Genomic DNA, 57,671 nt, shown 5'->3' with positions numbered 1-57,671 from the left:
AGCAGCGGGTAGCGATTGCCCGAGCCCTCGTCATGCAGCCCAAGGTGATGCTGTTCGACGAACCGACATCCGCGCTTGATCCGGAGCTGGTAGGCGAGGTATTGAAGGTGATCAAGGATATCGCCCTGGAGGGAGAGATGGCCATGCTGCTGATCACTCACGAGATGGACTTCGCCAGAGACATTGCCGACCGCGTAGTGTTTACCGATGGAGGCTCCATCGTTGAGCAGGGGCCGCCCCGCCAGCTGTTCGAAAACCCGCAAAGCGATCGGCTGCAAGCTTTCCTTAGCCGGTTTCGCAACGGATACAGCGGGGGGACGTCCGCGTGAGCGAGGTCCGCTTCAGGAAACCGCAGGCGGAGGACGGGGCAAGAATATGGGAATTGGTTCGCCAAAGCCGGGTGTTAGATGTCAATTCCATCTATTGCTACATCATGTTGTGCCGCTATTTTGCGGAAACCTGCGTCATTGCCGAGAAGGAAGGTGAGCTGACGGGATTTGTTACTTCCTGCCCCGTACCCGGGAGCCGGGACACACTTTTTGTATGGCAGATCGGAGTGGCCGAGTCCGAAAGGGGCCAGGGGGTCGGCCGGAGACTGCTGGAGGAACTTCTGAAGAGAGAAAGCTGCCGGGACATCCGGTATCTGGAAACGACCATTTCCCCTTCCAATGGTCCCTCCAGAGCGCTGTTCGCCCGGTTAACGGACAGTTTGGAAACGAAAATGGTGGAAGCCGGAGGGTTTCCGGCCCAGATGTTCCCGGGGGAGGAGCATGAAGAGGAGAAGCTGTACCGGATCGGCCCCATTGCAACGACTATTTTAAAATCATAAGGAGGAATGCCGCCGTTATGGTCCATGTTGCGGATGAAAAGAAGCCGGAATTGCATGTGTTTGAAAAGCTGGAATCCGAAGTAAGGAGCTACTGTCGAAGCTTTCCCACAGTATTTGCCAAGGCGCGCAACGAGAAGCTGTGGGACCGGGAAGGACGAGAGTACATCGACTTTTTCGCTGGAGCGGGGACATTGAATTACGGGCATAACAATCCCCGGATCAAACAGAAGCTGATCGAATACTTAATGAATGACGGAGTGACTCATAGCCTCGACATGGCGACGGAAGCCAAAGAAGGGTTGCTGCAGAAATTCGAGCAAATGATTCTGTCTCCGCGCGGGATGGACTACAAAGTGATGTTCCCCGGGCCGACCGGAGCGAATTCGGTCGAAAGCGCATTGAAGCTGGCCCGTAAAATAACGGGACGTCAGACGGTCATAAGCTTCACCAACGCGTTCCACGGAATGACCCTCGGTGCCCTGGCCGTCACCGGCAACAAGTTTAAACGGCAGGGGGCCGGTGTCCCGCTTCATTATACGGTATCGATGCCGTTCGACGGATACTACGGAGAAGAGGTCGATACGACGGAGTATATCGAGCGGTATCTGGAGGATAACGGCAGCGGAGTCTCCTTGCCGGCCGCGATTATTCTGGAGACCGTTCAGGGGGAAGGCGGCATTAATGTGGCCAGCTTCGAATGGCTGCGCCGAATTGAGGACATTTGCCGCAGGTATGAAATTCTGCTTATTGTCGACGATATTCAGGCCGGCTGCGGAAGGATCGGGACGTTCTTCAGCTTCGACGAAGCCGGAATTACGCCGGATATCATCTGCCTGTCCAAGGCCATCGGAGGCTTCGGCCTGCCGTTAGCCCTCACCCTGTTCCGCTCCGACCTCGATATCTGGGAGCCGGGGGAGCATAACGGTACCTTCCGGGGCAACAATCTGGCATTCATTGCGGCAGCGGAAGCACTCGATTATTGGGAGAGCGGTTCCTTGGAGAAGGAAGTGTCGGCTAAGAGCGAGCGGGTCCGTCAGCGTCTGGAGGAAATCGTCCGCTCGAATCCATCGCTGCAGGCGGCAAGACGGGGCCGCGGGCTGTTTCAAGGAATTGCCTTTCCACAGCCTGGAATGGCCGAGGAAGTTTGCGCCGAAGCTTTCCAAAGAGGCCTCATAATGGAAACGTCCGGTCCGGACAGCGAAGTGGCGAAGGTCATGCCTCCGCTAACGGTTGGCCATGAAGCTCTGGAGCGGGGGCTGGATATTTTCCGGGACAGTGTGGATGCCGTTTCACGACGTCATGTGAAGTAATTCCGGAATTCCGGGAATGGACTTCGGACAACAGAACAGCGGGTGAACTTCAATCGGATTATGCAGCTATATTTCTTGATATCGGAATAAAGAGAGGAGAGCGGAGATAATGATTGTACGCCAATTGGATGAGATCATCGGAACGGATAACGACGTAGATACTCCTACTTGGAACAGCCGCAGGCTGCTGCTGCAGAAGGACGGAATGGGATTTTCGCTGCATGACACGATTATTAAGGCGGGAACCGAAACGTTCATTTGGTATAAAAATCACGTGGAAGCCGTCTACTGCATTGAAGGGGAAGGCGAAATAGAGGTGAAGGAAACCGGGAGGGTGTACCCGCTGAAAGCGGGAACCGTATATGCGCTGGATGGCCATGAGAAGCATTATTTGCGGGCGACCAAAGATATGCGGATGGTCTGTGTATTCAACCCGCCTTGTACGGGGCGTGAAGTGCATGATGAAGAAGGAACATACCCGGTGCTTGCCGATTAAAAAATAATTTGTGGGGAATCGCTGTTCAGGAGAAAAGAAAGGGCAGAGGAAGCAGGCGGGGACCATACTGTTAGCCCTGCCTGCGCCGCTAGCCAGGAAGTCGTCTATCGCGATTATTTCGAAGGAGGAGATTGTGATGAGTAACACGAATACGGCCTTAAATCGTAACGATAACCAGATCGACCTTTATCCATCGAGGATTCACGATAAACCAACCATTACGAGCCGCAAGGATCCGGTCGTCTATCCGGATGCCGGGTTTACCGGGCCTTTGAGCAAGGAACAGCTTGATTTCTTCGAGCGGAACGGTTATTTGTTCCTGGATTCGTTCTTCTCGGAGGAAGAGACAGCCGGGCTGAAGGAGGAGCTGAATAAAGTCTGGCAAGAAAGCGCCGACCGGCGTGTACCGGAAGTCATTCGCGAGCCGGGAGGGGATGAAGTTCGCTCCGTCTTCGCTGTACATCGTGACAATGAGATCTTCCGGGAGCTGTCGCGAAATTCCAGAATTGTAGGAGCGGTGCAGCAAATTCTCGGCAGCGAAGCTTATATCCACCAATCGCGGATCAATTTCAAGCCGGGCTTTACAGGCAAAGAATTTTACTGGCACTCCGATTTTGAAACCTGGCACGTGGAGGACGGAATGCCTCGAATGAGAGCGCTTAGCTGCTCCGTCGCTTTGGAAGACAATTATGCGTATAACGGTGCGCTTATGGTCGTTCCGGGCTCCCATAAGCATTACATCTCGTGCGTAGGCCGAACCCCGGACGAAAATTATAAATCTTCCCTGCGCAAGCAAATTTACGGGGTGCCGGACAACGACAGCCTAAAGTGGCTTGTCGAACAAGGCGGCATTGAGATGCCGACCGGCAAAGCCGGCTCCATACTGCTGTTTGACTGCAACATTATGCACGGATCCAACAGCAACATTACTCCCTATCCCAGAAGCAACGTATTCATGGTGTATAACAGCGTGGAAAACAAGCTGGTTGCGCCGTATTCCGGCCAGAAGCCGAGGCCCGACTACATAGCGACCCGCGACTAGATAAGGCGCACGCACAGCATAATCCGGACGGAAAATTCATTTCTGTCCGGATTTTTTTGAAAATATAAGAAGTATAAGTTTTCATCTATACCTGTTCTTCTAGTTCATCGGTAAACGCGCCCGTCCTAAGGACGGCGATAGCCGTTTATCCTTGCGAGTAAGGGAATGGTTGACCGGAAGCATCGGAGAATCGTATAATAATTGGAAAATAGTTCCTGTGATTGATCGCCTCCCGAAGTACCTGCAAGGCTACCCGATAAGGACTTGGAGGAAAGAACCATGAAGAAGCTTGGGATCAACTCCCCTTACACCTATGCGCTTGGAATGCTGGCCATGATGATTCCCGTTCAGGCGTTCAGCTCCTTCTACAGCTATTATTATATTGACAAGCTGGGACTGGGAGTAGGTTTGGCTACTTTGGCCCGCACTATCTATATGGTGTGGGATGCGGTGAATGATCCGATTCTCGGGTATTTGTCCGACGGCACCAGAACCCGTTGGGGGCGCCGCAAGCCCTGGATTATGGCGGCCATCCCTTTATTTATGGCTTCTTTTGTCTTCATTTTTTCCGCTCCGCAGGGGATGGGGGACCGGCAGCTTTTTACATGGTTTCTCATTGCTCTTATTGTTTATGAAAGCGTTGCCGCCATCCTGTGGGTAAATTACGGCGCCCTGTTTCCGGAGCTGTTTCGCGGAGACCGGCTGCGGGCCAAAGCTTCGGCGATCCAGCAAGGCTATCAGATTGTGGCGATCCTGATAGGCACAGCGCTTACTCCGGTCATATTTGCCTGGATCGGTTTTTCCGGTATGGCCTGGATCTATGCCTCTGTTTTCGCTGTATTGATGCTCCTCTGCATGATGACTGTGCAGGAAGATGAAGAAGCGCGGAAGGAACCCCCGCTCAAGATGCTGGCCGCTTTCCGCGAAACCTTCAAGAACAAGACGTTTTGGATATTTAATATCGCCAACTCTTTCGCCCAAACCGTCAATGGTCTCCTCAGCTCGGCGATCCCCTTCTATGCCAAATATTCGCTTCATATTCCCGAATCTCAGGTTTCTGTGCTGCTCGCGGCCGTTTTTCTGTCGGTTATCCCTCTGGTTGCTTTTTGGTATTGGGTCGTCCGCAAGCTCGGCGGGCTCAGAGGCTGGCGCTTCGCCTTGCTTGTCTATGCGCTATCCGTTATTCCGTTATGGTTTGCGAAGGGGCTCGGGGGAGGCATTGCGGCGGGAATTGTCGTTGGGCTGGGAATGTCCGGTTTTCTGGTTACTCCTGCTGTCCTGAATGGACAAATTGTGGACCGCGATTATGAGAAAACCGGACGCCGAAGAGAGGGCATTTATAATGCGGTGGGGGGATTTATCACCCGTTCCAGCGGCTTGCTGTCGGCCCTCGCCTTCTGGTGCGTCGGCTTGCTGTTCGGCTATGTCAGCGGGAACGACCCCGGTCCGAATGCGGATCAGGCGTTCCGGACCTTGATCAGCGTGATTCCCTTCCTTCTGCTTACTATCTCGTACTTGGTATCTTTATTGCTTAAAGCCAGCGACAATCCAACCCGTCACACGGAATAGGAGGGAAAGCATGAAGCGATCTTTAATCATCAATTGCGATGATTTCGGCCAGTGCAAGGCAGCGAATCAGGCCATTTTCCAGCTTCTTGAAGAAGGCAGGGTCTCCTCGGCGACGATTATGCCCCCGGCACCGGAATTTGCAGAGGCGGCGGCATGGTGCCGCAGCAGGCAGGAGGTCAATGTCGGTCTGCATTTGACGTTGACCAGCGAATACGACGGGCATCGCTGGCGCAGCTTGACGGGGCTGCCTTCTCTTCATGACGAGAGTGGTTATATGTACAGGACGATCGAGGAATTCGAAAGGAACGCCGAACCGAAAGCGGTTAGAGCAGAGATCAACGCCCAATTCCAGGCCGTGGCCAAGGCCGGCCTGAACATATCGCATGTGGACAACCACATGGGCAGTCTTTACGGCTTGGCCACCGGGAAGACCTATCTCCCGGTCGTCTTCTGGGAATGCGCCAAGAGAAAACTGCCCTTCCGCATCTTTCGCAAGATTTACGCCAAGGATGACTTCCTGGCCTCCATTCCCAACGCGGAGCAGACGCTGGCCGGCATTGTCGCTCTTGCGGATACGCTGGGCGTCGGGATGCCGGATTATTTGCTCACCCATCCTTACCATGTAGAGGAGGGCGAGACGTATGACAGCTTCAAGAAAATGCTGGTGAAGAAAGTATACGAGCTTCCCGAAGGGATAAGCGAGACGTATATTCATCCGGCCGTAGAGGATGACGAGCTCAAGAGCTTTCTGCCCTCCTGGCCCAAGAGGGTGTGGGAGCACCGTCTCATGCTGGACGACGATTTCTCATACGCGCTTAGAGATGCCAAAGTGTCGCTAACGACCTACCGGTCCATACGGCCGATAGGCGGAAGCTCCCGGTTCCGCTCGGCGGCTTCGCTGTTAAAGATGCTTGTCAAAAAATGATGGGCCCATCCGAGCGACTGTCCGTAACAACGATGGGATTGTCACGGCAGGACAAACCCGGTACAATGAATAAATTGGAGCAAAGCCGAAGCGTATGGGGGGCATCCGTTGACTGGATTAAATTACGATAAATCTAATGAAGCACATTCTTATCGCACCGAAGGGAAGGAGAGGCGGTTCCTTCCAGAGGTTCTGTTATCGGGCTCGTTCGTACTGATGATCATATTCACCCAACTGGAAGGCGGTAGGCCCTATTTGGCCGGGTTGGCTGTTTTGCTTGCAGCGGCGCTGCCCCGGATCAATCAGCGGTATTATCCTCTTCATACGACTATTCTCGGGTATATGGCCGGTTTTCTGCTATACAGGGTATTCAATCATTGGCTCGAAAGCCTTGCCTTAGGACAGGAAAGCACCGTTCTGCTGAATCGGCTGTCCCTTCTTTTGTTAGTCGCCCCAATGGTTTTGCTTTCGTTATGGTTTCGGGAGAAGCCGATTCCTTATTTGAACAAGCCCGATCTTCGAACCAAGCTGTTTTTTCCATGGATCGATTCCGGTTTTCATCAAGTTAGCGTGAAGATGTTTTTGATGCTGGCGATTCTTATTAATCTGCTGGTGTTTGCTCCTTTTGTCATGCAGCGGACCGCATTCCTCGATCTGAGCTTTGTCCTTATCGCGATATCCTTCGCCGTGATTAATTCCTTCCTGGAGGAGGTTATCTGGAGAGGGGTGCTGCTGCGGAGATTTGGAGAAACGATAGGGGCTAAACCGGCTCTGCTGGTCACGAGTCTCGGCTTCGGACTTCAGCATTACTCCCTGGGCTTCGACTGGTGGATTTGCCTATTGTTCGCCGGCGGCGGTATTTTCTACGGAGCGGTCGTCCTCCGGTCAGGCAGCCTCTATCCCGCGATCCTATGGCACGGAGTAATCAATCTGTTAATGGTATTCAGCGGTATGATCCTGTAAACCGAGTTCAAGCTAGGAGGTACAAGCCGGCATACGTCCGGATTAACCTGGAGTTCATCGGGTAAGAGACCGTGTCGCGGGTGCAGCCTTTCCTTCGCCCAGACCGGAAACAGCACAGAATGTCAGCTTGGCTACATCGTAATTCATAATTGTCAGCCCGTCGCCGATCGGAACTCCCGTGATTTTGGCCGGACGGGCTTTGATATTTTATCTGTATGCACGGTCGGAAAGCTATCCAGGCTGGGGCATTTTTCTTCCTCCAACAAAATCAGCACGAGCTTTTCAGCGGACCTCACCAGAACGCACGAACCTTCGCAAGTTTCTTAAACAGTGCAGAATTAGGCCCAACGATTCTGTAAAATTTCCCTGAGCTCTAATCCAATAAACTACAACAAGTCAGATAAAAAATCGCCATTCAATGGAATGCTGTCCGCCGCAGCGATCCTTCTTCACTTTGGTCCCGTCAGCATCATCATTAATTGTCAGAGTTATGACAGTCTTAAGCAAATAAATGTATAGGGCGGACGCCAGACATGAAGCCTCTTGCCCCGAGAAAAGGTTACTTACTCTGTGCGGATCACCGTTCCCGGAAGTAAGCTGTTGTATGAATAGTGAGGAAAAGTTGTGAACGCCCCATCCATAATCCGGGTCCGTACCTAATTCTCCGCTGATGCGTATAATGTACGAAGAGAAGTGGGGGGATGTGAGATGGAGAGCTTTTTTAAAGAGCCGCTGGAGCTGCAGAAGCTGTTGGATCAACTGACGAAGGGGCAATTTCCTTTCTCCTCGGAGCAAGGGACGGCTTCCCTGTTCCCGGATTCGAATTGGATTCAAAATTACGTTCAAAGTCTGCTGAAAGAACGTATTCCCGAGGCGGTCCCGGCTCAATGGAATCCGCAACCGGAAGTATTCGAGACCCACCGCTCCGTCTTCGTAAGGTTCGAGCTGCCGGAGGAAATTGATCCGTATATGTTGAAAATTCGTGTATACCCCGCATCATTGCAAATGGAAGGCTGGGGAGAGCGTGAATATAAAGTCAAGCTGCCTGCTCTTGTCTCTGCAAACCGGAGCAAAGCTGTGATGAAGGACGGAATTGTCGAGATCCGTATGCCCAAAACCTCGCGCAAAGGCAACGGAAAAGAATTGTATCTCAATCTATATTGAGAGCTCAAGCCCGAACAACAACCGGACACTTAGGACCGGCGGTGACTGCTTACCCGGAGTAACTTGCAGTCCCTGCCGGCCTGCCTTCACTTCATCTCGGCCATGCACTATGTATCGCCGCAACATTTATGAAAAACAACTCGGACTTTCTCCACTAAATGAAGAAGCAAGCTGGTTTTGCCCCCGCCTAAAAACCTCTTAACACAGCCATCGAAGGGCATCTCCTCTGAAAATAAACCATCATTTTCAACCGTCTGATGGCGCCCGTTTGAGGGTACCGGTGGCGCTTTTCCGACTTGGAGTTCTACCTTGAAAAAACCGTCTATTTTTCATTTTCTGCTGGAACCGTGCAAACGGAATGGCGCGTCTAACTGGATTTCTACAGCTAGTTTGCTCCTCTGAAAGCGAAATGGAAACTACCTTGAAAATCCGTCTATTTTACCTTCTGCAGGCATCGTTGCAAGCGGAGCGGCACGTCTACCTTGAAAATCCGTCTATTTTCACCGTCTGCTGGTGCCGTGCAAACGGAATGGCGCGTCTAACTGTATTTTGTACAGGTAGATTCAAGCGAATGGGCGAAAATGATCAAACTAACTGGATAAACTACAGTTAAAATGGGCAACTTTGGGCGAAACGGCTGTTTTGGCGCAAACTAGCTGTAGGTTTTCCAGTTAGTTTCCATATTTCTTCTGAATATAGAAATCTAACTGTATGAAATCCATTTAGTTTTCAAATTTCACACTATTGAAGCCATTCAACTATATTCTACCTTGAAAATCCATCCATTTTCATCATCTGATGGTGTCGCGGTCAGCGGCATAGGGTCAAAATGGAAGAGTTTCCATTTACTTCAATCTCTTTCCGCCATTCACTTGAATTTACCTGTATAAATACAGTTAAATCGTCCCGAACCCATTAGAAAGCAATGGGTTTCTAACTTATATTTCGCCCGTCCAGCCAACGCTTTGAATCGATTTTCGCTCTGCGAAAGCTGAGTTATAAAGAGCAGAGCAATTCCCGAGATTGGATTGACATGACGAAATCAATCATGATACACTTCAAATCATCGTAATCATTACGATTAAATATGTGCTATAAATAAAGGAGGGTATTCAATGAATGAGCAGAAAATTCCGGTCACCGTGCTTAGCGGATATTTGGGTGCAGGGAAGACCACAATTTTAAACCATGTTCTAAACCATCGCCATGGGTTGCGTGTGGCCGTTATCGTCAACGATCTCAGTGAGGTGAATATAGATGCCGGGTTGGTGAAGGATGGAGGAGGCCTGTCCCGGACGGAAGAGAAGCTGGTGGAAATGTCCAACGGCTGCATCTGTTGTACGCTGCGGGAAGATTTACTGCGAGAAGTGGAGAAGCTGGCTATGGAAAACCGTTTCGACTACATCCTTATCGAATCAACCGGCGTTTCCGAACCGGTTCCTGTGGCCCAGACATTTACATATATTGACGAGGATCAGGGGGTAGACCTGTCCCGATTTTGCCGATTGGACTGCATGGTGACGGTCGTTGACGCGAATCGCTTCTGGCATGATTTTTCGTCCGGCGAAACTCTTCTGGAGCGCAGACAAGCTGTAAATGAAGACGATACGAGAGATGTTGTCGACCTATTGATCGATCAGATTGAATTTTGCGATGTATTGATCCTGAATAAATGTGATATGGTGGCGGAAGAGGACCTGGAAGAGCTGGAGCAAGTGCTGCGCAAGCTTCAGCCGCGTGCCCGACTCATTCGAACCGTTCAGGGGAAGGTCGATCCGGCGGAGATACTGAATACCGGCTTGTTTGATTTTGAGAAGGCCAGCCAGTCTGCCGGCTGGATTCGGGAACTGGAGAACGGCTTCCATACGCCGGAGACGGAAGAGTACGGTATTTCTTCGTTCGTATATGAACGAATCAGGCCGTTTCATCCGGGGAGATTGATGGAATGGATGGAGGATTGGCCCGTAGAGATCGTTCGAGCCAAGGGAATTATGTGGCTCGCTACCCGTAACGATTACGCACAAAGCATCAGCCAGGCCGGTCCTTCGATCCGATTCGGGCCGGCCGGATATTGGGTTGCGGCTTTAAGCGAAGAAGAAAGGCGTGAAATCTTGCAGGAAGAAGCCGAACTGGCCCGAGACTGGGACCCGGCATATGGGGACAGGGTCAATAAAGTGGTCTTCATCGGGATCGATATGGATAAGGATAAGCTGATCGCTTCCTTGGACCGTTGTCTACTGTCCGACGAAGAGATGAACGAGGATTGGAGCGATTTCCCGGATGAATTTCCTAACGTCGGAGAGATGGCAGCGGAAAGGCCCGGACGGTAATTAAGATATGTCATTCAGACAGAGACTGCATGAAAATCTCGTGTTGTAGTTGTTTTTTTACGCCTTTAATTGTAATATTTACACATATTTATTATATAATATAGCAATGCATGTCCTGCAGCGGTCACGGAAAGGCCATGCTCGAGCGTTTGTGTATCGCTGCAGTAGAGAATCCGCCGCTTTAACATTAAAGGAGGCTCCATGTTGCGTACTAATCCCGTTCAGTTGGCCTTAAATGGTTTAATCATCGTCCTGATCAGCTTTTTACTCGTGCTGGCGATGAATCCGGAAGTTTTGGCCGCGGCTGTTCCCGTATTCGGCTCTGTGGAACTCCAGTCCTTTAAAACAGTGCTAATCAGTTTGATTTTGGAAGTGCTTCCCTTTATTCTGATCGGGGTTCTCGTGTCCTCTTTTATGCAAACCTTCGTTTCGGATCGCATGATTCAGCGCTTCATTCCTCGCAATGCTATGATGGGCATTATGTCTGCTGTCCTGCTTGGCATTATATTTCCGGTATGCGAGTGCGGATTAATCCCCATTATTCGCAGGCTCGTCGCCAAAGGAATGCCGCTGTATGTCGGAGTTGTTTTTATATTGACAGGGCCGATTGTCAATCCGATTGTCTATGCCTCCACGTATAACGCTTTCCGCACCCGGCCGGACATTCTCTATTCCCGGATGGGACTCGCGATCCTGGTCGGTGCCTTTATTGGACTCTTCGTGCACCATTTTGTTAAGAAAAATCCGCTCAAAAACAGTCCGGCTACCCTCTGTGCGGATTCCGGCAGTGACCACAAGCACCGCCCTCATAATGGCAACAGCAAGCTATTTTCCATGCTGGAGCATTCGGCAAGCGAATTTTTTGAGATGGGCAAATATTTAATGTTCGGAACGATGGTAACCGCCGCTATTCAAACCTTTGTCCCGAGAGGTGAACTGCTGGCCATCGGCCAGGGAGAATACAGCTCTCACCTGTTTATGATGGGCTATGCATATATTTTGTCTCTCTGCTCCACATCCGACGCCTTTGTCGCCTCGTCCTTTGCCGGTACATTCTCGGCGGGCTCTTTGTTATCTTTTCTGGTGTTTGGCCCCATGCTTGATCTGAAAACAACGCTGATGTTCCTTTCCGTTTTCAGAACGCGGTTTGTGCTGCTGCTGATCGTTCTTATCACGTTTTCGGTCTTTATCGGGTCTAATATATTCAGCCAGCTTTTCTTGTAAACGGGATATAAAGTGCGCGGAAATTGATCATCTCTATTCAAAGTGAGGTTGCTAAGGATGGGAGAACGTTCCATGACCCTTCATTATTTGCTGCGGTCCGCTATTCTTGCAGGTTTCTCTTTCTATATCATTCACCTTGTCCGCTCGGGAGACATGATGTATTACATAGCCCCGAGAATGGAGCCTTATGTGAAATATGCCGCTTTCGGTTTGACTGCTCTCGCCATTCATCAGGCCTTTGCAGCGGTGCAATCTCTGTTCGGCACAGCGGAGTCCTGCGGTTGTGATCATGTTCCTCCCCGGTCCATGCTGATGAACGGCATGATTTACGGATTGTTTTTATTTCCTCTTCTTCTCGGTTTTCTTATGCCAAACATGGTAATGGGGAGCAGTGTGGCTTCTGTGAAAGGAATGAATTTCAGCGGCGCGAACAACGTTTCTTCCAGGCCGGCTGGTTCAGCAAATCCCGTAACGACGCCATCTCCGATGGGGATGACCGATGTTCCATCCGGTCTAGGGATGGAAGCGAATGCTGACCGTCCGGGGAATAACGATTCCTCTAACGGGAGCGAGCGGAAGGAACAAGCCGGGTCGCAGGCTGCGGTAGACGAAGAGAAGCTGCAGGAGCTGTTCCGGGCGGAGGAATTTTTCGACGACTTGGCTAAATTGGGGATGAAGCTGTACCTGCAGGAGAAGATTGATATTGAAGCGGAAGGCTTTATGGAGATCCTTTCCACGCTAGACCTTTTTATGGACAATTTTATTGGAAAACCTGTTGAAATCAGCGGCTTTGTATATCGGGAGAACGAAATGTCGCCTAACCAGTTCGCTGTGGCGCGGCTTGCAATTTCTTGCTGCGCGGCGGATGCTTCCCCTTACGGTGTCATGGTGGAAGCTTCTTCGGCCGGGAATTATGCGGAGGATACGTGGGTGAGGATAACCGGAACCATTGGTAAAACTCTGTACAATGATAATGAAATTGTCCAAATCGATGCTGAAAACATCGAAAAAATAGATGCACCGGAATCCCCTTATGTCTATCCCGACTATTACTACTTTGACGATCTTTAAAGGGATAAGCGGAGCGATTCCCGGTATTTGTTTTTAAACCAACTTCAAGATTCTTATGAGGATAAAAGGGACACCACACTTAATCGGTTCTGAAGGACCTTCCGGCAATCCCAACGAACTCCGATGGCCTCATTTCCAGGAAATGCAGGCGAAAGCAGGAGAATTCCATGAAATAAGCGTGTCTGTGTCCGTCTAAGAAAACGGCCTAGGTTGACGAAATAGAGTCTCTCATGTCCGTTACAGCTTATATAGATTTCTCATCATGACACTTTATGAAAATAATAAGTATTACTATTTACAAATCGAAGAACATAATGTAGTATATAAAACTATAAAATTTAATCGTAATAATTACGTATAGTTGAAAAGGAGGGAGAATATGCTGCTGGCTGCGATGGAGAAGGTCACCTTTGGTTACACGGACTCGCCATGCCTGCAAGATGCCAGTATGGAGCTTGATACCGGTGAATTCGTCGTTATTACCGGTCCTAACGGTGCTGCCAAAACAACGCTGCTCAAGCTGATGCTCCGTCTGCTGAAGCCGTGGAGCGGACGCGTCTGGCTGGCGGAGCGAGGGGTTGGCGGCCACAAGCTGTCTATCGGATATGTTCCGCAGAGGATCGCTTCCTTTAACAGCGGATTTCCCAGCAAAGTCTGGGAATTAGTCGGCTCCGGACGCTTCGCCAACACAATATGGCCGAGAAGATGGACGGCAGAAGATCGGCAGCAGACGGAAAATGCGCTGCGCCAAGTCGGCCTGTGGGAGCTTCGGGACCGGAAAATCGGCGAATTGTCCGGAGGACAGAAGCAGCGGATTTGCATTGCCCGCGCTCTCGCGCAGGAACCGGATTTGCTGTTCCTTGACGAGCCGGCCACGGGTCTGGACAGCCAAAGCAGGAAACAGCTCTATGAGCTGCTGGACCGTCAAGTCAAGGCCTTCGGAAGAACGGTCGTTATAGTTACGCATGATTTGGCCGAGGTAAACGGCTATACCAACCGCATCATCCAATTGCACAGAGAGGAGTACGGGAGATGGAAATGCTGCACTTCGATTTCATGCGGCGGGCATTTTACGCTGGCGGATTAATCGCTTTGCTGGCTTCCGTGCTGGGGGTTTATCTGATGCTTCGCAGACAAGCCTTAATGGCCGATACGCTGTCTCATGTTTCGTTAGCCGGCGTAGCCGCCGGCACGATCCTGCAAATCAATCCTACGCTGGCGGGATTTGCCGTAGCGGTTGCCGGAGCGGCGGCGGTAGAAATCATCCGGCGGTTCTATCCATCCTACAGCGAAATGTCCGTCGCCATTATTATGACCGGCGGGTTGTCGACCGCTGTCGTTCTGATGAGCTTGAATCAAGGTATAAATAAAAGCTTCTCCGCCTATTTATTCGGCTCCGTGGTCGCCGTCAATCAGCAGCAGCTTTGGCTTATGTTGATCGTCACCGTAGTGGGCGGGGTTTACCTATGGCTCTTGCGCCGCCCTCTGTATCAGATGACCTTCGATGAGGAGACGGCCAGGGCGAACGGCCTTCCCGTTCAATTGCTGTCGTTTTCGTTCAGCGTATTGACCGGAATGACGGTCGCGGCCGCGATGCCGATTGTCGGAGTGCTGCTGGTTTCGGCTTTAATCGTGCTGCCCGCCGCCCTCGCCATTCGGATTGCTGCGGGCTTTGCCTCGGCGGTTGTGCTGTCCATGCTTTTCGGGTTAACCGGGGTATATGCAGGGCTGACCTTGGCCTATCAGCTAAGCACGCCGCCCGGAGGGACCATTGCCTTGGTTCTGCTGGTGTTTTTGTTAATCGGATTAGGGGCGAAGCGCGGCTGGCATCAATTTATAAAGATCAGAAAACGTAAATCGGCCGGGCAAGATACAGCTTTGCAGGCAGGGGCGGCTTCTCGCTCCTCTCAATCCTAATAAACAACTTACAACTTACTGGCAACGTACAAGACGGGGTCTGCGTTGCGCAGAATTTTATGGAGGAAGATGATGAGTTCAAAATCTGCATTCAATAAAACGTTAGTCATTGCCGCTGCTCTCCTGTTGATTTTGGCAGGCTGCGGAGCGAAGAAGGATTTGAATAACGATGAGACTATTCCGGCCGTGGGAGACCTGCCGGAGAAGCTAAAGGTGGTTACGACGATCTATCCGATTTATGATTTTACCCGCAATGTTGCCGGGGAGCATGCGGAGGTCATCCCCTTGATCCCGCCGGGAGCCGAGCCGCATGGATGGGAGCCTACACCCCAGGATTTGAAAGTGATTCAAGCAGCGGATGTCTTTGTATATAACGGGGGCATGGTCGAATATTGGGTCGATCAAGTTCTGGACAGCATTAATCATCCTCAGCTGATTAAAGTGGAGGCTATCGCGGGTCTGGAGCTGATGCCATACTCCCACGATCATTTCCACGACCATTCTCACGGACACGATCACGGACATAACCATGACCAAGAAAAATCGGTTGAAGGGGATGCTCACGACCATGCTCACGACCATGCTCACGATCATGACCACGATCATGACCACGAGCATGCCCATGACGCCCATGCCGAAGAGCATGGCCATGACAAAGAAGCACATGGAGAAGCTCATGTCCATGATCACAGCGAGGACAATGACACACATAACGAGGAGCATGCCCAAGACGCTCACCATGAAGAAAATGGTCACGATCATGACCACGGACATGGCGAAGGAGAGCTGGATCCTCATGTTTGGACCGATCCGGTTCTGGCTCAAAAGCAGGTGATGAATATTATGGAGGGGTTGGCCCAGGCCGATCCGGACCATAAGCATGAATATCAGAAGAACGCTGAGGAATATATCGCCAAGCTTCAGGATTTGGACAAAGCCTTCCGTGAGATGGCCGCTAATGCGAAACGCAAGGAATTTGTCGTCCAGCATGCAGCCTTCGGTTATTTGGCGGAGCGCTACGGATTGATTCAGCTTCCCATAGCGGGACTTTCTCCCGAACAGGAGCCTTCTCCTTCACAAATGGCTGACATCGTGAAATTTGTCAAGGAAAACGAAGTGGGAACTTTATTTTTCGAAACTTTGGCGGATGCGAAAATTGCGGCTGTCCTAGCGCAGGAAACCGGGGCCAAAACAGCCGTGCTTAACCCGATCGAGGGGCTGACCGCGGACGAAGCCGGGCAAAACCTGGACTATATCGCGATCATGAAGGAGAACCTCAGCGCCCTTCAAGATGCCTTGAACGAATAGCACTCGCCTTAAGGTTTAGGAAAAGTCGCTCCGCGTATGAAATCAGAGACGAAGCCGAAGCTTGGCAGCCGCTTGACTAGCTTTCCTCATTCGTGCACTATAGACATATTACGTTGTTTAAGGGGTAGTCGAATGGCGGAAAATCAAACAGTTCAAACGATGCTGGATGCGATGTCCAAGAAGGGCTGGAGAATAACCGACCAGCGCAGAAGACTGGCCGAATTGTTTTCCACTACTGATGAGTACTTGTCGCCCAAAGATGTTTACGAGTATATGAGGCAAAAATATCCAAGCGTAAGCTTCGATACAATTTACCGAAATTTGCGACTCCTTAGTGAAATGGGGATCCTCGAGCAGTTTTATTTTTTGGACAGCGGCTTGAAGTTCAAGGCCAATTGCTCCACCCATCACCACCATCACTTAATCTGCGTCAATTGTGAGAAAACGGTCACCTTTGACTATTGTCCCATGTGGCATGTTTCCGGACTTCCGGAGCAGTTTGACATTCTGAATCACCGATTTGAAATTTACGGAATTTGCAACGAATGCAAGACGACGGCCAATTGAACACAAATGGATTGACAGCAGGGTCTCTCTGTAGCCGATGGGCAGCAGGGCGGCCCTTTTTCTATGAGTATAAATTATAGTCCCGGGGCTCCTCGCTAAGTACTTGTATAAACCTTTATCGAAGCAAAGCAAGAAGATCGACCGCATTTAGAGGAAGGTTTAGACACCGACTCCGTTGTGTGCGGACGGAATACGCTTGCTATAAGAGCTAAGCGTCACTTAGTGGGTTTATTCTATGCAATGCTTACTTCCAAAGAGAAGTTATCCGTTACGCCTATTCGGGCGAATGAAAGAGTAACAAAAGCGGATTTTTAACATATGTTGGTATATCTGCAGCCCAGGGTTATTCCCGTACCGAGTCTATCCTTGGGTCTCATCCGACATTTAAAATTAGGAGGAAACGGAATGAACGAGTTTAAAAATCAACTCCAGAACTTGGAGGCTACCGGGTTTCAGACGGGTCAGGTCACTTCGTGGGATACCCTGACCCAGAACCAGGATCCGGGCCGACTATGCATCGGATTTTGCTTTGTTCAGTGCTTTAACTGCTTCAATTGCTTCAATTGCTTTAACTGTTTCCGCTGCAGCAACTGCTTCCGCTGTCATAATTGCGCTCGCTGCTTTAATTGTGCACGCTGTCAAAGCTGTGCTCGCTGCCGTTAGTTTGGCCGGTTGGTCAAGTGCGTAAGCATCAAGACCGTCTGGAGGTTTGATCCGCGCGAGGCTATATGGCATCACAAGGAATCTTGCGCGGTCCGACGGCTTCTTTCTCTCCATCCCGGAAGTACATGAAGGGAAAGAGGCCCAAGACTATACATAATGGAGCCACCCGATGCCGCCCTGTCCGGACCGGAAGGATGGCTTCTCTCTGCGGAACCGAAATAGCTTCAATAGAGCTGTGCAACAAGTCGACAAGAAAGTCATGTCGGACATCTTTCTCTACATAGGATTTAAAGTATGGCGATAGACGGAATGAGAATAGAATGTCGGTAGATATGAAAAGGCTCGATGAGGAGGATTGAAATGCCGGTTTTGAACCCTTCTATGCGTTTAAAGGTGAATCGGGACACCTTCTATCTTCCCGAATCGGACGGAGGCGTATATTTTCGCAACAACATGGTTTCGTTCCGTATGGAAGGCAGGGCAATTCGCCAGTGGATCGAAATGCTGATCCCCATGTTCAGCGGCGAATATACATTGGCGGAATTGACCGACGGGCTGCAGGACGCGCATCGGGATCAGGTCTATGAAATCGCCAGGGTGCTGCTTCAGAACGGTTTCATACGGGATCTCAGCGAAGACCGCCCGCATCAGCTGCCTGACGAGGTTCTGGATAAGTATGCTTCGCAGATTGAATTTTTGGACAGCCTGGGCGGTTCGGGGGGCTACCGTTTTCAAAGCTTCCGGCAATCCAATGTGTTGGCGGTCGGGTGCGGACCGCTCCTGGTTTCGCTGGCGGCGGCCCTGCTCGAATCCGGATTGCCCGGATTCCGCCTGTTGGTTACGGATTCGGTGCCGACCGACCGGCGCAGACTGGAGGAGCTGGTTGAGCATGCCCGCAAGTGGGATTCTTCGGTAGCGGTGGAGGAGGTGTCGCTTAAGCGGAAAGGGGCGCAGGGCTGGCGGGAGTTGGTAAGGACCTTCGATGCTGTCTTGTATGTATCGCAGAACGGAGGGGAAGGGGAGCTGCGGCTTCTCCATGCCGTGTGCAAAGAGGAGAAGAAGGTGCTGCTCCCCGCCATTATCCTTCAGCAGACGGGTATGGCCGGACCGCTCATTCATCCGGAAACGGACGGCTGCTGGGAATCGGCCATCCGCCGAATACACCGGCCCGCTCTGTGCAAGGAAGAGCCGCAGCATCATCTCTTCTCGATCCCGGCAGGGGCCATGCTTGCCAATGTGATCGTGTTCGAATGGCTGAAGACGGCGGCGGGAATATCCGAAGCGAAGCTGAACAAGCATCTGTTCCTGCTGGATCTGGAAACCCTGGAAGGAGACTATTATCCGTTCCTTCCCCACCCTCAGGTGACAGGGTATGCGGGCGCCGAATGGATACATGATGTGGAAGCCCGCCTGGAGCGAGGCGCGGCCAAGGATCGAGCAGGCTCGGGGACGAGCGGGCTCTTCGCTTATTTCACCCGGATAACATCGGATAAAGCCGGGATTTTACGTATTTGGGACGAGGGGGACTTGATCCAGCTGCCGCTCTCCCAATGCCGGGTGCAGGCGGCGGATCCTCAGTCGGAGGGACCGGCTGAGCTGCTTCCGGAGATCATTTGCTCCGGCCTTACTCATGAGGAGGCACGGCGGGAGGCGGGGTTGGCCGGACTGGAGGCCTATACGGCACGAATGGCCGCGCCCTTCCTGGAGACGCTTTATCTCCATCGCCGCGAGGGGATGAATATGGAGGCACCGGAGCTGGTTCTCGGGGTAGGGGCCGGCGAAACGCCGACGGCCGGGATCAGCCGGGGGCTGCAAGCTTGTTTGAGAGAGATGCTGCGAAGCCGGACGGCCAACGGACCAACTACAGTCTATCCTATACAGTGGAACGGGACCGAGGATGGCCGCAGCCGTTATTATTATCAGGCATTGACGACGATGCAGGGCGAGCCGGAAATCGCCTTGGGAGAAGGGCTGTCCGGCTTTCCCGTTGTATGGGTCGGCTCGGGCGGGCATTGGTACGGCGGAGTCGGCTTGAATCGGACGATGGCCCTGCGCCTGGCACTGCAGCAGGCATTAATGACCGTGCAAAATGACGGGAAACTTCCTTCGGGTCAAATTCTCGAAGCCGCTTCCGTACGGAAAGGAGACAGGATATTACAGTGGACGGAGTTTCCCGCAGTGGATTCGGAGGAGGAAGGGATGCTGCTTAATGCTTTGCGGACCTTGAAAGAGCATGAACGGCCGCTCCTGGTCTGCGATTTGGCGCTGGAGCCCTTCCTGAAAGAAGGCCCGACGGGGGTATTCGGAGTGCTTCTTCGAAAGGAGGAATCGCTGTGAGTGCGGTTGTTACGATAATCGGAAGCGGTCAATTGGCAGACTTCGTATCCGACGAGCTGAGCCCCCGGTACGAAACGATTCGTCGGACCGATGGGCAGACGGCCATTCTTGAAGAGACGGACATAGTGCTGCTGCTGCACGATACATGGCGACCCGCCCTTCATCGCGAAACCGGGAAGGCGCTCCAGAGGCTGGGCGTCCCCTGGCTGCGGGGCTTCGTCGCCTTCGGGGAAGGCGTCATCGGCCCGCTCGTTCGTCCGGGAAGGCCGGGCTGCTCCTTGTGCGCGGATACGCGGCGGCATATGGCCGGCCGTGACCGCCGGGAGATGTGGGAGCTGCAGCAGAAATGGGAGAAGGATGAGGGAAGGACCGGGATCGATGCGTGGTCCTCAAGAACGGGCCTGCGCCAAATGGCGCTTATATTGGCAGATGCCGTCCATAATGTTCTGCAGGGCGGACAAAGCCGATGGGAAGAAAGAATCTATCTGATCCATCTGAAAACTTTGAGAAGCTCCAGCCATTTCTTCCTCCCGGATCCGTTATGCCCGCTTTGTTCGCAGCCGCCGGATGATTCCGAAGAGGGGGCCCGGGTCTCTCTTCTGCCCAGGCCGAAGCCGCATCCGGACAGCTATCGCTGCCGTTCCCTGAATGAGCTGAAGGATAGGCTGCGCAACGACTACCTGGATCATCGCAGCGGTTTCCTGAATGGAACGATGCGGGATCTCGTATCTCCTTTTGCCGATGCAAGCGTGAATTTGCCTCTGTTCGCGGATAACGAGGGCTGCGCCGGCCGCACCCACTCTTATGAGATCAGTGAATTGACGGCGATTCTGGAGGGACTGGAACGTTATTGCGGGATGACTCCGCGCGGCAAGCGGACTGTGGTCCGCGGCAGCTTTCGCCAACTGGAGGGGCAGGCGCTGGATCCGGTTAAGGTTGGCCTATACTCGGAGGAACAGTACAAGCGGCCCGGTTTTCCCATGCGGCCGTTTGATCCGGATCAGCCGTTGGATTGGGTATGGGGTTACTCCTTTATGCAGGAGCGGCCGCTTCTGGTGCCGGAATCGCTAGCCTATTACAGCTCGGGCTGCGGGGAGCGCTTCGTGCATGAAACCTCCAACGGCTGCGCCTTGGGAGGAAGCTTGGAGGAAGCCGTTCTGTACGGTTTGCTGGAAGTGGTGGAACGGGACTCGTTTCTTATGACCTGGTATGCCCGATTGCCCCTACCGCGTCTGGACCCATACTCTGCGGGGGACCCGGAGCTGTCGCTGATGATCGATCGATTGCAGGCGGTCACCGATTATGACGTCTATTTGTATAACTCCACCATGGAGCACGGCATTCCCAGCGTATGGGCCATAGCCAAGAACCGGACCGGCAAGGGAGGAAATCTCGTCTGCGCGGCCGGAGCGCATCCCGATCCGGTGCGGGCGATGAAAGGCTCGATTCACGAGTTGGCCGGCATGCTGCTTACGCTTGGCGATAAGTTCGAGGAGAACCGGGAGCGATATATCCCCATGCTGCAGGACCCGTTTCTGGTCAGGGACATGGAGGATCATTCGATGCTGTACAGCCTGCCGGAGGCGGAGCCGCGGCTTCATTTTCTGCTGGATAACAGGGAGACGCCGCGAACGGTGAAGGAGGAGTTCAAGCCTGTGCCTAGACATGCCGATCTGACGCAAGACCTGCGGGAGATCCTCGACAACTTCCGGCGCTTGAAGCTGGAGGTCATTGTCGTGGATCAGACCGCGCCGGAATTGGCGCGCAACGGGCTCTCTTGTGTGAAGGTTCTAGTTCCGGGCATGCTGCCGATGACGTTCGGCCATTCTCTTGCACGTCTGACGGGGCTGGACAGATTGTGGCGGGTTCCGGTTCAGCTTGGACATGCGGAGCAGCCTCTCACCCCGGAGCAGTTGAACCCTTATCCCCACCCCTTTCCTTAAGCGATGAATAGTTCGTTTTCGTGCTTTACAAGCCGGACATAATAGAGCAGGTCTCTTTTTAAATGGTACGAACGATTTAGAGAGATGTATAAAATCCTATATCACTACGGGAACGGACAGGGGGGATAGAATGAATCTGGATGAATTTGTTCATCAACTGCAGAAGGATACAGACAAGGTCCGGCCTCCGGACTGGGAGGTGGATTGGGCCGACGCCCCGCTGCCGTATAAGCTGTATCGCGGCTTGCCCGCTTATCCGCTGTCTGCGGCTATCCCGTTAAATTTGGAAAAGCGGGCAGAGCCGGCCCTTCCCGACCTGTGTAAGCTGGGTCATTTTCTCTGGTATGTCTTCGGGTTGACGCAATTCAGCGAATCTCTGCTAGGGTCTCGTTCCGGGGAACAAGGAGCGGATGCCATCTGGCTGCGCAGGAGGTTTGCCCCATCCGGAGGGGCTCTGTATCCAAATGAATTATACCTGTATCTGAAAACCGCAGGGCTGCCGATCGGGGTTTATCATTATGATGCGGCCCATCATCGTCTGGTGCTGCTGCGTGAAGGCCTTATGGACTGCTATCTGGCCAGGGCGCTCGGCCATCGCAGCGATCTGTCGGCTTGCTTTGGCGCCGTTTTTCTGTCCGTCCATTTTTGGAAAAATGTATACAAATACAGCTGCTTTGCTTACCGTCTGCACGGGCTCGACACCGGGGTGGTGATCGGGCAGCTTCTGGAGACGGCCGAACGGTTCGGTTTCGTTCCGGGAGTCTACCTCCAGTTTCTGGATCGGGCGATCCATCATCTGCTCGGCCTTAAGGGAGAGGAAGAGAGTGTTTACGCGGTCATTCCACTGTCCTCATCTCCCTCCCGTACCTGGTTTTCCGTCCGGCGGAAGCATGAAAACATAGACTCCGCCGCTGAATTATGCCGGGAGCTGCCCGCCATCCAGCCGAAACATTATGGCCGGTCGCGAACGATCAAGGAATGCCGGAAGCTGGTGAAGATGAACGAGGCTTCGTGGCAGGACACGGCAGCGGCCTTTCGAATGTTCAAGAGAGGGATGGAACGGCGCGAGGCTGCGGTTCATCAGGCTTCGGCCCCGACCCCGGCACCTAAGGCCAAAGGTAATATCGGCGGCGTGATGGCAGAGGAACGGGTAGAACTGCCGGTGGTGGAGAGGCTGTCCTACGATTTGGCGGCGGCCTGCCGCCGCCGTTCTTCGCCGGATCTTGATTTCGTCATGCGTCCCGTGAGTCTGCGGCAATTGGCCGCTCTGCTCCAGGAAGCGGCCGCTTCTCTAGTGTACGCCCACGACCTGAACGGTTCGCCGGAATCCGTCCTCTCGCGGATTTCCATTTACGGATGTTTGAAGGGCGTTGAGGGGGTGGCGGACGGCGCTTATCAATATGATCCGGCCGCACATGCTCTCACGCTTCTGCGTCCCGGGGATCACCGGCTTTGGCTGCAGCAGGGGATGACCTGGCATAACGTCAATCTGTCCCAGGTGCCTCTTTGCCTGCATGTCGTCGGAGACAAAGACCATCTTATGAATACGTTCGGATATAGAGGATACCGGATTCAGCAGATGGAGGCGGGCATGCTCGTGCAGCGGCTGCTGCTGGCAGCTTCCGCACTCGGCTTGGGAGGACACCCGCTTCTCGGTTATGACGTGAACCTGGTGGACGAAATCTATTTCCTGGCCCGGCAGAGGAAGACCAGCCTGATCCAGGTGCCGATCGGGGCTTATCGCCCCCGCCTGAGATTGACGGGAGGGCTGCATGGCTGAATGCCGGGCGGCCAGTCCAGCCTCTAGTACAGGAAAGATTCGGTTCGACCTCAAATAGCCGGCTGCCCGATAGGATGATTTCGCGGCTCCAATCGAGCAATTCCATAAAGAGCAACCTGGTGTCGCTGTCTTTATTTCATAGCCAATAGCGCTATCCGACTTGTGTCGCGATTATAGGGCTCTGAACATGGGGTATTTCCAGGTGTCTTCGGATAGGAATTATTTTGAAGTCGTTTCAGAGTTATTTCTCAAATAATTCTCCAGTAGGCGTGGAGAGTATTTTTTCCGTCCGGGCTGGTCCCGCACTTGCCTCCACAGATGGGCAGCCACCTTCATTCGGTCTTTGCGGATCGCTTTCGAATTCGGATCTTGATTAAAGTCTTTAACAAATTGGTTCCACTGGTAGGTGCTTTCCTCCGGGCCGCCCGCTTGTTTCTTTCCTTCATAGATATCGATCAAATCGGCGACAGTCATGTCCAGATCCCCGCGGCGCTCTGCTTCCCTTAATGCCGCCGCCATTTCCTTGGTAAACGAGAAACGGGGCTGTTTATAGTAGCGGGCAAAGAATTCCCGGGCCTTCTGATTAAATTTGAAGCCATCCGGTATGAGCCGGGTATCCAACGATATTTCTACGGGCTCTTTCTCCATTCGAATGGAACTATTGGCCTTCCGCTGGTCGGTGGTAACTTCTCCGCCCAACCATTTCTTGATTCGGAATAGCAATTCGGCTTTGGTCCCTGTTGCGGGGATGTTATGCAGGCGGCAGATATTCTCCAGTTCCTCTTTATACCAATAATGTCTATCGAATTCCTCTACCGTAAGCTCAGTGGAAAATTCCGGACGTGATGGATTCATATTTGCTCCTCCCCTTTTAACCGTGATCGTTTATTGCTTGCCCCTTAGTCACATTAATCAAAATTGTACCATAGTTGTTCGTTGGCGAACATACTTTCTGTGCGGTGCTTTGTTGAACGCGGTGAGGGGATGCCTCCGCTTTTTGTAAGGAAAACATTTACATGATACCAAAGCAAATGTATTATGATCTTAATACTTATTTCCGAAAGGAACGACAACTTCGCTTGAGCCAGATCGAGGAGGAGAAATATGAAGAAGTTGATGCTATCCATGGCAATGCTTGTTCTAGCCGCCGCTTGTTCGAACCCGGTACAGGGAGCCCGGAGCGACATGACGGTTCCCGCGAACACTCCGGAAGCCGAGAATAACAAGATCACGGTAGATACTCCGATGACGGTTTCAGAGACTCCGATTCCCGAGAGCCGCAAAATATTGAAGATTAAGCTGGTAGACGGCAAGTATTATGAAGATCGGAATCCCGGACCTTACCAGGGGGCCAATTATGAAGGAGAATTCGTATTTGAAATCAGCGATGAGGCGGGCGAAGTGTTCGGTACGACGTGTATCAACGATTTTTACAACGGGCAAACCTTGACGTTCGTCGATCCCTTCGAGCTCGTTATGGAGGATTACAATGGCGACGGCCTGCCGGATTTTACACTGGGCCAGAATATGAACAGCAACGGCAAGCTGTACAAGCTGTTTTCCGTTGGAGACGATGACCGGATTCGTGAACTTCCGGTTGAAGGTCAGTCGGAGCTATACATAAGCGGTGGGGAGGGAAGCCGTTACTCCGTAAGATTGGAGCGGACGGGGCCGGGAGAAGTGTCATACCAGGCCTATGACCAGCTTATGGGCGAAACAGCCTCCAAAACTTTGAAGTGGGAGAACGGGGCTTTCGCAGAAGTAACCCGGGAGACGGAAGTGATTCTGGATCCTCTGCCCGAGACCGTCTCGGAGCTTGCGCTGCAGCTGTCGGGCAAGATCAAAGGGGTAAGCCTGCCTTACTTCTTCTACCAGGTCGAGGACGGACATCATTTTCTGGCGGAAGGGAAAATCGAAGTCCGGGATAACGGTGAATTCTCGGCAGCCATTCCTCTCAAGCGGCCGACGAACGGTTTCGGCTCGGTCGTGTTCTACGCAGACTTGAACGCGAATGGGCGTTACGATCTTGAGGAGGATACGGAATGGAAGCTGGGATCGGCCTTCTTCGCGTTCGAAGAGTCTCTGGTCGTTCCTCTTTCGGACCTTGGAACGGAATGAACGGATAGAATCAACCTTCAGAATCAACCATTCGGTTGATTCTTTTTTTATTCCTTCGCGGTACGATAGGTTCCGGAAGGAGTGATAGTGCAGATGAAGCCGATTATTGAAGTGAAGCTGCTGGAGAAGAGCTTTAAAAATCGCAAAGCGCTGCAGAATATATCGTTCGAGGTTTATCCGGGGGAAATTTTATGCTTCCTCGGCCCCAACGGGGCAGGGAAGAGCACGACCATTAATATCTTGTCGACGGCACTCCGTTACGACCGCGGAGAGATCCTCTTTCAGGGGGAGAAGGTGGGGGCGAATGCCGCCCGCTTCAAGCGGCAATTGGGAATCGTCCCGCAGGACTTGGCCATTTACGAGGAAATTACGGCCGAGCAGAATGTCAAATTTTTCGCTTCCTTGTACGGATTGCGGGGGCAGGAGCTGCAGCGGAGGGCGGATGAAGCGCTGGCCTTCGTCGGCCTCTCGGAGAGAAAGCGGGACAAGCCGAGAACCTTCTCCGGAGGGATGAAGCGAAGGCTCAATATCGCCTGCGCTATTGCTCACAAGCCGCAGGTCATCATTATGGATGAGCCTACGGTCGGCATCGATCCGCAGTCCCGCAATCATATCTTGGAATCGATCGTCCGGCTAAAGGAGCAGGGGGCCAGTATTATTTATACGACCCATTACATGGAAGAAGTCGAGGAGATCTCCACCCGCATCGTCATCATCGATCACGGGCGCATCATAGCGGACGGGACGAAGGAGTCGTTGAAGGAATGCCTGGAGGAGGAGAAGCTTTACGAAATTGACGTGGAGAATACGATCGGCCTGAACGAAGACGAGCTGTACCGGATTGACGGGGTGAAGCGGGTGCAGGTCGGCGAGAATCATATTCGCGTGACGACGCTAAAGGGAATTGAAAATTTGGACAGAATCATCCACACTCTCATCCATGCAGGTATGAGAATTCAAAATATGGCTACTTCATCGGCCAGTTTGGAGATGGTGTTTCTCAAGCTGACCGGAAGAACGCTGCGGAATTAGGGGGGCTTGCAATGAGGCTACGAGGCTTCTATGCCATCTTCAGACGGGATTTGCTCAACCTGCTGCTCAGTCCGATTCTGGTTTCCGTGAATACGATATTTCCTCTGCTGCTGGTGCTGGTGCTTGGCTATATAGGAAGCGGAATCTATGCCGGCGGAGAAGTATCCTCTTATGACTATTACGGAATTACCATAATGATTTTCATGGTGCTTAACGTTTCGATAACCGCTGCAAACAGCTTTATGGAAAGAAGCATCAGGCCGAGCAATTTGCGGATTCTGTATGCTCCCTTGCCCGGGTCTTATATCTACCTGTCCAAAATAGCCGCCACTTTCGTATTCACTACCGCCTGCCTCTGTTTAATCGCCGGGGTGTTAGCCGTCTGCGGCATCGGGATCGGGGGAGCCAATATGGGATACGTTCTGCTTCTGCTGATCGGGTTCAATTTGTTTTCCTGTTCGCTTGGTATCCTGTTTTGCTGTATTTTCAAAAGCGAGGAATTGGCGAACAAACTGCTCAGTATCATCAACAATGTATCCGCTCTGGCCGGGGGCTTGTTCTTTCCATGGGACGGATTGGGCAAGGTCGCCGAGACGATCTCCGGCCTGTCTCCGGTCAAGTGGGTGGCGGAAGGCGTCTTCCGAATCATCTATGATTACGACCTCGGGATACTGCTTCCGACGTTGGCGATCTGTCTGGCTGGCTCGCTCGTCTTGGCATGGGGCTGCAAACTTTCCTTTAGAGCGGAGGATTATGTATGAACGGAATGGCACAAGTATTTAAAAATAACGTTTATCGCATGATGAACCGCAAAGCTTATCTGCTGCTCACGTTAAGCATAACGATAGCGGTTATGGCGCTGGCCATTTATTTGACATCGGCATTGGAAATGAAGGGTAGAATCGCGGTGGTAGGCGAACCGGATTCCCTGCCGGCGAACGTCCGCCAAGCTTACAAAGTGGAGCCGCTGGATGCCGCTCCACCGAAGTCGCAGCTAGTCCGCAATAAGTATGACGCTGTTTTGACCGACCAAGGGAACGGAAGCTATTCCATCGAGGCGATCAAGGGCGAACCAATTACCGCGAAGCTGGAGCAGGCGCTGGCACATCCCGACCGGTTGGTGACCGCGGATGGCAAGAGGGGGGTAGGCACCAATATACTGGGATTTCTAGTTATGGTTATTTTGCTGGAAGGCTTTCTATTCATGACCTTCTTTCCGGAGGACAAGGCGAACGGGACGTTCCGCCGAATGCTTACTTCCCCAGTTCGAGCAGGCAGCTACCTGTTTGCGCAGTGCCTTTTTTGTTGGATCATCGTCTACGTTCCTACCTTCGGCTTGATGGCCGCCGCCTCCCAGCTGCTCCATATCGATATCGGGCTTGGACTGCTTCAATATGCCTGGCTGCTTGGCCTGCTGGCACTGGTTGCTACCGCCTTCGCCCTTTTCATGTCGTCGTGGATCGAGAACAGCGATCAGATGATGACGCTCGCAGGAAGCCTCATTTTGTTGACTTCGCTGCTTTCAGGCAGCTTCTACAGCTTCACGCCCGAAGGCGGGATGAAATGGCTTGTAGCCGTTCTGCCGCAAAAGCAGTTCCTGACCGTCGTGCAGGCTCTCGAGCGAGAGGCGGCTATGGAAGATTGGGCTTGGTCTGTCGGCTATCTGCTTCTGCTGTCCGGATTGTTCTTCCTCGCGGGCTGGGGGCTCTGCCGGAAGAGACTGGCGGAAGGAAGGTATTGAACCGTGGTATCCTGTCCGAATATCTGCCCGCTAATAAAAGCAAGGCAGGGTTTTTCATCCGCCAGCCGGATGGATACCTCCCGCATTCACGGGAGGCTTGGCTTCGGAGGGCTGGAAATCACGGATTTGGACGGTTCTTCTGACTCGGAAGCATATTGATGTTAGTGGGGAGGTCTGGCATGATAAGAGGGGGACGCGGCTCGCTGCAACCCGAACATTCACAGGATTCGGAAGGGATAAGGATGGACGGCATAAGGCTGATACCTGCTAAATTAAAAGCGCCCCCTCCGCGCAAAAATTACATTCGTCGGGAAGCTCTGTTCCGGAAGCTGGAGCAGTTGGAGGAAGGGAAAGTAGCCGTCGTGCAGGGTGCTGCCGGAAGCGGTAAAACCACTCTGGTCGCTTCATTCATGAAGGAGCATCCGGAGCAGGAGTTTCGCTGGATCAACCTGGATGCGGACAATAACGAACTGTTCTCGTTCTGGCATTATTTGCTGGAAGCGATCAAGACTGATTTGGGCGGGCAGATGGAAGATCTGTACGCCGTTTTTGAGGCGCTGCCCCAGAAGCAGGAGATCGAGAAGCTGCTCATTTTCCTTGTTAATCAATTGGGGTCCGTGCAAGGATTGACGCTTGTTCTGGATGATTTTCACACGTTGGACGATCCGTCCTTGCTGCAAACCTTTGAGCTGTTTATGAAATACAGCCCGGACCAGATCCGCTTTATTCTCTTAACCCGCGAAGCCCCGAAATTGTATCTGGGCGAGTGGATGGTCTCCGGACGCTATGTGGAAATCAACGAACAAGATTTGAAATTTTCTGCCGAAGAAGCGGTGCTTTTCCTTCAGCATACGTTGGAATCGGGTGTGGATGAGGAGTCGGCCGCACGGCTCAACCAATGGACGGAGGGCTGGGTGGGCGGATTGCAGCTTATAGCGCTGGCCAGGTCTCATCGGAAGGAGCTGCCGTTCGGCCAGAACCGGGGACTTAACAAATATATGATCAATTATTTGTCCAACGAAATATTATCTTCCGTAAGTCCCGAGGAGAAGCAATTTCTGATTCGCACCTCCATTTTAAGCTATTTTAACGAAGCGATCTGTAACCGTCTGTTGGGGATAGGTCACGCCAATTCTATCATTCACAGGATGGCCGACAGAAACATGTTCCTGGTGACGATAGACGAAGACGAAGGGCTTTATCGCTATCACCACTTGTTCGGGGAATTTTTGCGGTGGAAATTTTCGGAATGGGATGAGGAGACGAAACGCAGTTGGCATATGAAGGCCGCTATCGTTTATGAACAGTCTGGCGATCTGGAGGAAGGCGTCAAGCATTATTTTCAGGCGGGCGAATACCGGGAAGCGCTCGGACTGATCGGCAGGATGCGCCAGACGGTTAAGGGCTGGGGTTATTTGCGCCAAATTCCTCTGGAATACCTTATCGAAAGCCGGGATCTATTGTTCCAGAGGCTGTTCTACCACTTCTGCAATTTGGAAATGGAGAAGTGCAGACAAATTTTGGATCGCCTGCAAGACAAGCCGAAAGACGATGTTTTCTGGAATGCTTTCCAATTTACGCGTTTTTTCATAGATGAGAGTCTGGAAGGTCTGGAAATGTATCCGAATTCGATAGACGAGATCGAGCGGATGGGTTTAAGCGAGGCGACCAAGGCCATCATCTATTTGTCCAGTTCCCTGCTGCTCGGCCTGCGGGATCAATATGCGAAAGCGCTTGAATGTATAGATAAGGCGATTCAACTGGAGAACCGGTTCAATAATCCTTACATTCGTTACTTTGCATGGACCAGCAAAAGCCAGCTTCTGGAGTCTCTCGGCGAATTGAAAGAGTGCGAGCGGATCTATGAATCGTTGACCCGCTTGATGGAAGACCACCTCTATCTGACCCCTCTGGCCGCCAATTGCTTGATTGGAGAGGGCGGCATTTATATCAAAAGGATGCAGCTGGATAAAGCGGATCAATTATTCGAACGGGCGAAGGATATGCTGCCTAAAGAATACATCTCCATGGAGGTCAGCTATATTCACAATCGAATTGAGATGTGTCTCCTTCGCGACGACAAGCCGGAAGCGGCCGATTGGATGAAGCAACTGGCTGCGTTTCGAATTTATTATCAGCACCCGCTCTACTATTCTTCGATATTGAAGTTCCAATGGCTGATCGGTGAAACGGACCCCGAGCTGCTCCATTCGTTTACCCAATGGATAGAACAGGGTGAAGATTATCGTCCTCGCCGATATGAAGATCTGCTGCTGTATGCGCGGATTTTATTCTCGCGGGGCGATAAGGAGAAAGCTTTGGCTCAACTGGATGATATTTTGAAGGATGCCCGCAAGCACAAGATCAAACTGATTCTGGTCGAAGCCATTTTGCTGAAGCTGGCTATTCTCGATATGGACGGGACGGGAAGCAAGAGGGAGCGGTTGAATCTGATCCGCGAGGCAGTCCATTACAGCTATGCCAATGAGATGGTTTCCCCGTTTGTATTGGAGGGGGAGGCCATCCGGCGGGCATTAATCGAACTTGTGAAAGAACAGGAGGACGACCTGCTCGCCAGGGAGAGACAGTTTGTCCATAGAGTGCTTTCCCTGTGGGACCGGAACAAACCGGAAAGTCTGTTAAGCGAACGGGAGCTGGAGGTGCTGACGGTGCTTTCCTCCGGTTTGTCCAACAAAGAAATAGCGGAGAGGCTGTGCATCTCCATTGCCACGGTTAAAACGCACATGATCAAAATCTATGCCAAGCTGGAGGTCTCCAACCGGACGGAAGCCGTAGAGAAAGGGCGCCAATTGGGCTTGCTGTGAGAAAAGCCGTTCCCCATCAAGGAACGGCTTATTTTCAAAATATAAGAAAGTATAAGTTTCACCTTATACCTGATCTCATATTTCATCGGTAAACGCGCCCGTCCTAAGGACGGCGATAGCCGTTTATCCTTGTGCCGCTCCGGCAGTCCGGGTATGGTTCCATAGAATCAATAAATCGCCATACTTCCTACTAAAGAAAGGATCACTTTCTTCCGATGAATATAGTATATTAGTACTAGGTGCCTTGAATCGCCAGAATGAGCGGGAAATCGGTCGCGAAGCCGAGAGCTTGAAGGCGGTTTAAGATGAATTGGAACAATGTCAGGAGTATTAAGACTATGATCATATGGAGTATTTTGGACATCGAACCGACGGAAGATGTTGCGTCCATCAGGAAAGCCTATGCCAGAAAATCGAAGATTCATCATCCCGAAGACGATCCGGAAGGGTTTCAACGCTTAAGGGAGGCTTATGAGCAGGCGCTTAAGGAAGTCCGGGCAAGCTGGCCCGGTTCAGCGTCCAACGGGAATCGTTCTGTCCGCAGGCAACCCGTCAAGAAGGACACCGCTTGTGATTTCGATGCGTTCTTCGATTTCCGGGAGGAAGCTCGCCGGGCATTAATGCTGCAAGATCTGGAGCAGGCCGAACCGTATTTGGCGGTGGCGTTTCAACTGTATGAGGAAGATCCCGATCTGCTTAGACTCATCGGCCTCTATTATGTGATACAGGGAGATTGGGAGAATGCCCTTCCTGCTTTCGACCGGCTTCTCCGGGTGAGACCGGGGGATATCGACGGCTTGCTGCACCGGGCGGATTTATATTTGAAGCTGGGAAATCCGGAGAAGGCAAGGACCGACTACGGGCATATTCTGGCGGATCATCCGGATCACCTTCAGGCATTAAGCGGTCAGGCGCGAAGCTACTGCCTCGAGGAACGGATGGAAGACGCGCGATCGATATATGTGAGGATTGTAGAGCGGTATCCGCATGATATAGATGCCCGTGTCAGGCTGCTGGATGTTAGCCGCCGGCTAGGGGAGCGCGAGATGCAAACGGAGGTATACCGGCCTCAATTGCCGGAGCGGAATCGGGGATGGTTTAGGAGGCAGTGGTCTCGACCGTCTTCAGCGGTTTGCGACACGCCTGCCGGATCAGACGAAACGGCATGGAAGCGTATGGATGCGCCCTTCGAGAATGTGACGGAAACATGGTGTCTGGCTCTGGGTGCTATATTATTCGAAAGGAAGGGGCTCAAGCCGGACGAGTTCTATTCAGAGGAATTCAAGGAGGAAACCCGCTCGCAATGCAAGCATTCCTTGGAGTGTGATTGGGCTATTCATAGCAGAGAGCAGCTTCTGCAGCGGCTCGATCAACTGATGGTGGCCGGGGATAACCGGTCGTTCACGGAACTTCGTTCCTTTCTTTCCACGCTGCCGGAATCGGATCCATCCGCTTATAACGATTCGCTTGGGAACACTCATGAATCCTATGTCCAGTATCAAATCGTCCAGACTTACGATCATAAGCTGCCGGGTGCCGGAATAGCAGCCTGGGATTGGGGAAGGTACGTCTTCTTGTGCAGGGAAGGTGCGCTTGCCGGATATTTGACAGAGGCGGAAGCTCGAAGCCTGATGAGAAGGGTGGCGCACATGGCTCAGCATTCGTACTCCGACTGGCTTGAATACGGCATCGGCTTCCTGGTCGGCGAACAGTTCAGCGTCAAGAAGCTGTCTGGCCGTCATGCGGACGAACGGTTGGACACCGCCGAAGCCCTGCTCTGGAATGAAAGCAGTCTCTGGCGGCGATTGGACTGGGACACGAGACTGGACTAAAGGAACCCAAGCCAGCATTTGAAGACGTTCATGTAGTAGAAACATAGAAACGGGAACGGTGGAAAAAAGAGGGAATGTTGACAGTCGGTTCCTCATATGATAAGGTGATGGCAACGAGGCATTTCGCTCCTGGAGCGGGGTGCCTTCGTCTATATTCATAGATTGTTTTACATTTAATGGATTGTCGTCAGCTTTCGGAGGTGGTGATGCCATGTTTCTCTCTTTCACCCTCTCTAGCAGAGGGCATTAGCTGATAGCAGGTTGGACATAATGACTGGAAAAGATGTGAAATAACTTGAAGTGGATGATTAACAGTCGGTGGGAAGGCTATCGGCTTGCGGATTTGCGCAAGGATTTCATATCGGGAATGACGGTTGGCGTCATTGCAATTCCTCTCGGAATGGCTTTCGCCATAGCTTCCGGAGTCAAGCCGGAATACGGATTGTACACGACGATTGTGGCCGGTATAATCATCGCGCTTCTCGGTGGGTCGAAGTATCAGGTAGGGGGTCCGACGGGAGCCTTTATCCCGATTTTGCTGGCCATTGTGCTGCAATACGGATACGAGAATCTGTTGATCGCCGGATGGATGGCGGGAATCATTCTGGTGCTGCTCGGGCTGCTCAAGCTCGGGACCGTGATTCAGTATATTCCGCGGCCTGTCACTATCGGCTTTACTTCCGGAATTGCGGTCATTATCTTCACGGGGCAGATCGCCGGCTTTCTTGGATTGACCGGCCTGGAGCAGCGGCAAAGCTTCGTCGGGACAGTGCTCGAGCTGGCTCGCAGCCTCCATACCGTGCAATGGGGCAGTGTTGCTACAGCCGCCGTCAGTCTGGGCTTGCTTCTGGCTATTGGGAAATGGCTTCCGAAGCTTCCCGCATCTCTGGTTGCTCTGATCGGATCTGCTCTGTTCGCAGCTTTCTTCTTTGGCGACGGCATTGCTACCATCGGGTCGGAATTCGGAGCCATACCGGGCACATTGCCCAAGTTCCAGATGCCGGAGTTGACACTGGAGAAAATAATCATGCTGCTCGGCCCTGCCTTCACGATTGCTCTATTAGGCGCGATAGAATCACTGCTGTCGGCGGTAGTCGCGGACGGAATGAGCGGCACAAGGCACAACAGCAACCGCGAGCTGCTCGGCCAAGGGGTGGCTAACATCGTTACACCGATGTTCGGCGGGATTCCGGCCACCGGAGCGATAGCCCGTACCGCCGCCAACATTAAGAGCGGGGCGGTCAGCCCGTTGTCGGCCGTTATTCATGGATTGACCGTTCTCGCGGTTTTATTGCTGTTTGCTCCTTATGCTTCGCAAATTCCATTGGCCGGTATGGCGCCCATTCTGATGGTTGTCGCATGGAACATGTCCTCGCGCCGTCATTTTATCCAATTGATGAAAATGAGGAACGGTGACTCGGTTGTAGCCCTGGTTACTTTTACCCTTACCGTCTTCATTAATTTAACCGCCGCTGTCGGGATCGGTCTTGTGCTGGCCGCTCTCCTGTTCATTAAACGGATGAGTGAAATGCTGACCGTTAACAAAGTTTTTCCTTTGCGGGCAACGGATGACGGAGAGGGAAGCGGATCGCCTGCCGCAGGCGATTGTCCTCTGGTGCGGATCTATTCTGTGGAAGGGCCCCTGTTTTTCGGGGCGGCACAGTATCTCTTAAATACGCTTATGGACACGGTCCAATCTACCCCGAAGGCACTTATTCTGGAACTCGGCAGAATGCCTTTTATCGATGCTACCGGAGAAGCCAATTTGCATATGCTTGTCCGTCATTTTCAGGAGAAGGATTGTTTGGTGCTTGTGGCGGGCATCCAGTCTCAGCCCCGCGAAATGCTGGTCCGATCAGGATTATACTCGCGAATCGGGAGATCCAACTTTTTTGCCCGGTGGGAGGAAGCTGTCGACCATGTACTGGCGCGGCAGGATATGAGCCCATGTGTTCAGTGTTCTTCTTGTGTATGGAGATCTGGCGTTGGAAGAGAGGGGGCCTCCGTCTTCCTCGCGAGCGATCCTTCATGCGCAGAGGAATCGACCCCTTTGGGCCAAACGGCCGACCATGGGTGATGAGGCGGCGCAAAGCCGGCGATATGGTCAATCGTCTGCCGGACCGCCGATGGGGACGTAGTTGTTATGGAGTTTATGGCAAGTTGTTATGTTGGTGACCGTTTAAGAGAATATGCCCTAGAATCAGGAATATTTAATTAAAGGAGCTAATGAACATGAGTCAACCATTGCAAGCGTCTGTTCGAACTAAAATGTCCCGTTCCGGGATGAAAGAATTGCGCAAGGCCGGCCGGCTGCCGGGCATTGTATTCGGCAAGCATACGGACAATCGGATGATCCATGTCTCTTCGAGGGAATTTCAACGCTGGGCGAAGAGCGGAGCATCGCAAATTATTCAACTGAACATTGATGGAGGGGAGACGGTTCCCGTTCTGCTCGAAGGAGTGCAGCGTCATCCGGTTTCGGGTGATTGGCTCCATGTCGACTTTCTGCAGGTGAAGATGGATGAAGCGGTCAGGAGCCGGATTCCGATTGAGTTTAAAGGAACGCCTAAAGGAACGAAGACAGGCGGAATCATGCAAACCCAAGGAACGAGCATTGAGGTTGAAGGGCTGCCGGGCAATCTGCCGACCGCCATCACCGCCGATATTGAACATCTGGATGTGGGAGAGACCTTCCACGTTTCCGATTTGAAGCTTCCGGAGAACGTGACCGTGCTGTCCCCGGAAGATGAGCTTCTGGTTTCCATTGTAGCTCCGAGATTGGATAAATCGGCGACGGATGAAGAAGTAGAGGCTGCGAACTGATCTATTATATCTTATGATCACGAGGCATTTCCTTATCCGGGAGATGCCTCGTTTCTTTATGAAGAGATCATTCTGCCGGGATGATTAGAAGTCGGGGCTTCTCCGTCTTGGGGCGTTACCCTCCATGTGTCTCTTTGTCGTTTGATATAGGTCAACTTTGCCGGATTGGCTATTACATCTATTGCCTGAATACAATTTCGTTGAATCTGGAAGGTGAAAACATATAGTATATTCGTTCCCTTTGATAATACGAGTCCCCATTGATTGTTGATATGTCTATAATGGGTTTCCATGCCCTTAGGCTTATAGTTGGATTTAATCTGTTATTTTCGGAAATGAAATCGTTCGAGCGGTATCCTACCAATTCTACAATTTTAGTTAAATCTACCATCTCAACCGTCTTTCTACTATAATAATAGGTAAGTATAGAACAGGATAGAAAAGCCGCCAGCTATGCAGTCGTTAACGGCAGGCAAGGGAGAAACGAATGAAGCCGATTCAAGCGATCGTTTTGGATTTGGATGGTACTTTATTGAATTCGCACAAGCAAGTGTCTCCCCGTAATCAGGCGGCAGTTATGGCGCTGCATGCCCGGGGGATTGCCGTTATCATTGCTACGGCGCGTCCGCTAAGATCGGTGAAATGTCTGCTTCCTGCGGAGTGGCTTACTTTAGGTTATCAGATTTGTTACAACGGTGCATTTACGGTGAATGAAGCTGTGGATGTCTATGAGCACTTGGCGATTCCTCGAGCGACGGCTGCGGAAATTTACCGGTTTATCAAGGAGCAGAACGGCTCCATTCCCGTGACGATAGAAGTAGAGGACACGGCTTACGCGGACTGTATTTTGACAGATGAACATCGTCGGATATTCGGGATTCCCGAGGATGTTCCTCCGCTGGAAGTCATCTCCGGTACCGAGATGGAGACGGTCTCTCCGTCCAAAATTTTGCTCGCCAACGTGGATGGAATTTATAGCAAGCTGAAAGCGGTCTTTCGGAGCAAAGTGAACATCATATGCACCGATGGTCAAGAGCTCATCCAAATCATGAATAAGCAGGTCTCCAAAGAGAATGCCTTGCGCAAGGTTCTCGACCGGTCAGGGATCAAAGCGGAGAATACGATTGTATTCGGCGATGATCATAATGACCTGGGCCTGTTCGATTTGTGCGGAATCCCGGTCGCAATGGGGAATGCCGTAGAGGAATTAAAAGCTAAAGCGGCTCTCGTAACGGATACGAATGACCGTGATGGCGTGGCCAGGATATTGGAACAATGGATTGAATATGGAGAAGGGGAGGAGAGGAACGAATGAGCGAGCAGCTTTATAAAACGGGCTTCAAGCGCATAGATGCTCATCAGCACTATTGGAAGCTGAGCCGGGGGGATTACGGCTGGCTTACTCCGGATTCCGGAGTTCTGTATCGGGATTATTTGCCCGGCGATTTGAAGGAGCACTTGCGGGAGCAGTCGATCGACAGGACGATCGTCGTTCAAGCGGCGCCTACGATAGAGGAGACGGAATATCTTCTTGCCTTATGCGAGGAAGAAGAGACGCTGGCCGGTGTCGTCGGCTGGATCGACCTGGAAGCGGACGATTTTCATGAGCAGTACGCAAGATTGGCTGCAAACCGATATTTCCTCGGGATCCGGCCGATGCTGCAGGATTTGCCGGATGACCGCTGGATTTTGCGGCCCAAGGTCATCTCTGCGTTAGAGAAGTTGGCTCGAGACGAATTTCCCGTTGATCTGTTAGTGAAGCCCAGACATCTCGTGCATATTCTCGAGTTGATGAAGCAGGTGCCCGGGCTTCGGGCAGTGGTGGATCATTTGGCCAAGCCCAATATTAAGGAAGGTGTTATGGAGCCTTGGTCAACCCATATCAAGGAACTGGCCCAATTCCCTAATCTGTACTGCAAGCTGTCCGGAATGGTGACGGAGGCCGATCACGAGCAGTGGCGAACGAACGATTTTATCCCGTATGTGCATCATGTAGTGGAATGCTTCGGGGCGGAGCGGGTCATGTTCGGCAGCGATTGGCCCGTCTGCTTGTTGGCGGCCTCTTACCAAGAAGTGACCGGGCTGCTGAATGAATGTCTCCCCGCATATATAACAGAACAGGACAAGGAACGGATTTTCGGCGAGAATGCTTCGAGATTTTATAGACTGGATCGATAGCATGAAATCTCCGTTGATGCGAAAGCCATAATTTAACCGGCGGACTCCCTGGAGGAGCCGCCGGTTTTTTGGTTTAAAGCTTTACGGGTAGAACGTGCTGGCCGGAGTCGTCGACGGGCACCAGCGCGATTGGCGCAAGAAGTGCAGCAGCGCTTCCTTGGCCGTGTCGGTGCCGATATAATACAGCGCTTCGGCGGCATGAGCACGCACATAGCGATTATCGTCGTCCAGCGCTTGAATCAGCTCGGGGACCGCTGCTTCCGCTTGGGGGCCGAGCCTGGAAATGCACAGTCCGGTCATGAAGCGCACCTGCGGGTCCGGATCATTCAGCGCCTGCTTCAACGCGGCAACGATTTCCTCACGGGGAGAACCGATATTGCACAACGCTTCCACCGTGCTGTACCGGACCGGTTCGGAAGGATGATCAAGCAGCCCGATCAAGGCAGGAACCGCCGGTTCGGCGAGATGCCTTAGCTCTCCCAAAGCGAAGGCAGCGTGAACCGTGACCTCTTCCCGGCCGCCCTTCAATGCTTCGGTCAGACCGGCAACCGCACCGGCCCCGGAGGCAGACAGCCCGTAAGCGGCATTGCGGGAGATCAGCTTATCTTCATGCTGCAGCGCTTGCAGCAGCGCGGCGGTTCCCGGCTCGCCCATCCGTGCCAGCGCATAGGCGGCATTCAGCCTGACCGGCTCGAAGGAGTCCTCCAACGCCCGGGCGAGCACCGGAATAGCCCCGGCTTCCCGGGCATCCGCTCCAAGCAGCCCTAACCGGTTCGCGGCGGCCGCACGCAGCTCCGGATCCTCCATCTGCAGCTGACCGATCCACTGTTGCGCTTGAGCTCCGTCCCCGATGGGAGTCGAGTCCGGACCCAGCTTACCCGACAGCCAGTTCCATGTCTCGCGCCAAACAACCTCATGGGGCCGGACAGCGGGGCTTAAGGAGGAGGGGGTGATCCACTCCTTTTCTTGATGGTCCCAGCTCGGGGCTTGCGGAATTTGGGTACGCATAAATTCGAACTTTAACATGTAGCGGTGCTGTCCAAGCTTATTGGCCGTCGAACGATGCCAGATGTCATATTGAATGAGGGCGAATGTTCCGGCTTCCCCGTTAGCGGTTGCTTCCGCGGCGGGATTCTCTTCTTCGAAGGTGCGGGTATCGTAATACTGCGAGCCCGGAAGCACTCCGGTCGGCCCCAGCTCGATGGGAGTATCCTGGGGAAAATACATAATCATGGCCCACCATGGATGATGATTGCGCATTCTTCGGTATCCCCAATAGCTGTCCTTGTGCCAGCCTCCCGGCTGGGGGGAGTTGTTGTAGTGCCCGTGACGGTGGGCATGCAGCATATAGTCGGGTCCGAGGACGCTGGTCAAGGCTCCGGTAATGACCGGATGCTCGAACACCTTCTGCACTTCGCGGATGCGGGGAAGCAAATTGTTGCCCGGGTTCCCTTCATCCTGATACACTTCGTTAAGCTGCTCCAACAACCGTTGATGGAACTCCTTGGACAGATCGGTTTTGAGAATCAGGAAGCCTTCGGCAATGAATTTTCTCATCTGTTCATCGGTTAATAATTGTGGTTTGCTGTTCATGGACGTCCCTCCATACTTTTATTCATTCTAGCTTGCTGTCAAACCTACTTCTTATTTTAGTGACCGCCGGCTTGAATGAAATGGAAGAAGCTTACCGCTACTTGCACAAAACTAACCTTTTAACAGTTGCCTGACTCGTTGCAGCAATCGGGTTTATTGGATTAGAGCTTCGTGACAGGATGTTTATTGAATCGTTGGGGCCTAATCTGCACCGTTAATGGATCGGCTATACAATCGGATAGAACAAAACACGATAGTCGGATGGAGCAAGTCCAGTGTGCTTCTTGAAGAGGCGAGAGAAATAATAGGGCTCCATCCCTAAGGATCGCGCGATGTCCGAGACGGGCTGGTCCGTTGCCGAGAGCAGCGCTTTCGCCCGGTCTATTTTTAGCTGCTGAACGTATTGAATGGGGGAGGTGCCGACGATTTCGTGAAAATGGCGGATAAAATAGTTGGGATGAAAATGGAGCAGACCGGCCATTTCCTGAACGGTTATATTCTCATGCAGATGCTGGTCGATGTATTTCAGCACGGTATGAATTTTGCCCATTCGCTCGTCGCCATTTAATGGCTTCCATTCGTACTTGTCTTGCAGAGAAGCTTCTACGAACAGGCTGATGATTTCCAGCAGAACCGATTTCTGCATCATATAGGCGGTGAACCGGTCGCTCTCATAATGACGGATTAGCTGCTCGAACAGGCCGACCAGCCCGGCGCGGTCCCGGACCTCTATATAATGAGGAAGCCCGAGCAGTTGAAACAGATTGAGATCGCCGATCTTGGCGGTAAAATGACACCAGTACTTGCCGAAGGTATGCTCGCTAATCGGGAAAAAAGACTGCTCCACACCCGCAGGCATAATGAATAATTGGCCGGGCTGCGGATAATAGGTCCGCCCATCGATGATGAGACAGCCTTCGCCTTCACAGATGTAATAAAAACGGTTGAAATCGGGAATATAGTTCATCTGCCGCCATTTCGTATTTACCTTCGTATAGGCAGCAAGAGACAAGTGAGCCTGCAGATTGGCCATTACATTTCTTAGTCTGGCAAGCTGTTTTTCCGGTTTCAGCATAGGGATCGCCTCCATGAACAGGGGCCTGTATTTGGGTGATGCTGCTCGATCGGGATAGGGCCCGCCTTGGATAAGCAGTTCCGTCAACCAGCCTCATTTCATTTATATATAGTTCATTAGCCGAACCGGAAATCCTGCCTTTGCACCGGCGAAAAGCCCAATGGAATACAAAAAAAGCCGCCATTCGTCCGAAGATCGAAAAGCAGCTTATCGGTAAGTTATTGCAGAAGCGTCTCTTACTTGGCGGCTTCCGTCGATGGCAATTCCTTGGGCACCAGGTTATAGATTTCCCCGGATTCCAGCGTGTCAATAAGTCGGTCCAACCACAAATAGTATTGGATCGCTCCCTCCATCTTATCTATATCGTGGCGGATGATATCGGCCAGCTCCTTATTGTCGGGCTCCTGCTCCGCCAATTTCTGCAGATCGCGGATGGACTTCTTCAATACCTGAATATTCATTTCCAAAGAATGGCGCCACTTGATCACGAAAAAGTCGGCGAAGTTCTGGTACCAGTCTTGCTCCACCTCATAGAGATCTTTCCGCGATCCCTTCCCCCATACCCGCTTCACCATCTTCAGATCAAGCAGGGTACGGACACCCGTGCTCATTGTCGTCTTGCTCATCTTCATTTGTTGTCCCATTTCGTCGAGCGTCATAGGCTTGTCCTGGAAGAACATCATTCCATAAAGGCGCCCGGTGGAGACGGTGATCCCGTACAAATCCATATTATTTCCGACGGATTCGATTACGCGCTCGCGTGCCTTTTGGATGATCTCTGCCTGCTCGTCGGTTAATTGATCCCATTGGTTCATCATCAACACCTCATCGAGAAGGATTGTCTCGTCTTATATTCATCGGCTGTCCATCCCGCTAGGATCTCCTATCGTAAGGGTTACAGCAACGGATGTTTGACTTGGCGGGCAGTGACCTTACATCACCGCACTACAAGATATAACGTTATTGTAGTGAACTGGCTTGCAAAAGTAAAGAAACCCCAAGGGAAGGATTATTGAGGAAAACAGAGTATATGGAATATATCGTATGTAAAGTTTTTTCCGAACGTACGAGACAAACGTTTATTAGCGTTGACCTTTCTTTTGTCCTTTGAGTAAACTTAACGGGTATAAAGATGAGCGTAGGGAAGGGGGGAATAAGATGGCTGTCATATCCGTCAAAAACTTGACCAAAATGTTCGGATCCGAGGTAGGACGAGCATTTCCGCTGCTGGAGCAGGGGCTATCAAAGAAGGAAATATACGAAAAAACGAAAATAACCGTAGGGGTTAACCGGATCAGCTTCGATATCCAACAAGGGGAGATTTTCGTCATCATGGGACTGTCGGGAAGCGGTAAGTCTACTCTTGTCCGATTATTGAACCGGTTAATCGAGCCGACATTGGGGGAAGTGTTAGTCCATGGCCGGGACATCGTGAAGATGGGGCAGGAGGAGCTAAGAAATGTTCGCCGCAGCACCATCAGCATGGTTTTTCAGAAATTCGCTTTATTTCCTCATAAGACGGTCCTGCAGAATGTGGAGTTTGGGCTCGAAATTCAGGGCTGGACTAAAGCCGAGCGAAGTGAGAAAGCGATACGCTCGCTTTCCCTGGTTGGCTTGCAGGGATGGGAGAACAGTTATCCCGACGAGCTTAGCGGAGGGATGCAGCAGCGGGTCGGACTGGCCCGAGCGCTGGCCAACGATCCCGACATTCTGCTGATGGATGAGGCCTTCAGCGCTCTGGATCCGCTTATCCGCAAGGATATGCAGGATGAGCTGCTGGAGCTTCAGCAGAAGATGAAGAAAACGATCGTGTTCATAACCCACGATTTGGATGAAGCGCTGCGAATCGGCGATCGGATCGCTCTGATGAAAGACGGCTCCGTCGTACAAATTGGAACACCGGAAGAAATTATGATTCAGCCGGCGGACGAATACGTAGAGAAGTTCGTGGAGGATGTCGATTTATCCAAGGTGTTGACCGCTGAGCATGTGATGCGGAGGCCGGAGACGATTACCCTGGATAAAGGCGGGCCGAGGGTGGCTCTGCAGCTGATGAGGGACAGCGGGGTTTCGAATTTGTTCGTTGTCGATCAATCCCGGAAGCTGATCGGAGTTATTACAGCGGAGGATGCATCGGCTGCTGTTCAGGAAGGCAAGAAATTGGAAGATATTATCATTCGTGAAGTGCCTGTCGTTCCTCCGGATAAACACTTGAACGAGCTGTTTGATTTGTGCAGCACGTCGCGATTCCCTGTATCCGTCGTTGGAGAGAATGGAAGGCTGCTGGGTGTAATCGTCAGGGGAGCTGTGCTGGGAGCTTTATCCGGCAACCAGACGCATTCTTACAAAGGGGGTGAAGCATGATGCCCAAAATCCCTTTGGATCAATGGATTGAGAAGCTGGTGTCTTTCCTGGCGGATAACCTGCAGTTTCTGTTTGATTTCTTTAAGATGGTCATCGGCGGAGCCGTAGGCGCCTTTTCCTGGGTCTTTCATTTGCTTCCGTTCTATGTGTGGATCGGCATATTCGCCGTCATTGCCTACTTAGTGTCCCGTTGGGGGCTGGCTATCTTCACGGTAATAGGGCTGCTGCTGATAGAGAATCTCGGGTATTGGGACCATACGATGGATTCACTTGCACTAGTTGTTACTTCTACGCTGATCTCCATCATCGTTGGTCTGCCGTTGGGAATCTGGTGCGCCCGACGCGATGGAGTGCGCAATGTGCTGACGCCGATATTGGACTTCATGCAGACGATGCCGGCCTTCGTCTATCTGATTCCGGCGGTGACTTTCTTCGGGCTCGGAGTCGTTCCGGGGGTCATCGCTTCGGTTATTTTCGCAGTCCCGCCAACCATTAGGCTGACCAATCTGGGCATCCGCCAAGTATCCGCCGAGTTGGTAGAGGCGGCCGATGCCTTCGGGTCCACCCCGGGACAGAAGCTGTTCAAGATTCAACTTCCGCTCGCAGCCCCGACGATTATGGCGGGAATTAACCAGACCGTGATGCTTTCTCTGTCCATGGTTGTTATTGCATCCATGATCGGAGCGCAAGGACTGGGAGCAGATGTCTATAAAGCCGTTACCCAGCTAAAAATTGGAGAAGGTTTTCAGGCGGGATTGGCCGTTGTCATTCTGGCTATATTGCTGGATCGGCTGTCACAAGGGATGATGAAAAAAGATAAAAAAAGGAGATAGGTATGTTTAAAAAAGGAATAAAGGTTGTTCTATCCGCTGCATTAGGTTTTGGTTTGCTGGCAGGCTGCTCCTCCGGGGAGAAAGAGCAGTCCGATTTTATCGGCGATCAGGTGAAATATGAGATTATCGGTATTGATCCGGGTGCGGGTCTCATGGAAGCGACCGAGAAGGTGCTTAAGGAATATGAATTGACGGATTGGAAATTGATTGAAGGCTCCGATACCGCCATGACCGCTTCCCTGGAGAAGGCCTATAAGGAGAAGAAGCCGATCATTATTACCGGATGGACTCCACACTGGAAGTTCGCCAAATATGATCTGAAATATCTCGAAGATCCTAAAGGGGTATACGGTGCAGATGAAGAAATTCATACGATCGTCCGCAAGGGCCTGAAGGAAGACGACCCGGCGGCCTACGAGTTCCTTGACCGTTTCGAGTGGACACCTGCCGATATGGAGAAAGTGATGGTAGATGTCTATGAAGGAATGAAGCCGGAGGAAGCCGCCGCTAAGTGGGTGGAAGAGAACGCGGACAAAGTGGAAGCCTGGATCAAGGATGTGCCGCAAGCGGACGGCAAGAAGCTGAAGCTCGCCTACGTGGCCTGGGATTCGGAAATCGCCAGCACGAATGTGGTTATGCATGTATTGGAATCCAAGCTTGGCTATAAAGTGGAGGGACTGCAGGTTGAGGCTGCCCCCATGTGGGTAGGAGTGGCTAATGGAGACGTAGACGCCATTGTGGCGGCTTGGCTTCCGACTACCCACCAGAGACATTTCGAGACTCACAAAGATAAAATCGAGGATCTCGGTCCCAATTTGATTGGTACGAAGCTGGGGCTGGTTGTGCCGTCCTACGTCGATATTAACTCCATTGAAGATTTGAAGAAGAAGTAAGCAAGCCCGTAAGATAAGCGGATTAATGAAATATTACGAGTGAATTGGCCGTCAGGCGGGAGAACCCCATGCCTGGCGGTTTTCCTTTATAATCCCGGCCGCTGAATTGCTTCTTCATTCATTGACAGCGGATTGCCAACTATACTACAATGCATAGTGTTAGGGGTGATCAAAACTGAAAGTAGACAAGTATAATATGAACGAGGAAGGGCTCAACCGTTTTTTTGGCCCGCTGGAAGCGAGAATTATGGAGCGGGTTTGGCAAACGGGGAGGGCCAGCATTAAAGAGGTTCAGGAAATGCTCTGCAAGGAAGCCCCCATTTCGTTCAATGCGGTTATGACGGTGATGAACCGACTGTGTGAGAAAGGCCACTTGAATCGGCTGGCCAAGAGGTCCCGTGGAGAAGTTTCCTATTATGCCGCCGTTCAGACGAAGGAGCAATTTCTGAGTGAACAGACCAAGGAACTGGCTAACGGATTAATAACCGATTTCGGACCGCTCGTCGTCAATCATTTAATCGATTCTCTGGATCAAGCCGACCCCGAATTGATTGAACGTCTGGAGCAAAAATTGCATGAGATGAGAAGAAGGAACGAGACGTGAACGGCAGCTTGAAGACGAAAATGGCTTTTGTTATTGTCGGTTCGGCGTCCTTGCTTCTGCTCTTACAGATGGGGCTCCATGCTGTCCAGCAGTTTTCGGGGGCTGAAGGGCGATGGAATTTACTTAAGCTCTGTCTGATTACCTTTAAGGAAGCGCCCTTTATCTTTTTTCTGATATCGGCCGCGGTTAACTTGCTGATCTTCGTGACGTTCGGCAGAATAGCGCTGCGGATGGCGACACAGTTCTATCTTTCATGCAAATGGGGTGCACATTTCAGAGCCCGGACGGATCACGAGGCCTCGATGATGCTTGAACGGCGATACAGCCATTGGGGCGTTCCAATTAGAGTGATTCGTGACGACTCTTTGTTTGCTCTGGCTGCAGGACTTATCAAGCCGCGGATCTTTGTGTCGACGGGTTTGCTGAATATGCTTTCCGACAGGGAAATGGAAGCGGTTCTGCTGCATGAAAGACATCACTGTATGAGGCGGGACCCGTTGAAGATGCTCGTGGTCACGATCTGCCGGGATGCCTTCGGATACATACCGCTTATCCGCGGGCTCGCACATTATTATCGGGTCATGAAAGAGCTGCTGGCGGACCGGTTTGTCATCCAGCAGATGAATACGCCTTATGAGCTTGGAAATGTGCTGTTGAAAATGACGAAGCGCGCGGCCCCAGCTCCGCGAGGTATCGGAGTATCCTTCGCCGACACGGCCATCAATTACCGGATCGAGCAGATCATAGAACCCGGCGGCAAGGTAGAAGCCCCCGCCGTCCGCTTTCCCGCAGTGCTTGTTTCGTTCCTCATGCTCGTCATTTCCCCCTATTTGCTGTTGATTCTGGGCGGGTGTGTATAAGCCCGTCCTTTCACCATATAATTTACACTATTGTATGTAGTGCGAATACTATTGACAAACGCTGCAAGCTTGTGTGCAGAGGACGGGGTGCATGCAATGGATACTTGCCTTGAGCTGTTCAGTCATCCGCGGCAAATTGAAGGCAGCTAAGATGGAAAGGAGACGGTGCAATGAAAAAACAAGCTTGGATCATAATTATGATTGCCTTTCTGATCGGTCTTGCGGTTTATCAGAATGGGAGCGACGGTCAGAACAAGCAGTCTGCCGCAGATCTGGAGGTGCAGCCCCTTGTAGGCTTCAAGGCACCAATCTTCCAATTGAAAGGTATGGACGGCGAAATGTATTCTCTGGCCGAGGAAACGAAGCCGGCCATCATCAATTTCTGGGCTTCCTGGTGCGGTCCTTGCGAACTGGAAGCTCCCGAGCTGGTGAAGCTGTATGACAAATACCGGGATGAGATTGAAATATATGCGGTCAATGCCACCACCTTGGACAAGGAAAAGAATGCTCGCGAATTTGCCGAAAGGCACGAATTCGATTTCCCTGTTCTGCTCGATGACGATTCGAAACATAAAGTGATTGATCTATTCGAGGTACAAGCCTATCCGACAACCTTCTTCGTCAACCGCAACGGGGTCATAGTGGACAAGGTTCTCGGCTTGGTCGATCCCGGCACACTGGAGAAAAAAGTGAAACAAATGATCAAATCGAAGTAAAGGAGGCGGCTGTATGCCGGAAGTGCTTCAGGCGGGTCCGTTGATGATCCGTACCAGCTGGCTGCTGCTCGCGCTTGCCGCCATAGCCGGATATTTGCTCGTCCGCTGGAAATTGAATAAGGTCGGGGATAAGGGGCGCGAGCTTCCCGATCTGATTGGAAACGCCATTTTGATTATACTGATGACATGGAAGCTCAGTCCGGCAATTTTCAACCCTTCAGTCCTATGGACCAATCCGGCAAGCCTGCTGTTTGTTAACGGCTCCGGCAAGGGTCTATGGCTGGGTTTAGGGCTGGCGCTGGTTTATCTGGAGGCCGCGAGGAGAAAACGGGGGATAGACCGGCCTTTCCTGCTTGATACGATGGCTTATTGGGCGGGGCTTATTGCGGTCGTCTATTATTTGTTTATTTGGCAGTACGGGAAAGCGACGGAATGGCCTTGGGGAATAGCCGTCGGATATTCGAATTATCGATATCATCCGGTTAATCTTTATATCGTTCTCATTCTTCTCCCTTCTTATATCTGGATGTGGCGGAAAGGAGGCCGGCTCGGCAGCGGCAAGCTATTCTCCCACTTTCTAACCTTCTATGGGATTGCGCTGCTTGCAGGCTCCTTCTTCCGGGTGAATGACCCGCTGTGGGCAGGCTTGACTGCGGAGCAGCTACTCGCCACAGGAATGGCCCTGGCAGGTGTTTTGGCTTTCCCTCAGAGTAAAGAGAAGACTTCTTGATAGGCATGGGAAGGCTAGAGGATGATGGACTCAGATGAGCTTGGCGGAAAACGTAAAGGGGTGTTATTGAAATGAAAATCCGTACAGAATGGCAGGGCAAGAGGAAATTCAAGAGCTTGTCCTCCAGAAATCACGAAGTGATGATGGATGCCGTGCCGGATGTGGGCGGTGAGAATGCCGGCAGTTCGCCCATGGAGCTGGTCTTGATGGGGCTTACAGGCTGCATGGGGATTGATGTGACGATGATATTGGAGAAGATGAGGCTCGCTCCGGACCGGTTGGAAATAGAAGCTGCGGGGATCCGCGCCGAAGAGCCTCCGCGCAGATTTGTGGAAATTCATCTGACTTTTCACGTTGACGGCGATATCAAGCCGGACAAAATATGGAGGGCAATCCGCTTAAGTGAGCAGAAATATTGTTCGGTTGCCCATTCCCTCAACTCGAAGGTGGCGAGCCGACTGCTGTTGAACGGGAAGGAGGAGCCCCCCGCCGGACAGTCCTAACGGAGCCTTGGGCAAGGAGTCTATTTCCGTCACAGCTCCTGCCAAATGTTACAGGTCCTAGTCTCTTATATATCCCATATCATTTTGAAGCCCGCCGGTAAACGTCATAGTCCCGGCGGGCTTAAGCGCTTTGGAACCCTATCGGACGCCTCGAATTTTTATCCAGGTTCAGTCATCCAAGTTCTTGATGAATTTTCTCCAGATTTTCCTTAAGCTTCAGGCAGCTTTTATAGTCGATTTTGCCATGGTAGGCTTCTTCCTGGTGAAGCTGATCCTCCAACGGCTGTGCTTCAAAGCTCATCGCTGCTCCACCGGAGGCATCGCTATAACGCTGTTCCGCATAAGCGATTAATTGCTCATTTAACTGCTCCATCTTTTCCACGCTGTTCCTTAAGGAGTTCAGATGGATAGCTGTATCGTGTTCATCGGAATAGTGTGTCAGCTCTTCTCTTTCGCTGTTGATCAGATGGCGCAGCTCCTCTACCTGAGATTGGGAGGAGGAGGGAAGCTCCATATGGTCCAGAATTTGTTGGCAAGCGTCCAGCAGCTCCTGAATTCGGGTTACCGATTGAGACATTATAATTCCACCTTTATTGTTATTCATTTCCTTTACCTATAGTTTGGAGCCCTCCGACAAAATTATGCGCCGTTCCCGATTATTTTCTTTTTTTGCTTGTACAGCTTATGTCTTAATAGGTATAATTAGTTGGATTCCTGTCTTTTTTTGGCCTCTATGGTAGAATATCATCTACCATATTTAATATGAAGGAATAGGTGAAATTTACTCATGAAAGCACTTAAGTATGTCATCTTGTATTTGATTATTCTGCAACTCGCGGTCCCCTTGCTGGTGCCGGATCATGAAGTCTATCATAACCGGATAGATTACGAACTGACGAAGAGCAATTTGCATGACATCGATGCGGCGCTGGACAAGATCAAACGGCAAATCTCCCGCAGCAAATCCGATAATTATATCATTCTGCTGGGAGATTCAATTATTTATGGAAGTCCCGGTAACTCGGATCAACCCGTAAATGTTTATATGGAAAGATTGGCTCGCGAAACAATGGGAGAAGAAGCGCCGGCCATCTATAATCTATCGATGCCGGCTATGCAATTGGGAGACATCTATACGATGCTGTTGATGCTGGATAAGCATAACATATCGACCGAGCGGGTCATCTTCAATATTCGCTATGCTTCATTCGTGGAGCGGAACCCTTGGCCTCCCGCAGTATTCTGGCTGAAGGATGAACTCAGGAAGCTGGATCCCGACACATTCGCGCATATTCGTCCGCAGCTTGAATCGACCGGCTACAGCGTCCCGGAAGGGCTCTATGAGAAATATAAGCATTGGCTCCATGAAGATGTGCTTCCGAGTATGTCGTTGTTCCGTTATAAAGATTTTATTATTAAATCCGTCAAGCATACGTACACGCGTGCTAAGGGGCTTCCCATCCCGGATGATGCTCTTGGTGATCCCCGTCCTTGGCACCAGAAGGAAGGGCTGGAGCAGTATCTGAAATCGGACGAGATTGTGAACAGCTATACGGACAAGCCATTCGACTTGTCGGATGCCAGTCCGGATGTATTCTTCCTCAACCAGATTATCAAGCATCAACAAGGCACCAACACAATGGTGGTTTTTAACGGCGTCAATCAGACGCTGATGGAAGCTTACGTGAACAAGGAAGGATATCGGCAGAACATAGCCAGGATTGATCGAATGATGGAAAGCACTCCGTTTAAATACATTAATCTGGAAGGGAAAATAGACGATGCTTTGTTTACAGACCATACTCACTTCACGCCCGAAGGCCATGAAGCGCTGAGCGGCCTGTTGTGGGAAGCTTACACTAAATAAAGGGAGACCAGATACATGCTTTTCCATACTCCGGAATTTATGGTCTTGATGATCATAACGATGTTTCTATATTATTTGCTGCCGAACCGGCGGATCTTCTTGCTTTCCGTCGCCAACGTAATCTTCTACGGGGTGGCGGGTATCGGCCATTTATTTGTCTTTATTGCGGTATCCATCTTTACCTATTACTGCTCCAAAATGCTGCGCGGAAAGTATGCCAAATTAATTCTGGCCATTGCACTTGTCGTCAATATTTTAAATCTCGTTTTCTTTAAATATACGGTGTTTCTTATCCGCAGCATGGAGCAGTTCCTGTCCGTGAAGCTGCTGACCGAGGATTCTTTCTGGCTAACAATTGTGCTGCCTATCGGGATTTCCTTCTATACTTTTCAGATGATTGCTTATGTCGTCGATATTTATAAAGGAAAGATCAAGCCGAGCCGCACCCTGCTCGACTTCTGGGTGTTCATCGCTTTCTTCGCCAATCTGATCGCCGGTCCGATCATGCGGGGACAGGAGCTGCTGCCGCAAATCGAGGGCATTCGCTCCATCCGCTTTGACCATCGCAATATGAGAATAGGGGCGGCCTTCCTCGGACTCGGGCTGTTTAAGAAAATCGTTCTGGCTGACTATATATCCGGTTATGCGGACTCTTTCTTTGCCAGAACGGCCGAGCTTACCGGGGCCGAAGGCTGGGTTGCCATTTATTTGTTCGCGTTTCAAATCTTTTTCGACTTTGCGGCTTATAGTGAAATGGCTGTAGGAATCGGCTATTTCTTCGGAATTAAGTTGATTAACAACTTCCAGACCCCATACTTGAGCTCGAATGCAACGGAATTCTGGCGGCGCTGGCACATAACCTTATCCACGTTCATCCGGGATTATATCTATATTCCATTAGGCGGATCCAGGAACGGCAAGGTGAGACAATACATTAATTTGTTCCTTGCCATGACGATTTCCGGGATCTGGCATGGTGCCGCATGGACGTTTGTGATCTGGGGAATGTTTCACGGAGCGCTGTTGATCGGCCACAAGCTGTACAGCAAAGGCAAGGAACGGCTGGGACTGGCCAAGCTCGATTTCAGCAAAATCTATCACGTGTTTGCGGTTATTGTGTTCTTTCATCTTACATGTATCGGCTGGATATTCTTCCGGGTGGACGGATTTCAGAACGCCATCTCGCTGCTGTCCCGCATGCTTACTCCGGAAGCCTTCCTGTTCCCGAAGGAATTACACAAGTACCTGCTCCTCGTTGCCGTCTTATATTTGCTGCATATTGTGGAATATTATCTGTTCGCCAATGCGGCCAAATGGTCCAAGGCCTGGCATAACCGTTTTCCTGCACCGGTTCGCGCCGTCGTTTATACGCTCGTGATTGCCGTGTTAGCATTGCTGTTAAGAACAGAGCAGAATACGTTCATCTATTTTCAATTTTAGTATGGAGGGGAGAAGTGCAGCGGGGTGCGATAACGTGTACCGAGTGCTGCCTGTTAAACCGGAATCTTCCCGAATCCAACCGGCAAAGACTGTACTGACGGGCTTTGCCGGTTTTCTCATTTTACCGCCGGCTGAGTCCTGATCGAATCTCTTAGCATTCCCGAATGCTTTAGTTTGACTTCGACTTCAATTGCTTGAATGGAGTCCTCCTTAAGCTGAAATGGACGGTCGGCCTGAAGCTTTCTCCATCGGCCATAATGCTTGCGATAAAGGACATGCTGCAGTGAAAAGAGGTCTGCCTTCTTCTCCAGCCCGTTCCTGTAGGTCGTCATGATTTCCCCTTCAATATGCCGCTGCGCCTCTTCAACAAGCTTTGATTCCGGCATGGCCCTGGTAAGCTCGATTATGTCCCCGGTTATTTTCACATGAATGGAATAGACGGGTCCTTGTTTGTCAACGTGCGGCTTGATATCAATTTCCGGCTTGTTCATGGAAAGCACCGCTTGGGATTTTCCTTCCTTGCGGATGACGAGGGGCGTTCTTTCCGTTCTGGATTCCAACCACCTTAACCCGGCCAGACGGTTTTTATCGAAAAAGCCTTTAAGCTCGTAATTTTGCAGGGCATATACTCCGTTCATTTCAAGTTTTTTGTCGACCTTGTTGTTTTTATGCCATTGCTCCTTATTGATGGAGATGGATGGCAGCAGTATAGTCTGATCGGGCTCGCGCAATAGAGAAACGAAACGGAAATACTGCATCGGAGCGATGTATGATTTCTGTTTATAAAGCTCGATCGGTTCGTTAAGAATTGTAGCCAGTGAGGGAAGATTAAAAAAACCGGGAGTCGTATAGACATCCTCTATTTCCTCCTCTGTCCCATAAATCCAGGGAGTATAACGCATCTCCCGAAACCTAAACAGCGTATCCTCGATATGGTCCACCCCTTGTTCGAGCAATCGTTTGGTCATAATGATATTGGTGGCATGGCTCCAGTATGTTCTTTGCTGCGCCGTATCCAGCAAATCATTGATTGCCTGATTAATGGTCTCCCCTTCTCCTTTGCCAACCCATTGCTGGGGAGGATTGCTCTGCTTGCCCGATTCCTGTCTCGCTATCGAGGTGAATTCAATCATCTGTGCATAGATCAGATATTTGCCGTCTTTATAATCCAGTCCGACGGAAACGGCGTAATTAACGATTTGCATATCTTTAATGTCCCAGCAGCCGGATAAGAGGGTGAGCATAAGCAAGCAGACGAGCAGCTTCCTATTCAAGGAGAGTCCCCCTTCTTGCGGGTCGTATCCAGGGTATGGAGCATTTTAGGCCGGTGATCGATATGGTCCCGCGGTTTGATCAGCATCCCCGATAACACATCGCGCGGGGATAATGGGGAAATAGGTGCCAAATAGGGCAGCCCGAAGGATTCCAGTCTGGACAAATACGTTATGATAACAAACATGGAAATGAAGAAGCCGTACATTCCGAGTATCGAGGCGCAGATGAGCACAAATATTCTAATGACGCTAACGCTGCCGCTCAGGGATTGATTGACCAGCGTAAACGTGGCAACGGCTGTAACGGCACAGACGAATAGCATCGTTGGAGAAGTGATTCCCGCCCGGATCGCCGCATCCCCGACAATGAGCCCGCCAATGACCGTCACTGTTTGGCCTACCGCCTTAGGCAGCCGGACCCCGGCCTCGCGGAATATTTCAAATAATCCGATCATCAGGAACGCTTCCATGGGAGAAGAAAGCGGCAGCCCGATTCTGGAGTTGCTGACGGTAGCCAATAGGTGGAAAGGAAGCTGGTCTATATCGTAGGCTGTCAAAGCAACCCAAAATCCGGGAAGAAAGATGGAAATGCTGATTCCGATCAGACGGAAAAACCTTTCGAGTGCAACATAGTAGAATGGAAGATGCATATCTTCCGGTGTTTTCAGAAGCGTGGTCAGGTTGATAGGGGCAGTAATGGCCATAGGCGAGCCGTCTATCAGAATGACGAAACGGCCTCTTAACAGACCGGCCGCGACATGGTCCGGCCTGCCGATATAATCGAATAACGGGAACAAGGAATGACTGTAATCCGACAGTGCTTCCTCCAATTGTTCATTGCTGAGCAGACCATCCACTTCAATTTTGTTAAGCCGGGTCCGAACCTCATCCACGACATCCGGACGGGCTACATCGTATAGGTACAGCAAAGATACCTTCGTATGGCTTCTCCTGCCCAGGCGGAATTGCTCATGATGCAGCGAAGGGGTCTTGAGCCGTTTGCGAATCAGGGCGATATTGGTGGAGAGATCCTCGGTAAAGCCGTCCCGCGGCCCTTTGATCGAAACTTCCGTATTTGATTCCTCCGGAGTTCTGCGGGGAATGTCGGCAACATCGACGAAATAAAGCTTCTCCTGCTCTTCGAACACGATGATCATATTTCCATCGAATAAGTGATGAAGCAAATCCTCTGCCGCCTTGATTTCGTTTAATTGCAGCAACGGATTGGATACGAAGGAATCCTCGAGGCGCTCGGAGCTGGCCAGCATGCGATTAAGCTGAGGGAGTACAAACTCGTTAACCTGCTGTATATTGGCCATTCCCTCACAATATACGATCACCGTTTTGATCTGTTGACGGCAGCCGAACCGGTAGACTTGAATCGTAATGTCCGCGCTGGAGCCGAACAGCATCCGGATGGCCTGTTCATTCCATTGTTTCGGGAGCCAGCCGTTCCGGTTTCGTTCCTTTCCTTTTGACTTTCCCATGAGCTGTTGTCGGAAATAACGGTAAAAATTCAACTCGGCTTCCTCCTCTTCAGATGCGATTTAGCAAACACAAGCAGCGAAAGCAAGATTGAATAAGCGAGCACGGCAAAGAAGCTGTAGGGATAGTACCTGGTTTTGATCCACTTTATGAAGTTCATGTCGCTTATAGGGGCGACGGCGATTCCCAGTAAGATAAAGAGCAGTATGAAGAGAATGAATCGTTTCAACAACCGGCTATCAGGCTTACAAAAATCCAGCAGGATATATATCGCGAGAGATATACGTATAAATGCCCCTGAAAGCCACTGGAACAAGGCCAGGAAATCTACGTGGGCTATATATTTGCCGATAGTCACCAGCCGCCATTGCTCGAAGGCGGGATATCTTAGGTTAGCGGATTCCACCGGTCCATAAGTGGCCATAGAACCAATCAGGGGCCCCATGGTCAGGCCCGCCAGAATAAAAGCAAGGATAAACCAGTAAAGCAGTCGGATAGGCTTTTCTATGCTATGTTTAAACAACAGCAGGATGATGATTTCGATAAATCCCCCGCCCGCATAGACCATAGCATTCAAGACGGGCTCCAGCCCGTCGGTAAAGATCGGGAAGATCTTGGAATAGTCCTTGTACTGGAAATTAGCGGACATAACGAAATAGCCGAGCAGCCAGACCATTGGAAGAAGAATGCCGGTTGTTATTGCGATCGGACGGATTCCGGAGCCGGCAATGAACAAGCATAGGAGGATCAAGCTGCCTGCTACAACCGTGCCGGGAGTTCGAGGCAAATAGGTAATGCTTACCCATTTCGTCGTTTCCCGGATCGTCAATGCGGCGATGAATAAGACATAAATTGCCGCTGGCCAGACCAGAAAGCGGGCTGCCCACTTGCCGTACTGCTGCCTCAGCCAGTCGAATAATGACTGTTGGCCGGTCGTTTTGGCAATGTAGTAGGGAAGGAACAGCCAAAGGTTGGACAGAAGATACGTAAGCAGGACACTGACCCAGGAGTCGCGCATTCCGACATGCAGAAGCAGTGGGATGATGGTGACGTGGTTGGAAAAACCGACAGCCAAAATGATGATGGTAAGAGCCTGGAATACGCTGATGGTTTTGTTTACGTTCAATCCCGAGCCCTCCTCGTAAATAAGCTAGTATATACATTGTGAGCCGATGATTAACAAATCATACAAAAAACGGATGAACAACATGTTCGCAAGAAAGGGCATAAGCTCAAATTTCGAGCATAGGATGAAATATAAAGCAATATTCCATGATCAAATTTCAAGCATTCGGATTTAAAAAATTCGGTTATCTCCATACAAACAACAAAATATCGACAAAGGTGGAGACGGTGAGAAAACCTTTGGAACAGTACGCGAAGCCATAGCTTTCGTCTGTTTCTTGGCGGTTTTCTTACGGTCTTTTTTGTCGTCTTTACAAAAAGTTAGCAGGTCGATTATGTCCCGTTAACATTCTTCAGCTAAGCTATGAAGGTAGTCATTTCCCAAAGAGGGTAGGCGTTCTGCTAACAACGAGCAATAAAACCAAAGGAAACGGAAGGTGGTATCAGTAGATATAAAACGAAATAGCAATATACGACAATAAACGACTACAAAAATCAAAATAAAACATTGACAAATAGCGGTTTGGATGTAAGAATAGTCAATGAATTATGCTTCATTTGTTTTTGTTTAATGTTGTTAAATTTCGTTTCCTTTCGTTATTTCGGCTTAGAGTGGAACGGCTTCATAGTAAACCATTGTGTGTTGTAAGCGCATCCAAATGAAAGGTAGTCATTCCGCACTTATCGAGGTTTGTTTACGGAAACGGCCATTGGGATGTGCAAGATATGAACAGTCATGACAGGAAATAAGAGAGAGGGGAATCGTTATGAAGATGAAAAAAGTATTGCAGACCATGACGGTAGCAGCACTGGCGGCAACTAGCCTTATCGGTTGTTCTTCCGGGAAGGAGGAGGGTGAAGTGCCGGCCGCTCCTCCGGCCGAGGAGGATCGGACACCGGTAACCATCCAATATTGGCATGCCCATGCGGATAATCAGATGGAGGGCCTCAATTTTATGATTAAAGAGTTCCAGGAGAAATATCCATGGATAACCGTAGAGCCGGTGTATCAAGGTGCTTATGGAGATCTGCACAAGAAGCTTATGGCCGCTGTGGCAGCCAAGGATGTTCCAGCCGTCACTAATGTAGAGGTCGCTTCCCTGCCGACGTTCGGGGACGGGGGAATCTTCATGGACCTGAACCCGTACATTAAACGGGATAAGCTGGATACGGAAGATTTCGCTCAAGGGATGTTTAAGGCTTATTCCTATGAAGGTAAGCAGTACGGTTTTCCGCTGATCGTAAGCTCCAATGTTTTTATATACAACAAGACGATGTTTGATCAATTAGGGGTTACTCCTCCGCAGACCTGGGATGAGATCGAGCCGTTCGCCCAGAAGGTATCGCAGAAGGAAGGCAATAATGTAACGAGATATGCTTTTGCTGTGCCGGGCTGGGATGTATGGTACTCCGAGACGTGGATGCGCAACGGCGGCGGGACGCCTCTGACCGAAGATCACAAATCCGGTCTGGATCAGGAGAAGAGCTTGAAGTTCATTAAAAAGTTCAAAGAGTGGATGGATAAAGGGTACATGCAAATGGGCTATGGTAAAGGGGCATCCGCCGATATGAGGCAAATGTTCTTCGATGGCAAGATCGGCATGGTTCATCATACGTCGGGACAATTGAAATGGTATATCGAAAATGCCGGCTTCGAAATCGGGGTTTCCTTCCCGCCTGGGGACGAAAATCACATTTCACAAATTGGCGGCGCCGGGATAGCGATTATGGATATGGCCCCGGACAATCAGAAGGAAGCGGCATGGAAGTTTGTCCAATTCATGACATCCTCCGAGTACAATATTCGCTGGGCGGATTATTCCGGATATTTGCCGACACGCAAATCGGCGATCAATTCGCAGGAGGGCAAGGATTATTTCGAGAAGCGTCCGCAGTACAAAGCTATTCTGGATAATATCGACAATGTAGTGGCACGTCCGCAGTATCCGCCTTATCCCGAAGCGATCACCAATCTAACCGAAGCTCTTGGAAAGATCATTCTGGAAAATATGGATGTGGAAGCTGCATTTAAAGAGGCCGCCCAGAAGATGAATGAAGTGCTTGATGATTATTAATCGTTGCAGGTGCGGGGGAGCGATCTCCCCCGTGTCTGTTCCAATAGGAAGGACCACATGGAATACGGAAAAACGGATGCGTGTTCTATAGAAATGAGGGATGATATGGATACAGAGAAGACTCTCCGGCAGCGAACTCCGCTTAAAGCCGGGAAGAGGATAAAATTTCAGACCATCCAAAAGCTTAAGGACTTCTCGTTTGCTCTGCCCGCACTTGTCTTACTGGCTGCGTTTACCTACTATCCTT

At 51.3% G+C, this 57,671-nt stretch carries 49 protein-coding genes (2 of these 49 cut by a window edge); 41 read left to right on the top strand and 8 right to left on the bottom strand.

From position 1 onward, the window contains the following. From ehuA to ACTHRH_RS02690, 19 genes are all read left to right on the top strand, one after another. On the top strand, positions 1-329 hold the 3' portion of the coding sequence (gene ehuA, locus ACTHRH_RS02780) for an ectoine/hydroxyectoine ABC transporter ATP-binding protein EhuA (protein ID WP_144932605.1). The gene continues 547 nt to the left of window position 1, outside the view; only the last 329 of its 876 coding nucleotides appear in the window; the start codon falls outside the window, past its left edge; its stop codon occupies positions 327-329. Then, a complete protein-coding gene (gene ectA, locus ACTHRH_RS02775; RefSeq protein ID WP_225312681.1) occupies positions 326-829 on the top strand; it encodes a diaminobutyrate acetyltransferase in 504 nt (167 codons plus the stop codon). Before ehuA ends, ectA begins: the two co-directional genes overlap by 4 nt. A 17-nt stretch (positions 830-846) precedes the next feature. Then, positions 847-2,139 carry a diaminobutyrate--2-oxoglutarate transaminase gene (gene ectB / locus ACTHRH_RS02770; RefSeq protein ID WP_440413994.1) on the top strand — a complete coding sequence of 431 codons (1,293 nt, stop codon included), beginning with the start codon at positions 847-849 and terminating at the stop codon, positions 2,137-2,139. Positions 2,140-2,248: 109 nt separating this feature from the next. Then, positions 2,249-2,635, top strand: coding sequence for an ectoine synthase (locus tag ACTHRH_RS02765; protein WP_150959927.1), 387 nt, complete (start codon positions 2,249-2,251; stop codon positions 2,633-2,635). Positions 2,636-2,771: 136 nt separating this feature from the next. Next, a complete protein-coding gene (thpD, locus tag ACTHRH_RS02760; RefSeq protein ID WP_144932613.1) occupies positions 2,772-3,677 on the top strand; it encodes an ectoine hydroxylase in 906 nt (301 codons plus the stop codon). 279 nt (positions 3,678-3,956) lie between these two features. Beyond that, positions 3,957-5,246, top strand: coding sequence for an MFS transporter (locus tag ACTHRH_RS02755; RefSeq protein ID WP_144932615.1), 1,290 nt, complete (start codon positions 3,957-3,959; stop codon positions 5,244-5,246). Between the two features lie 10 nt (positions 5,247-5,256). Further along, on the top strand, positions 5,257-6,171 hold the full coding sequence (locus tag ACTHRH_RS02750) for a polysaccharide deacetylase family protein (protein ID WP_144932617.1): 915 nt from the start codon (positions 5,257-5,259) through the stop codon (positions 6,169-6,171). A gap of 108 nt (positions 6,172-6,279) precedes the next feature. Continuing rightward, positions 6,280-7,134, top strand: a complete 855-nt coding sequence (locus tag ACTHRH_RS02745) for a CPBP family intramembrane glutamic endopeptidase (RefSeq protein WP_440413991.1) — start codon at positions 6,280-6,282, stop codon at positions 7,132-7,134. 708 nt (positions 7,135-7,842) lie between these two features. Beyond that, entirely contained in the window at positions 7,843-8,298 is a 456-nt protein-coding gene (locus ACTHRH_RS02740; RefSeq protein WP_150959930.1) for an Hsp20/alpha crystallin family protein, read from the top strand. Between the two features lie 1,115 nt (positions 8,299-9,413). Continuing rightward, positions 9,414-10,628 (top strand): GTP-binding protein, encoded by a 1,215-nt coding sequence (locus ACTHRH_RS02735; RefSeq protein ID WP_379287283.1) that lies wholly within the window; start codon positions 9,414-9,416, stop codon positions 10,626-10,628. A 201-nt stretch (positions 10,629-10,829) separates the two neighbouring features. Continuing rightward, positions 10,830-11,852, top strand: coding sequence for a permease (locus tag ACTHRH_RS02730; RefSeq protein WP_144932625.1), 1,023 nt, complete (start codon positions 10,830-10,832; stop codon positions 11,850-11,852). Between the two features lie 57 nt (positions 11,853-11,909). Then, a complete protein-coding gene (locus ACTHRH_RS02725) occupies positions 11,910-12,923 on the top strand; it encodes a TIGR03943 family putative permease subunit (protein ID WP_144932627.1) in 1,014 nt (337 codons plus the stop codon). Between the two features lie 379 nt (positions 12,924-13,302). Beyond that, a complete protein-coding gene (locus ACTHRH_RS02720; RefSeq protein ID WP_144932629.1) occupies positions 13,303-14,010 on the top strand; it encodes a metal ABC transporter ATP-binding protein in 708 nt (235 codons plus the stop codon). After that, positions 13,956-14,840, top strand: coding sequence for a metal ABC transporter permease (locus tag ACTHRH_RS02715; RefSeq protein ID WP_144932631.1), 885 nt, complete (start codon positions 13,956-13,958; stop codon positions 14,838-14,840). Before ACTHRH_RS02720 ends, ACTHRH_RS02715 begins: the two co-directional genes overlap by 55 nt. Before the next feature lie 72 nt (positions 14,841-14,912). After that, positions 14,913-16,148: a metal ABC transporter substrate-binding protein gene (locus tag ACTHRH_RS02710; RefSeq protein ID WP_379287279.1), complete on the top strand. Its 1,236-nt coding sequence runs from the start codon at positions 14,913-14,915 to the stop codon at positions 16,146-16,148. A gap of 132 nt (positions 16,149-16,280) precedes the next feature. Then, a complete protein-coding gene (locus tag ACTHRH_RS02705; protein ID WP_144932635.1) occupies positions 16,281-16,715 on the top strand; it encodes a Fur family transcriptional regulator in 435 nt (144 codons plus the stop codon). A 1,023-nt stretch (positions 16,716-17,738) separates the two neighbouring features. After that, on the top strand, positions 17,739-19,715 hold the full coding sequence (locus ACTHRH_RS02700; RefSeq protein WP_144932639.1) for a putative thiazole-containing bacteriocin maturation protein: 1,977 nt from the start codon (positions 17,739-17,741) through the stop codon (positions 19,713-19,715). Then, positions 19,712-21,658, top strand: coding sequence for a TOMM precursor leader peptide-binding protein (locus ACTHRH_RS02695; RefSeq protein ID WP_150959934.1), 1,947 nt, complete (start codon positions 19,712-19,714; stop codon positions 21,656-21,658). The genes ACTHRH_RS02700 and ACTHRH_RS02695 overlap by 4 nt, the downstream gene beginning before the upstream one ends. Before the next feature lie 130 nt (positions 21,659-21,788). Continuing rightward, complete coding sequence (locus tag ACTHRH_RS02690) at positions 21,789-23,438, top strand: SagB family peptide dehydrogenase (RefSeq protein WP_379287276.1); 1,650 nt, start codon at positions 21,789-21,791, stop codon at positions 23,436-23,438. Between the two features lie 219 nt (positions 23,439-23,657). Here the strand turns inward: ACTHRH_RS02690 and ACTHRH_RS02685 are convergent, their stop codons facing one another. Next, entirely contained in the window at positions 23,658-24,293 is a 636-nt protein-coding gene (locus tag ACTHRH_RS02685) for an SAP domain-containing protein (protein ID WP_144932645.1), read from the bottom strand. A gap of 249 nt (positions 24,294-24,542) precedes the next feature. On the opposite strand from ACTHRH_RS02685, the gene ACTHRH_RS02680 reads away from it, so the two are divergent. The 10 genes from ACTHRH_RS02680 to ACTHRH_RS02635 all read left to right on the top strand — a co-directional run bounded on the left by ACTHRH_RS02680 (position 24,543) and on the right by ACTHRH_RS02635 (position 37,987). Further along, a complete protein-coding gene (locus ACTHRH_RS02680; protein ID WP_440413985.1) occupies positions 24,543-25,556 on the top strand; it encodes a hypothetical protein in 1,014 nt (337 codons plus the stop codon). Positions 25,557-25,649: 93 nt separating this feature from the next. Continuing rightward, positions 25,650-26,588 carry an ABC transporter ATP-binding protein gene (locus ACTHRH_RS02675; protein ID WP_144932649.1) on the top strand — a complete coding sequence of 313 codons (939 nt, stop codon included), beginning with the start codon at positions 25,650-25,652 and terminating at the stop codon, positions 26,586-26,588. Between the two features lie 11 nt (positions 26,589-26,599). After that, on the top strand, positions 26,600-27,349 hold the full coding sequence (locus ACTHRH_RS02670) for an ABC transporter permease (RefSeq protein ID WP_144932651.1): 750 nt from the start codon (positions 26,600-26,602) through the stop codon (positions 27,347-27,349). Beyond that, on the top strand, positions 27,346-28,329 hold the full coding sequence (locus tag ACTHRH_RS02665) for an ABC transporter permease (protein WP_144932653.1): 984 nt from the start codon (positions 27,346-27,348) through the stop codon (positions 28,327-28,329). Before ACTHRH_RS02670 ends, ACTHRH_RS02665 begins: the two co-directional genes overlap by 4 nt. 179 nt (positions 28,330-28,508) lie before the next feature. Then, positions 28,509-31,154 (top strand): LuxR C-terminal-related transcriptional regulator, encoded by a 2,646-nt coding sequence (locus ACTHRH_RS02660; protein ID WP_186328155.1) that lies wholly within the window; start codon positions 28,509-28,511, stop codon positions 31,152-31,154. Positions 31,155-31,492: 338 nt separating this feature from the next. After that, entirely contained in the window at positions 31,493-32,986 is a 1,494-nt protein-coding gene (locus tag ACTHRH_RS02655; protein WP_379287269.1) for a DUF1266 domain-containing protein, read from the top strand. A gap of 304 nt (positions 32,987-33,290) precedes the next feature. Further along, on the top strand, positions 33,291-35,063 hold the full coding sequence (gene sulP, locus ACTHRH_RS02650; RefSeq protein ID WP_379287457.1) for a sulfate permease: 1,773 nt from the start codon (positions 33,291-33,293) through the stop codon (positions 35,061-35,063). A 155-nt stretch (positions 35,064-35,218) separates the two neighbouring features. Further along, positions 35,219-35,809 (top strand): 50S ribosomal protein L25, encoded by a 591-nt coding sequence (locus tag ACTHRH_RS02645; RefSeq protein WP_144932660.1) that lies wholly within the window; start codon positions 35,219-35,221, stop codon positions 35,807-35,809. A gap of 487 nt (positions 35,810-36,296) precedes the next feature. Then, a complete protein-coding gene (locus ACTHRH_RS02640) occupies positions 36,297-37,124 on the top strand; it encodes an HAD family hydrolase (RefSeq protein WP_144932662.1) in 828 nt (275 codons plus the stop codon). Next, positions 37,121-37,987 carry an amidohydrolase family protein gene (locus tag ACTHRH_RS02635; RefSeq protein WP_144932664.1) on the top strand — a complete coding sequence of 289 codons (867 nt, stop codon included), beginning with the start codon at positions 37,121-37,123 and terminating at the stop codon, positions 37,985-37,987. The genes ACTHRH_RS02640 and ACTHRH_RS02635 overlap by 4 nt, the downstream gene beginning before the upstream one ends. A gap of 81 nt (positions 37,988-38,068) precedes the next feature. On the opposite strand, the gene ACTHRH_RS02630 is transcribed toward ACTHRH_RS02635, so the two are convergent. The 3 genes from ACTHRH_RS02630 to ACTHRH_RS02620 form a co-directional block, all read right to left on the bottom strand. Next, entirely contained in the window at positions 38,069-39,580 is a 1,512-nt protein-coding gene (locus ACTHRH_RS02630; protein ID WP_144932666.1) for a HEAT repeat domain-containing protein, read from the bottom strand. A 226-nt stretch (positions 39,581-39,806) separates the two neighbouring features. Then, positions 39,807-40,655, bottom strand: a complete 849-nt coding sequence (locus ACTHRH_RS02625) for an AraC family transcriptional regulator (protein ID WP_144932668.1) — start codon at positions 40,653-40,655, stop codon at positions 39,807-39,809. Positions 40,656-40,891: 236 nt separating this feature from the next. Further along, entirely contained in the window at positions 40,892-41,470 is a 579-nt protein-coding gene (locus ACTHRH_RS02620; protein ID WP_144932791.1) for a GbsR/MarR family transcriptional regulator, read from the bottom strand. Positions 41,471-41,813: 343 nt separating this feature from the next. On the opposite strand from ACTHRH_RS02620, the gene ACTHRH_RS02615 reads away from it, so the two are divergent. From ACTHRH_RS02615 to ACTHRH_RS02580, 8 genes are all read left to right on the top strand, one after another. Next, entirely contained in the window at positions 41,814-43,019 is a 1,206-nt protein-coding gene (locus ACTHRH_RS02615) for a quaternary amine ABC transporter ATP-binding protein (protein WP_144932670.1), read from the top strand. Continuing rightward, the gene (locus ACTHRH_RS02610) at positions 43,019-43,852 is read left to right on the top strand and encodes an ABC transporter permease (protein WP_144932793.1); all 834 of its coding nucleotides are present in this window, start codon (positions 43,019-43,021) and stop codon (positions 43,850-43,852) included. The genes ACTHRH_RS02615 and ACTHRH_RS02610 overlap by 1 nt, the downstream gene beginning before the upstream one ends. Positions 43,853-43,854: 2 nt before the next feature. Then, on the top strand, positions 43,855-44,745 hold the full coding sequence (locus ACTHRH_RS02605; RefSeq protein ID WP_144932672.1) for a glycine betaine ABC transporter substrate-binding protein: 891 nt from the start codon (positions 43,855-43,857) through the stop codon (positions 44,743-44,745). A gap of 175 nt (positions 44,746-44,920) precedes the next feature. Continuing rightward, positions 44,921-45,349, top strand: coding sequence for a BlaI/MecI/CopY family transcriptional regulator (locus tag ACTHRH_RS02600; RefSeq protein WP_370451772.1), 429 nt, complete (start codon positions 44,921-44,923; stop codon positions 45,347-45,349). Then, positions 45,346-46,209, top strand: coding sequence for a M56 family metallopeptidase (locus ACTHRH_RS02595; RefSeq protein WP_144932676.1), 864 nt, complete (start codon positions 45,346-45,348; stop codon positions 46,207-46,209). Before ACTHRH_RS02600 ends, ACTHRH_RS02595 begins: the two co-directional genes overlap by 4 nt. 170 nt (positions 46,210-46,379) lie before the next feature. Beyond that, on the top strand, positions 46,380-46,925 hold the full coding sequence (locus ACTHRH_RS02590) for a TlpA family protein disulfide reductase (protein ID WP_144932678.1): 546 nt from the start codon (positions 46,380-46,382) through the stop codon (positions 46,923-46,925). Positions 46,926-46,938: 13 nt separating this feature from the next. Then, a complete protein-coding gene (locus ACTHRH_RS02585) occupies positions 46,939-47,655 on the top strand; it encodes a prolipoprotein diacylglyceryl transferase family protein (RefSeq protein WP_440413979.1) in 717 nt (238 codons plus the stop codon). Positions 47,656-47,726: 71 nt separating this feature from the next. Next, positions 47,727-48,158: an OsmC family protein gene (locus ACTHRH_RS02580; protein ID WP_225312687.1), complete on the top strand. Its 432-nt coding sequence runs from the start codon at positions 47,727-47,729 to the stop codon at positions 48,156-48,158. Positions 48,159-48,330: 172 nt separating this feature from the next. On the opposite strand, the gene ACTHRH_RS02575 is transcribed toward ACTHRH_RS02580, so the two are convergent. Then, positions 48,331-48,735 (bottom strand): hypothetical protein, encoded by a 405-nt coding sequence (locus ACTHRH_RS02575; RefSeq protein ID WP_440413976.1) that lies wholly within the window; start codon positions 48,733-48,735, stop codon positions 48,331-48,333. 210 nt (positions 48,736-48,945) lie between these two features. Here ACTHRH_RS02575 and ACTHRH_RS02570 point away from each other — a divergent pair, with 210 nt between their 5' ends. After that, positions 48,946-50,025, top strand: a complete 1,080-nt coding sequence (locus ACTHRH_RS02570) for a hypothetical protein (RefSeq protein WP_144932686.1) — start codon at positions 48,946-48,948, stop codon at positions 50,023-50,025. A 15-nt stretch (positions 50,026-50,040) separates the two neighbouring features. Next, a complete protein-coding gene (locus ACTHRH_RS02565; protein ID WP_440413974.1) occupies positions 50,041-51,465 on the top strand; it encodes an MBOAT family O-acyltransferase in 1,425 nt (474 codons plus the stop codon). Between the two features lie 116 nt (positions 51,466-51,581). Here ACTHRH_RS02565 and ACTHRH_RS02560 read toward each other — a convergent pair whose 3' ends face one another. From ACTHRH_RS02560 to ACTHRH_RS02550, 3 genes are read right to left on the bottom strand one after another with little or no spacing between them, the layout of a single operon-like run. After that, on the bottom strand, positions 51,582-52,739 hold the full coding sequence (locus ACTHRH_RS02560; RefSeq protein ID WP_440413972.1) for a Ger(x)C family spore germination protein: 1,158 nt from the start codon (positions 52,737-52,739) through the stop codon (positions 51,582-51,584). After that, positions 52,736-54,259, bottom strand: coding sequence for a spore germination protein (locus tag ACTHRH_RS02555; RefSeq protein ID WP_440413970.1), 1,524 nt, complete (start codon positions 54,257-54,259; stop codon positions 52,736-52,738). Before ACTHRH_RS02555 ends, ACTHRH_RS02560 begins: the two co-directional genes overlap by 4 nt. Next, on the bottom strand, positions 54,256-55,350 hold the full coding sequence (locus ACTHRH_RS02550) for a GerAB/ArcD/ProY family transporter (protein WP_440413968.1): 1,095 nt from the start codon (positions 55,348-55,350) through the stop codon (positions 54,256-54,258). The genes ACTHRH_RS02555 and ACTHRH_RS02550 overlap by 4 nt, the downstream gene beginning before the upstream one ends. 766 nt (positions 55,351-56,116) lie before the next feature. On the opposite strand from ACTHRH_RS02550, the gene ACTHRH_RS02545 reads away from it, so the two are divergent. Beyond that, positions 56,117-57,424, top strand: coding sequence for an ABC transporter substrate-binding protein (locus ACTHRH_RS02545; protein ID WP_440413966.1), 1,308 nt, complete (start codon positions 56,117-56,119; stop codon positions 57,422-57,424). A gap of 57 nt (positions 57,425-57,481) precedes the next feature. Then, positions 57,482-57,671, top strand: the beginning of a protein-coding gene (locus tag ACTHRH_RS02540) for a carbohydrate ABC transporter permease (RefSeq protein WP_440413964.1). The gene runs 794 nt beyond the window's last position; only the first 190 of its 984 coding nucleotides appear in the window; its start codon is at positions 57,482-57,484; its stop codon lies beyond the right edge, outside the window.

Origin of the sequence: Paenibacillus sp. SAFN-117 (genome assembly GCF_051966115.1) — a bacterium.
Taxonomy (GTDB): domain Bacteria; phylum Bacillota; class Bacilli; order Paenibacillales; family NBRC-103111; genus Paenibacillus_L; species Paenibacillus_L residui.
This window is presented reverse-complemented; position numbering and strand designations above follow the sequence as displayed.

Coding starts and splice junctions, on each gene's coding strand:
- ACTHRH_RS02610 (WP_144932793.1), top strand. CDS start 43,019: ATGCCCAAAATCCCTTTGGATCAATGGATTGAGAAGCTGGTGTCTTTC.
- ACTHRH_RS02625 (WP_144932668.1), bottom strand. CDS start 40,655: ATGCTGAAACCGGAAAAACAGCTTGCCAGACTAAGAAATGTAATGGCC.
- ACTHRH_RS02630 (WP_144932666.1), bottom strand. CDS start 39,580: ATGAACAGCAAACCACAATTATTAACCGATGAACAGATGAGAAAATTC.
- sulP (WP_379287457.1), top strand. CDS start 33,291: ATGATTAACAGTCGGTGGGAAGGCTATCGGCTTGCGGATTTGCGCAAG.
- ACTHRH_RS02640 (WP_144932662.1), top strand. CDS start 36,297: ATGAAGCCGATTCAAGCGATCGTTTTGGATTTGGATGGTACTTTATTG.
- ACTHRH_RS02665 (WP_144932653.1), top strand. CDS start 27,346: ATGAACGGAATGGCACAAGTATTTAAAAATAACGTTTATCGCATGATG.
- ACTHRH_RS02615 (WP_144932670.1), top strand. CDS start 41,814: ATGGCTGTCATATCCGTCAAAAACTTGACCAAAATGTTCGGATCCGAG.
- ACTHRH_RS02580 (WP_225312687.1), top strand. CDS start 47,727: ATGAAAATCCGTACAGAATGGCAGGGCAAGAGGAAATTCAAGAGCTTG.
- ACTHRH_RS02720 (WP_144932629.1), top strand. CDS start 13,303: ATGCTGCTGGCTGCGATGGAGAAGGTCACCTTTGGTTACACGGACTCG.
- ACTHRH_RS02730 (WP_144932625.1), top strand. CDS start 10,830: ATGTTGCGTACTAATCCCGTTCAGTTGGCCTTAAATGGTTTAATCATC.
- ACTHRH_RS02645 (WP_144932660.1), top strand. CDS start 35,219: ATGAGTCAACCATTGCAAGCGTCTGTTCGAACTAAAATGTCCCGTTCC.
- ACTHRH_RS02675 (WP_144932649.1), top strand. CDS start 25,650: ATGAAGCCGATTATTGAAGTGAAGCTGCTGGAGAAGAGCTTTAAAAAT.
- ACTHRH_RS02590 (WP_144932678.1), top strand. CDS start 46,380: ATGAAAAAACAAGCTTGGATCATAATTATGATTGCCTTTCTGATCGGT.
- ACTHRH_RS02705 (WP_144932635.1), top strand. CDS start 16,281: ATGGCGGAAAATCAAACAGTTCAAACGATGCTGGATGCGATGTCCAAG.
- ACTHRH_RS02605 (WP_144932672.1), top strand. CDS start 43,855: ATGTTTAAAAAAGGAATAAAGGTTGTTCTATCCGCTGCATTAGGTTTT.
- ACTHRH_RS02750 (WP_144932617.1), top strand. CDS start 5,257: ATGAAGCGATCTTTAATCATCAATTGCGATGATTTCGGCCAGTGCAAG.
- ACTHRH_RS02765 (WP_150959927.1), top strand. CDS start 2,249: ATGATTGTACGCCAATTGGATGAGATCATCGGAACGGATAACGACGTA.
- ACTHRH_RS02585 (WP_440413979.1), top strand. CDS start 46,939: ATGCCGGAAGTGCTTCAGGCGGGTCCGTTGATGATCCGTACCAGCTGG.
- ACTHRH_RS02685 (WP_144932645.1), bottom strand. CDS start 24,293: ATGAATCCATCACGTCCGGAATTTTCCACTGAGCTTACGGTAGAGGAA.
- ACTHRH_RS02700 (WP_144932639.1), top strand. CDS start 17,739: ATGCCGGTTTTGAACCCTTCTATGCGTTTAAAGGTGAATCGGGACACC.
- ACTHRH_RS02725 (WP_144932627.1), top strand. CDS start 11,910: ATGGGAGAACGTTCCATGACCCTTCATTATTTGCTGCGGTCCGCTATT.
- ACTHRH_RS02655 (WP_379287269.1), top strand. CDS start 31,493: ATGATCATATGGAGTATTTTGGACATCGAACCGACGGAAGATGTTGCG.
- thpD (WP_144932613.1), top strand. CDS start 2,772: ATGAGTAACACGAATACGGCCTTAAATCGTAACGATAACCAGATCGAC.
- ACTHRH_RS02735 (WP_379287283.1), top strand. CDS start 9,414: ATGAATGAGCAGAAAATTCCGGTCACCGTGCTTAGCGGATATTTGGGT.
- ACTHRH_RS02740 (WP_150959930.1), top strand. CDS start 7,843: ATGGAGAGCTTTTTTAAAGAGCCGCTGGAGCTGCAGAAGCTGTTGGAT.
- ACTHRH_RS02620 (WP_144932791.1), bottom strand. CDS start 41,470: ATGAACCAATGGGATCAATTAACCGACGAGCAGGCAGAGATCATCCAA.
- ACTHRH_RS02715 (WP_144932631.1), top strand. CDS start 13,956: ATGGAAATGCTGCACTTCGATTTCATGCGGCGGGCATTTTACGCTGGC.
- ACTHRH_RS02680 (WP_440413985.1), top strand. CDS start 24,543: ATGAAGAAGTTGATGCTATCCATGGCAATGCTTGTTCTAGCCGCCGCT.
- ACTHRH_RS02575 (WP_440413976.1), bottom strand. CDS start 48,735: ATGTCTCAATCGGTAACCCGAATTCAGGAGCTGCTGGACGCTTGCCAA.
- ACTHRH_RS02660 (WP_186328155.1), top strand. CDS start 28,509: ATGATAAGAGGGGGACGCGGCTCGCTGCAACCCGAACATTCACAGGAT.
- ACTHRH_RS02690 (WP_379287276.1), top strand. CDS start 21,789: ATGAATCTGGATGAATTTGTTCATCAACTGCAGAAGGATACAGACAAG.
- ACTHRH_RS02565 (WP_440413974.1), top strand. CDS start 50,041: ATGCTTTTCCATACTCCGGAATTTATGGTCTTGATGATCATAACGATG.
- ACTHRH_RS02670 (WP_144932651.1), top strand. CDS start 26,600: ATGAGGCTACGAGGCTTCTATGCCATCTTCAGACGGGATTTGCTCAAC.
- ACTHRH_RS02570 (WP_144932686.1), top strand. CDS start 48,946: ATGAAAGCACTTAAGTATGTCATCTTGTATTTGATTATTCTGCAACTC.
- ACTHRH_RS02710 (WP_379287279.1), top strand. CDS start 14,913: ATGAGTTCAAAATCTGCATTCAATAAAACGTTAGTCATTGCCGCTGCT.
- ACTHRH_RS02635 (WP_144932664.1), top strand. CDS start 37,121: ATGAGCGAGCAGCTTTATAAAACGGGCTTCAAGCGCATAGATGCTCAT.
- ACTHRH_RS02545 (WP_440413966.1), top strand. CDS start 56,117: ATGAAGATGAAAAAAGTATTGCAGACCATGACGGTAGCAGCACTGGCG.
- ectB (WP_440413994.1), top strand. CDS start 847: ATGGTCCATGTTGCGGATGAAAAGAAGCCGGAATTGCATGTGTTTGAA.
- ACTHRH_RS02755 (WP_144932615.1), top strand. CDS start 3,957: ATGAAGAAGCTTGGGATCAACTCCCCTTACACCTATGCGCTTGGAATG.